Raw genomic sequence first — 55,243 nt, forward strand, 5'->3', positions numbered from 1 at the left:
CGGCCATGACGGCCACACCACCATGCTGCTCGGCACCGCGCGCTATCTCGCCGAGACCCGGAACTTCGACGGCACCGTGCACCTGATCTTCCAGCCGGCCGAGGAAGGCCTCGGCGGCGCCCGCGCCATGATCAAGGACGGGTTGTTCGAGAAATTTCCCTGCGACGAGCTCTACGGCCTGCACAACGCGCCCGACCTCAACCATGGCGAGATCGCGATCCTGCCGGGCCCGGCCATGGCCAGTGCCGACTTCTTCGACCTGCGCATCACCGGCTACGGCGCGCATGGCGCGATGCCCGAGCGCTCCAAGGACGCGGTTGTCATTGCGACCACACTGGCGCAGGCGATCCAGACCATCGTCAGCCGCAACGTCGACCCGCTGCAGGCCGCGGTGATCTCGATCACCCAGATCCATGCCGGCTCCGCCTACAACGTCATTCCGGGCGATGCGCATCTGTGCGGCACCATCCGCACCTTCTCCAACGAGGTCCGCGCCCTGATCGCCGAGCGCATCCGCACCATCTGCGCCGGCATCGCCGCCGCCTATCAGTGCACGATCGAAGCCGACATCCGCGACACGTTCGGCGTTCTGGTCAACCAGGTCGAGCAGTCCAAGGTGGTCGAGGAGGTTGCGCGCACCATCGTCGATCCCGCCAACGTGATCACCCGCATCCAGCCGAAGATGGGCAGCGAGGATTTCGCCGACATGCTGGAGACGATCCCCGGAGCTTACTTCTGGGTCGGCCATGACGGCTCGGTGCCCGTGCACAATCCCGGCTTCGTGCTCGACGACAATATCCTGCCGATCGGTGCCAGCATGTTCGCCCGAATCGTCGAGACGCGCATGCCGGTGGGTGGCAATGCATAAAAAGAGCGTCGAGGAAGCGGTCACATCGCTGCACGATCTGTCCGCGGTTGACCTGATCGCGGGTTATCGTGCCAAGCAGTTCTCGCCGAGCGAGGTGCTGGAGGACGTGCTCGCGCATGTCGCGGCGTGGGAACCGCATCTGAAGGCGCTCTATGCGTTCGACCCCGATGGCGCGCGCGAGGCCGCAAAGGCCTCGACCGCGCGCTGGACCGGCGGCGAGCCCTCCGGGCCGCTCGACGGCGTGCCCGTGACGGTGAAGGACAACATCGCGACCAAGGGCGTGCCGGTGCCGCTGGGGGCAGCCAGCGTCAAGCTCGTGCCGGCCGAGAAGGACGCGCCGCCCGCTGCGCGGCTGCGTGAGGCCGGCAGCGTCATCTTCGCCAAGACCACCATGCCCGATTACGGCATGCTGTCCTCCGGGCTCTCCTCGTTCCATGCGCTCGCGCGCAACCCGTGGGATCTCAGCAAGAACCCGGGCGGCTCCAGCGCCGGCGCAGGCGCCGCCGCCGCGGCCGGCTACGGGCCCTTGCATCTCGGCACCGATATCGGCGGCTCGGTTCGCCTGCCCGCCGGCTGGTGCGGCCTCGTCGGCCTGAAGCCGAGTTTTGGCCGCGTGCCGATCGACCCGACCTATGTCGGCCGTGTCGCCGGCCCGATGACCCGCACGGTCGACGATTGCGCGCTGATGATGAGCGCGATCGCAAAGCCCGACCGCCGCGACGGCATGAGCCTGCCGGCCGAGCTGCTGAACTGGAAGGGGCTGGAGAAATCTCCGCGAAAACTACGCATCGGGTTGATGCTCGATCCCGGCTGCGGCCTGGCGCTGGAGAAGCCGGTGCGCGAGGTCGCAGTGAAGGCCGCGAAGGCATTCGAGTCCGCAGGCAGCGTCGTCACCGAGGTCGACGGCATCCTCACGCGCGAGATGCTCGACGGTCTCGACAATTTCTGGCGCGCGCGGATGTGGGACGATCTGTCCAAGCTGACGCCGGCCGAGCAGGCCAAGGTGCTGCCCTATATCTTCAAGTGGGGCGAGTCCGGGGCCAAGCTCTCGGGCGTCGACGTCATCCGCGGCTTCAACCAGACCATGGCGATCCGCGCGGCTGCGGCGAAGCTCTTTTGCGAGCTGGACTATGTGATCTCGCCGACCGCGCCGAACGTGAACTTTCCGGCGGAATGGGCGTCGCCGACCAACGATCCCATGAAGCCGTTCGAGCACATCGCCTATACCGTGCCGTGGAATATGTCGGAGAACCCGGCGATCTCCCTCAACGGCGGCTTCGACGCCAAGGGTTTTCCCATCGGCGTGCAGATCGTCGGCCGCCGCTTCGACGACATCGGCGTGCTCGGCATGGCCAAGGCGTTTGAAGGCCTGCGCGGCCCGCAGCGGCCCTGGCCGAAGCCGCCGGCGTAACAAACGCTCGCTCGTCATTCCGGGTTGCGCCCTCTTGGCGCAAGCCCGGAATCCACTCATCCGCATTACTGATGTGGACAAATGGATTCCGGGCCCGCGCTTCGCGCGCCCCGGAATGACGTGCTAGAGAGAGCGACAAAGAAACAGGGAAGGAAACCACCATGGCGTATGAGACGATCAAGTACGAGGTCGCCGATCAGATCCTCACCATCACGCTGAACCGGCCCGACAAGCTCAACGCCTTCAACGCGCAGATGCAAGCCGAACTGATCGACGCGTTCGACACCGCCGACAAGGATGATAACGTCCGCGCCATCATCGTCACCGGCGCCGGCCGCGGCTTTTGCGCGGGCGCCGATCTCTCCTCCGGTGCCGACACGTTCGATCGCGACGCGCGGCGCGGGCCGGTCAAGCGTTTTGCCGACGGCAAGGTCGACTATAGCGACCCGCAGGTGCGTGACGGCGGCGGCCAAGTGACGTTGCGCATCTTCAAATGCCTCAAGCCCGTGATCGCGGCGGTGAACGGCCCGGCCGTCGGCATCGGCGTCACCATGCAGCTTGCAATGGATATCCGCATCGCCTCGGAGGCTGCGCGGTTCGGCTTCGTGTTCTCCCAGCGCGGCATCGTGCCCGAGGCGGCCTCGAGCTGGTTCCTGCCGCGCATCGTCGGCATCTCGCAGGCGCTGGAATGGTGCTATTCGGGCCGTGTCTTCCCGGCGCAGGAAGCGCTTGCGGGCCGCCTCGTCAGCAAGGTCGTGGCCCCCGATGATCTGCTGCCGACCGCCCGAGCGCTCGCCAAGGAGTTTGCGGCAAAGACCGCGCCGGTGTCGGTCGCGCTGATCCGCCAGATGATGTGGCGCATGATGGGCGCCGACGATCCCATGGAAGCCCACAAGGTCGACAGCCGCGGCATCTACGCCCGCGGCCGCTCGGACGACGTCAAGGAAGGCGTGGTGTCGTTCCTGGAGAAGCGTCCCGCGCACTTCAAGAACAAGGTGTCCACCGACATGCCGGATTACTTCCCGTGGTGGACGGAGCGCGAGTACAAGTGACGAGCGCGTAGCGCGCCGTAACGCGCAACTCGGCTGTTTGATCCATGCCAAGTGCGCATGGACAGTCGGTCGACAGGCCTGCTGCATCGCAAAACCACCTTGCGCTATCGTTCGCATCGCACAGGGAAGCGATGCCGATGCAACTTTGCCTGCGAATGGCGGCTCTCGCGCCACTCGTCCTTGCCGGCTGTGCCGAGCAGGACGCCGAGTGGGCGCAGCGCGGACGAGCCAGCTTGATCGATCTCGACCAGTCGGCGATCCGCATGTGCGCCGGCCTGCCGGCCGGAACCGCCAAGGACGGTTCGGGCGAGATCTGGATGTACGAGCACGCGGCGAGCCCTCCCGGCGGCATCGCGCCGCCCACGCTCACGCTTCCGCCCGGCCTGAATATCGGAGGCCAGGCGCCTTCGGGCTATTGTCGCGTGCAGTTGCGCTTTGCTCGCGGCAAGGTCACCGAGGTGCAATATGCCGGGAATACCGACATCGGAAATGCGCGTGACGCCGTCTGCGGCCAGATCGTGCGGACCTGCCTCGGCTATGCGCCGGGCGGCCGCGACACCGTCGCGCGGACGTCACATCAGTAGCGCGACGCGTCCGATCGCCTTGCGGTCGATCAGCAGCCGCATCGCCTTCGCGTAGTCTTCCAGCGGCAGGCGGTGCGAGACGTTGGGGCGCAGCTTGCCCTCCTCCGCCCATTGCAAAAGCGCCTTCAGGCGGACCTCGCCGAGCGCAGGATTCTTCCGCACCGCTTCGCCGGCGCGTACGCCGAGCACGCTGGCGCCCTTGATCAGCAACAGATTGGTCTTGGCCGAGCCGATGCCGCCGGTGAAGCCGATCACCAGGAGCCGCGCGCCCCAGGCGATGCAGCGCATCGAGTCTTCAAAGACCTCGCCACCGACGGGGTCGAACACGACGTCGGCGCCGCGGCCGTCGGTGATGCGCTTGACGGCATCGCGGAACGGCTCGCGGTCGTAGCGGATGAGATGATCGGCGCCGCGCGATTTCGCGATTCCGAGCTTCTCGTCGCTGGAGGCGGTCGCGATCACGGTCGCACCCAGCATCTTGCCGATCTCGACGGCGGCAAGGCCGACGCCGCCGCCGGCACCGTGGACCAGCAGCACCTCGCCCGGCGCGACCCGGCCGCGATCGATCAGCGCGTGATAGGCCGTGCCGTGGCCGGCGAGATAAGTGGCAGCCTCCGCATAGTCGAAGGTGGACGGCATGGGAGTGAGCTGCGACGACGTGACCACCGCTTCATTGGTGAAGGCACCAAAGCGCATCTTCACGATGACCTTGTCGCCGACGGCAACGCCGCTTGCCTCCGATGCCACCTCGATGACGTCGCCGGCCGCTTCCATGCCCGGCGTGAACGGCAGCTCCGGCTTGAGCTGGTATTCGCCGGCGGCCATCAGCACGTCGGGGAAGTTCAGCCCGGCGGCGCGGATGGCGACGCGTACCTCGCCCGGCCTCAGCGCGCGGGGCGGAAACTCCTCCAACAGCAAACGCTCGGGCGCGCCGAGCTCGCGGCAGACGACGGCGCGCACCATCAGGCCGCGCTCGCCTTGCTGCGCTGAAGCGCTTCGCGGATCAGCGGCAGGCGGTCATTGCCGAAATACATGTCGGTCTTGTTCACGAAGATCGTCGGCGAGCCGAAGCCGCCGCGTGCGATGACCTCCTCGGTATTGGCCTTGAGCTGGTCCTTGATGCCCTGCTCGGCAATGCCGGCGAAGAACTTTTGCTCGTCGATGCCGACCTTCCTGCAGATCTCCGCGAGCACCGCGTCCTGCGAGATGTCCTTGTCCTCGCCCCAATAGGCCTCGAACACTGATGTCGCGAACGGCACCATGTCCTGACCGAGCCAGAGGCAGCCGCGCATCACCTTGACGCTGTTCACCGGGAACACCGTCGGTGGCATCTTGATGGCAAGACCCGCGGAACGTGCCCAGTCGGCGAGGTCCTTCTTCATGTAGCGCGCCTTAAGCGGCACCGGCTTCTCGCGCTGCGCGTAGACGCTCGGATTGACCGAATTGAAGATGCCGCCGACCAGGATCGGCCGCCAGGTGATGTCGGCTCCGAACTCCTTGGCGAGCGGTTGGATGTTGTGGAAGGCGAGATAGGTCCAGGGGCTGGAACAGTCGAAGAAGAATTCGATCATGGGGGTTTCCTTATTGTTGTCATTCCGGGGCGCGCCCCTTTGGGCGCGAACCCGGAATCCATTTCGCCTCTCGTTACGCTGCCCGATGGATTCCGGGCTCGCGACTTCGTCGCGCCCCGGAATGACGGATGTGGCACTACTTCCTTCCCAACACTTCCTTAGCTCTCTGGCCGAACATGATCTTGCGTGATTCCTCGTCGAACGGCTCTTTCACGAATTTTCCGATCGCAAGCCCCGCCTGCACCTGCGGCCTTGCCCGGACCTCGGCATACCAGCGTTTCACATTGGGATAGTCGTCGAGCGTAAAGCCTTGCGCCTTGTGCGTCATGGTCCAGGGGAAGCAGGCGATGTCGGCGATGGAATAGTCGCCGGCGACATAGGCGCCGGTCCTGGCCAATTGGCGATCGAGCACGCCGTAGAGCCGCGCCGCCTCGTCGCGATAGCGCTCGATTGCGTAAGGGATCTTCTCGGCCGCATAGAGCGCGAAATGGCCGTGCTGGCCGAGCATCGGCCCGAGGCCCGCCATCTGCCACATCACCCACTGGATCGTGGTGGAGCGGCCGCGCCAATCGGCGGGCAGGAAGCGGCCGGTCTTCTCCGCGAGATAGATCAGGATCGCGCCGGTCTCGAACGCCGAGAACGGCGCGCCGCCATCAGCGGGCTCGTGGTCGACGATCGCGGGAATGCGGTTGTTCGGAGAGATCGCCAGGAACTCAGGATTGAACTGCTCGCCGGCGCGGATATTCACGGGGATCACCCGATAGGGAAGCCCGAGCTCCTCCAGCATGATCGAGATTTTCCAGCCGTTCGGCGTCGGCGCGTAATAGAGGTCGATCATGGGCCTTCCCTTGCGCCGTCCCTATCGCTGCCGCCAGCCAATGACGACTTTTGTTGTTCTGTACCTCGACGTTAGGACATGGCAGGAAGGGGCGCAACAATCTGCCGGGAGGGCCGCCATGCTGTTTCCAACCACGATCGCCGGCTCCTTGCCGAAGCCGGAATGGCTCGCCGAGCCGAACATGCTCTGGGCGCCCTGGAAGTCCGAAGGCGACGAGTTGCTCCGCGCCAAGCGCGATGCGACGCTGATCTGGCTGAAGCTCCAGGAGGACGCCGGCATCGACATCGTCACCGAAGGCGAGCAGGCCCGGCAGCACTTCGTGCACGGTTTCCTGGAGAAGATCGAGGGCATCGATTTCGCCCACAAGGTCGAGATGGGCATCCGGAAAGACCGCTACAAGGCGATGGTGCCGCAGGTGGTCGCGCCGCTGCGGCTGAAGGACCGCGTCCATGCCTTCGAGGCGCGCGTCGCGCGCACGCACACCAGGAAGCAGCTGAAATTCACCCTGCCCGGCCCGATGACCATCATCGACACCATTGCCGACCGCTACTATGGCGACCGGGTCAAGATGGCCTTTGCCTTCGCCGAGCTCTTGAACGAGGAAGCCAGGGCCTTGCAGGCCGACGGCGTCGATCTCGTGCAATTCGACGAGCCCGCCTTCAACGTCTACATGGACGAGGTCAACGATTGGGGCATCAAGGCGCTGGAGCGCGCCGCACAGGGCCTCGCCTGCGCCACCGCCGTGCACATCTGCTACGGCTACGGCATCAAGGCCAATACGGACTGGAAGGAGACGCTCGGCAGCCAATGGCGGCAATACGAGCAGATCTTTCCGGCCATCGACGCAAGCCCGATCCAGCAGGTCGCAATCGAGTGCCGCAATTCCAAGGTGCCGCTCGACCTGCTCGCGCTGCTCAAGAACAAGATTGTGCAGGCCGGTGTCATCGACGTCGCCAGCGATACGGTGGAGACGGCCGAGGACGTCGTGAAGGTGATCGAGGCGGTGTCGCAATTCGTGCCGAAGAGCAACATCATCGCCACCACCAATTGCGGCATGGCGCCGATGCGGCGCGAGATCGCCGAAGCCAAGCTGATGGCGCTCGGCGCCGGCGCGGCGCTGGCGCGCGAGAGGCTGGGATGATGGCGGTGATCCGCAGGTCGCTCGGCTAGTCCGGAGCGGTCGGATGCAACGCCGGTCGATATCCGGCGCTGAACGCCCGTAATGTGGATGGAGGCGTCAGCAGCATCGCACTCGATAGTTCGTGCTCGGTACGGGCATAGCCGGCTGGCGACCAAAGCAGCGGCCGGCCTTTCGTCACAAGATAGCTCTGCTCGCCCTGCTGCACCATCACGCCATCGGGTAAGTCTGCGAGCGGCCCTCGCAGTGGGTGCAGGCGCTTACGGCCGCGATCCAGACGCTCCAGGTGCAGCTTTGCGTCCATCGACTTTGCGCTCACCTTGCTTGCGCCGTTTCCCCTCTCCCATGCCGCGCGAAACCGGTGGGCATCGTCACGCCGGCAGAAGAAGCATGGGCGATGTCCGGCAGCAAAGGCGGTGGCTTCGTCGAGAAAGAACAGCTCGGTCCAGCTCCGCCGCGCCATCACCGGCCGCCGCCAGCCGCGGAATTCGCACAGGCATGTGATCCAGGCCGGCGTCGACCAGCGCTTCTTCAACAGCGTCTTCGTCGCGGGATCGTGGATGATGCCGCGATTGCCGGTGAACAGGCCGCGGTGTGGGGTGGCGATGATGTCGCCGGTGGGCGTGACTCGGTTCTGGAGGGGGCGAGTGGCGAATGGCGAATGGCGAATGGGGTCGGTGTTACTCGCCATTCGCTACTCGCCATTCGCTCTGGTCACGCCGCGCCGTCGCGCAGCGGCGGGTGGTAGGACAGTGCTGTGTCCCAGGGGAAGAAGATCCAGGTGTCCTGCGAGACTTCGGTGATGAAAGTGTCGACCAGCGGGCGTCCCATCGGCTTGGCGTAGACGGTGGCGAAATGCGCATCGGGCAGCATCTCGCGCACCATCCTGCCGGTCTTGCCGGTATCGACGAGGTCATCGACGATCAACAGGCCCTTGCCGGTGCCGCCGCCGAGCGTCATTGTCGCCTCGGAAATGCCCTTGAGCACCTGGAGCTCGCCCTGCTTGTTGTGGTCGTAGCTGGCGACGCAGACCGTATCGATGACGCGCACCCCTAACTCGCGCGCCACGATCGCGGCGGGCACCAGGCCGCCGCGGGTGATCGCAATCACCGCATGGAACGGACCGACCTCGTTGAGCCGCCAGGTCAGCGCCCGGCAATCCCGGTGGAACTGGTCCCACGAGACGGGGAAGGCCTTGCCTGCCCGCTCCTGCGCACTCAGTTCCGGTGCTTCACCAGCCATCGCCTGTCTCCTGCAATCTCGTCCGGCAATTCCCTGCTAGCGGTTGACGTTCAATCCCGCCAGCATTTCCTTCACCGCGGCCATTGCCGCCGCGAGCTTCTCGGGATCGCGCGAGCGCACCACCAGATTGGTGTTGGGCTTCTGCTCCTCGTCCATGAAGGGATAGCTGCCGATGATGGTGTCGGGATGGGCGGCGGCGATCGCCCGCAGCGGGCCGCCGATGTCGCCCTCGCGCGCATTGGCGCGGACCGAGTCCGACAGCATGCGCACGCCGGACTTCAGCTTGGGCGAGACGATGTCCATCATCGCCTGCATGATCGAGGGCACGCCGGCCATGACGATGACGTTGCCGATCTTGAAGCCGGGGGCGAGAATGGTCGCACTCTGGATCAGCTCGGCGCCGTCGGGGATGCGGGCCATGCGCAGCCGGGCCTCGTTGAGGTCCTGCTCGCTCCAGCGCTCGCGAAAGCGGGCGACGACCTCCGGGTGATGGTCGATACCGACGCCGAACGCCTTGGCCACGGCATCAGCGGTGATGTCGTCATGAGTCGGCCCGATGCCGCCCGTGGTGAAGACGTAGGTGTAGCGATGCCGCAATGCATCCAGTGCAGCGATGATATCCGGCTCGTCGTCGGAGACGATGCGGACCTCCTTCAGGTCGATGCCGATATTGGTCAGGTATTCGGCGATGAAGCCGATATTCTTGTCCTTGGTCCGGCCGGACAGGATTTCGTCTCCGATGACCAGAATGCCCGCCGTGACGATCTCGCTCATGCCTTAAGTCCCTCACCTGTGACGCCGACTTTGCCGAGGTAACGCGTTGAAGTCACGCGGTTTTGCTTCTGAAATAAGCAGTCTTCAGCCATTTTTTCAGGCACGCCGCCGGCCGTCGCCGGCAAATGCCCCCTCTCCATGCTTATCGCGCTGGCCCGGCCCTTGCTACCACATGAAAGTCATGCACTGTTGACGCATGGCCACAGGACGTTGCGGTCTCATCAAGGCCGACGCGAACTGGCGCATGGCGCAACGCCTGGGGAGACAAGTCGGGATCTATGGCAGTCGCGTTTGACGAAATGAACATTCCCGGCGGGGACCTCCGCCCCGCCTATCAGGAGCTGGCGCGCTGGCTCAAGGAGACGCCTCCCGAGGCGCTCGAATATCGCCGCCAGGAAGCTGAGCTGCTGTTTCGCCGGATCGGCATCACCTTCGCGGTCTACGGCGATTCCGAGTCCACCGAGCGCCTGATCCCCTTCGACGTGATTCCGCGGATCATGTCCGGCAAGGAATGGGCGCGGCTGGAGAAGGGCCTGAAGCAACGCGTGCGCGCGCTCAACATGTTCCTGCGCGACATCTATCACGGCCGCGACATCCTCCGCGCCGACATCGTGCCCGACGATCTGATCTTCCAGAACCCGGTGTTCCGGCCCGAGATGAACGGCCAGCAGGTGCCGCACGACGTCTACGTGCACATCGCCGGCATCGACATCGTCCGGGTCGACGCCGAGGACTTCATCGTGCTGGAGGACAACGCCCGCACGCCGTCGGGCGTGTCCTACATGCTGGAAAACCGCGAGATCATGATGCGGCTGTTTCCGGATCTGTTCGCCCGCCACCGGGTGGCGCCGGTCGAGCGCTATCCGGACGAGCTGCTCGCAGCGCTCCGCTCGGTCGCGCCGCAAAGCGCCTCCGGCGAGCCGACGGTGGCGCTGCTCACCCCGGGCGTCTACAATTCGGCCTATTACGAGCACTCCTTCCTCGCCGACAAGCTCGGCATCGAGCTGGTCGAAGGCCGCGACCTCGTCGTCAAGAACAACGAAGTGTTCATGCGGACGACGGAAGGGCTGAAGCGGGTCGACGTGATCTATCGGCGCGTCGACGACGACTTCCTCGATCCCCTCACCTTCCGTCCCGATTCGGTGCTCGGCGTGCCCGGACTGATGTCGGCCTACGCGGCCGGTAACATCACGCTCGCCAACGCCGTCGGCACCGGCATCGCCGACGACAAGGCGATCTACTCCTACATGCCCGACATCGTGAAATTCTATCTCGGCGAGGAGCCGATCCTAAAGAACGTGCCGACCTGGCGCTGCCGCGAGCCGAAGGACCTCGCTTATGTGCTGGACAATCTAAGTGAGCTCGTCGTCAAGGAAGTGCACGGCTCCGGCGGCTACGGCATGCTGATCGGCCCCGCCGCGACCAAGGCGACGATCGAAGCGTTCCGCGACAAGCTCAAGCGCGAGCCGGAAGGTTTCATCGCCCAGCCGACCCTGGCGCTCTCGACCTGCCCGACCTGCACGGCGTCGGGCCTCGCTCCACGTCACGTCGATCTTCGCCCCTTCGTGCTCACGGGCAGCAAGAGCACGACCATCGTGCCGGGCGGGCTCACCCGCGTCGCGCTCAAGGAAGGCTCCCTGGTGGTGAACTCGAGCCAGGGCGGCGGCACCAAGGACACCTGGATTCTGGACGAGTAGAGAGATGCTGTCGCGTACCGCCGAAAACCTCTACTGGCTCGCCCGCTACGTCGAACGGGCCGAATATCTCGCGCGCACCATCGATGCGACGCTGCGCGTCACCGCGCTTCCCGCCGCCTATATCGGCAAGACCAATGAATGGGATTCGGCGCTGCTCACGGCCGGGGTCGCCGCGAGCTTCTATCAGGCCTATGAGGAAGCCAACGAGCACAACGTCGTCGAGTATCTCTCGTTCTCCCAGAACAACCCGTCCTCGATCCGAAACTGTATCGAAGCGGCGCGGCTGAACTCGCGCTCGGTGCGCACGGCCCTCACCAGCGAGATGTGGGACACCATCAACTCGGCCTGGATCGAGCTTCAGGCGGTGTGGAGCAAGGGCACCTCGACGCGCGAGGACCTCGCAAAATTCCTGCGCTTCGTGCAGGAGACCTCGCTGCGTTTCGACGGCTCGGCCTATCGGACCATGCTGCGCAACGACGCCTATTGGTTCTCGCGCATGGGCGTGCACCTTGAGCGCGCCGACAACACCGCGCGCATCCTCGACGTGAAGTATCACGTGCTGCTGCCCGAGGAGGAGCATGTCGGCGGGCCGCTCGACTTCTACCAGTGGAGCTCGATCCTGCGCTCGGTCTCGGCGCTGACGGCCTATCATTGGGTCTATCGCGAGACGCTGAAGCCCTGGCTGATCGCGGACCTCCTGATCCTCAACGACACGCTGCCGCGCTCGCTCGCCAGCTGCTACGGCAACCTCGTGCGCAACCTCGACCAGATCGGCGTCGCCTATGGCCGCCAGGGCCCGGCCCAGCGCCACGCCCGCGGCATCCGCAACCGGCTGGAACACAGCAATATGAACGACATTTTCCAGCATGGCGTGCATGAATTCATTCAGGAATTCATCGCGGACAATTCCAGGCTGGGCGAAATCATCACGAAGCAGTATTTGATCTAATGTCGCTCGACTGACGACAGGGGATATTGTCATGGCCGGGCAAGAGCGCGAAGCGCGTCTTCGCGCTAGATGTCCCGGCCATCCACGTTCTTGCTTTTGCGCGACGAGGAAGAACGTGGATGCCCCGGGACAAGCCCGGGCATGACGAGCTTCTTTGCGACGGCAGTCACGCCTTACAACAAACGACACGGTCCACCATGCGCCTGCGAATCCAGCACACCACGACCTATCGCTACGAGCCGCCGGCCACCAGCGTGATCCAGATCCTGCGCATGACGCCGGGCAGTCATGACGGGCAATACGTCGCGGAATGGCAGATCGACGTCTCCACCGACACCAAGCTCGACATGCATGAGGACGCGTTCGGCAACGTCACCCACGTGCTGTCCTGCGGGCCCGTCGGCGACATCCAGATCATTGCCGAAGGGCTGATCGAGACCCACGACACCGGCGGCGTGCTGCGTGGCAGCGATGAGCGCTTTCCCCCCGGCATGTTCCTGCGCGTCACCGACCTCACCTCGGTCAATCCGGCGATGACGGCGGTCGCGCGCCAGTTGCGCAGCGAGGCCGAGAGCGACACGCTGGGCTTCCTGCACACGCTGATGACGCAGGTGGCCGATCACATGACGTTCGACGAGGACCCGACCAACAGCGGCACGTCCGCAGCGGAGGCGTTCACGCTCAAGCGCGGGGTCTGCCAGGACTACGCGCACATCTTCATCGCCTGCGCCCGCGCCGGCGGCGTGCCGGCGCGCTTCGTCTCCGGACATTTCCTGCGTGCGGACGACACGGTGCACCAGGACGCCGGCCATGCCTGGGCAGAGGCCTACGTGCCCGATCTCGGCTGGGTCGGCTTCGATCCCGCCAACAGCATCTGCGCCACCGACGCGCATGTCCGCCTCGCGATCGGGCTTGACTATCTCGGCGCGGCCCCGGTGCGCGGCACGCGCTACGGCGGCGGCACGGAAACGCTGACGGTGGCGGTGAAGGTCGAACAGGCCGGCCGCGGCGGGCAGTCGCAATCGCAATCCCAGCGGCAGAGCTAGGAGCCGCCAGCCGAACACATTCGGCGTGCTACAATCGCGGGATCGGATCAACCCGCGAGGTAGCCATGGCGACTGTGAAACTGCTTTCGGATGATGAACTCTCGACTGAAGCGCGAGCCGTTTTCGACGACATCCGTAAAGTGCGGAAATCGGACTTCGTCAACAATTTCTGGCGCGCGCTGGCGCACGATCCGAAGACGCTGCGGCGGACCTGGGAGAGCATCAAGGAGGTGATGGCTCCCGGCGCGCTCGATCCCAAGGTCAAGGAAATGCTCTACGTCGCGGTGTCGATCGCGCATGGCTGCAGCTATTGCATCCACTCCCACACGGCCGCGGCACGGGCCAAGGGCATGAGTGAGGCCGAATATGGGGAGCTGCTCGCCATCGTCGGCATGGCCGCGGAGACCAACCGGCTGGTGACGGCGCTCGGCGTGCCGGTTGATGAGGCGTTTCTGGTCGACGCAGCTGACTAGCTTGCCGTCTCGCACCGTCATTCCGGGGCGCGCGTAGCGCGAACCCGGAATCCATCTGGTCGCAGAGTTGGTGGAGGAATGGATTCCGGGCTCGCGACTTCGTCGCGCCCCGGAATGACGGGCTTAATCGGGGGTTGGAGTGGCCCTTGAAATTGGCTAGTAATTCCGCGCAAACGCGTTCGGGGACTGGAAATGACCTATTGCTGCGGAATCCTGGTTCGGGACGGTCTGGTGATGATCGCCGATACCCGCACCAATGCCGGCCTCGACAATGTCTCAACCTTCCGCAAGCTGCACATCTTCTCCAAGCCCGGCGAGCGCATCATGGCGATCGCCAGTGCCGGCAACCTCGCCATCAGCCAGTCGGTGCTGTCGACGCTGACCGAGGGCCTCGAAGATCCCAATACGGGCGAGATCGAGACGCTGATGAACGCGCCGACCATGTTCCAGGCCGCCCAGCGCATCGGCCGGGCGATCCGGGCGGTGCATGCCACCGAAGGGCCGGCGCTGAAATCCGAGGACGTGTCCTTCGACGTCTCCTTTCTGTTCGGCGGCCAGATCAAGGGCGCGCGGATGCGCCTGTTCATGGTCTACACCGCCGGCAATTTCATCGAGTGCACCACCGACACGCCGTACCTGCAGATCGGCGAGCACAAATACGGCAAGCCGGTGCTCGACCGTGCCATGCATTACGACGTCGAGCTCTACGAGGCGCTGAAGACGGGCCTGATCTCGATGGATTCGACGATGCGCTCGAATCTCGGCGTCGGCCTGCCGATCGACGTGCTGGTGGTGCGCAACGATGCCTGCGAGGCCGATCTCAACCACCGCATCGAGGCAGGCGAGCCCTATTTCCACGACCTGCGCTCGCGCTGGTCGGCGGCCTTGCGCGCGGCGCATCAGAACATTCCGCGCCCGCCCTACAAGAACGACAAAGAACCCAAAACCTGACAGCAGAAGAGAAAAGGCAGGAAACGATGAGTGAAGCGAAAAAGATCGCATTGGTGACGGGCGCCGGCACCGGCGTCGGCCGCGCGGCGTCGCTGGCGCTGATGAACACCGGCTTCACCGTGGTGCTCACAGGCCGCCGGCTCGACATGCTCGAGGAGACGGCAAAGCTCGGTCCCGCGGGAAAAAGCCTCTGCGTCACCGCCGACATGACCAAGCCGGACTCCATCGCCGCGCTGTTCGACAAGGTGAAGGCGACCTACGGCCGGCTCGACGTGCTCTTCAACAATGCCGGCATGGGCGCGCCGGCCGTCAACTTCGAGGATCTCAGCCTCGAGCAATGGCAGGCCGTGGTGAACACCAACCTCACCGGCCCGTTCCTGTGCACCCAGCACGCCTTCCGCATCATGAAGGATCAGACCCCGCGCGGCGGCCGCATCATCAACAACGGCTCGATCTCGGCGCACGCGCCGCGGCCATTCTCGGCGGCCTACACCTCGACCAAGCACGCCATCACCGGCCTCACCAAGGCCAGCAATCTCGACGGCCGCATGTACGACATCGCCGTCGGCCAGGTCGATATCGGCAATGCCGCAACCCCGATGACCGACCGCATGGTCAACGGCCCCGGCGTGCTGCAGCCCGACGGCACCACCAAGCACGAGCCGCGCATGGACGCGAAAGCAGTCGGCGATGCCGTGGCCTACATGGCCAGCCTGCCGCTCGATGCCAACGTGCTGACCATGACGGTGATGGCGACCAAGATGCCGTTCGTCGGGCGGGGCTGAACAAAAAAGCGCGAAAACAACCCCATGCACAGTAGGCGTCAAGAGGCGCCTGCTGCTGCCGGGCCGCGGGCGTGACGCGAGTTAAGTCCCCACGCCATCTCAACAATCGTCATTGCGAGCGCAGCGAAGCAATCCAGGCTGCCGCCGCGGTGAGATTCTGGATTGCTTCGTCGCATCAGCGCAAAATTGCTACGCAATTTTGTCGCGAGCTCCTCGCAATGACGTTGAGAGAGCGGAGGGCCTACTCCAGGCTCTCCACCTTGCGCAGGGCTGGAAACAGCTTCATCCAGAGCAGCGCCACTGCGACGGTGGCGACGCCGCCGAGCACAGCGGCGGGCATGGCGCCGAGCAGCGCGGCTGCCACTCCACTCTCGAACTGGCCGAGCTGGTTCGAGGCGTTGATGAACAGGAAGTTCACCGCGCCGACGCGGCCGCGCATCTCGTCGGGTGTCGACAGCTGCACCAGCGAGAAGCGGATCACGACGCTGATCGTGTCGGCCGCACCGAGGATTGCAAGCGACAGCACCGACAGCCACATCCAGGACGACAGCGCGAACACGATGGTAGCGAGGCCGAACACGATTACGGCCTGGAACATGCGGAGGCCCACATGCCGGGAGATCGCGTGGCGCGCCAGCACCATGGTCATCAGCAAGGCACCGACCGCAGGCGCGGCGCGCAGCACGCCTAACCCGACCGGGCCGGTCTGGAGGATGTCGCGGGCATAGATCGGCAGCAGCGCCGTGACGCCGCCGAACAGCACGGCGAACAAATCGAGCGAGATGGTCCCGAGGATCGCCGGGTTGCTGCGAATGAAGCGGACGCCGGCGAAGATGTTGTCCGAGTCCATCCCCTCCCTCGCGATCGCCTGCGGGCGCGGCCGGATGAAGCCGGTCAAGATCATCCCCAAGACCCAGAACAGGACCATCACGGCATAGGCAAGGTGCGGGGCGACCGCATAGGCGATGCCGCCGAGCGCAGGTCCCGTGATGGTCGCGACCTGCGCCGCCCCACTGGAGACGGCAGTGGCGCGCTGGAGCGAGCCCTGCGGCGCGATCAGCGGCAGCAGCGCCGCCGTGGTCGGGCTCTCGAACGCGCCGGCGATTCCGAGCAGGAAAGTCGCGATGAAGATCTGCACTTCGCTGACCGCGCCGAGATAGGTGATGGCCCCGACATAGAGCGCGGTCGCGGCCTCCACCAGCTGGCAGAGCTGGACGACGCGCTTGCGCTCGTAGCGATCGGCGGCGTGGCCGGCGACGAACACCAGAAGCGCGGTGGGCAGGAACTGGACGAGACCAACCATCCCGAGGTCGAACGCCGAGCCGGTGAGATCGTAGATCTGCCAGCCGATCGCGACGGCCGCGATCTGGCTGGAGAAGCGCGACAGGCTGCGCGAGAGCAGGAAGAACAGGAAAGCGGGATGGCGGAGGAGCTCACCGGCGGTGACCGGTCGATGTCCGGATATTGGCTGCTCTGGCATCGCCTCTTCGGTCACGCTCGGACCGCTCTTTCCCTCGATATCGAAGGCCCCCGGGGTGGCCGAGGTGGCCCCGCTTGTCAACACTGGTCGTTCCCGGCTGCTCCCGGCATTGCCTTTGCAACGCATGGGGGGCCATAATCATCGAGGGGCTTGAGACATCATGCTGCGCCTGCAATCTGCACTCGGCATTTTCGCATTGCTGCTGATCGCCTTCGCGCTGGCGGAAAATCGTCGCGCGGTGTCGCTGCGCCAGGCGGCGATCGGCCTTGCCGCGACCTTCGTCACCGCCCTCGTGCTGCTGAAGCTGCCGGTCGTCGCCCATGCCTTCGGCGCCATCAACGAGGCGGTCGGCGCGATCTCGGCGGCCTCGCGGGCCGGCTCCGCCTTCGTGTTCGGCTATATCGGCGGCGGACCCCTGCCCTTCGACCTGAAGGCGCCAGGCGCGGACTTCATCCTGGCGTTCCAGGCACTGCCGATCGTGCTGGTCATGAGCGTGCTCACGACGCTGCTGTTCTATTGGCGCGTGCTGCCACCGATCGTCCGCGGCATGGCCTGGCTCTTGGAGCGCACGCTCGGCGTCGGTGGCGCCGTCGGGCTCTCGACCGCTGCCAACATCTTCCTCGGCATGGTCGAGGCGCCGCTGTTCGTGCGGCCGTATCTGGCACAGATGACGCGCAGCGAGTTGTTCCTGGTCATGACCGGCGGCATGGCCGGCATCGCCGGCACCGTGCTGGTCCTATATGCGACGCTGCTGGCGCCGCTCATTCCCGACGCCGCCGCGCATTTCGTCATCGCCTCCGTGCTCGGCGCGCCGGCGGCGATCCTGGTCAGCCTGATCATGGTCCCTGAAACCTCCGACAAGCGCACCGGCGGCGCGCTGGAGGATCCGCAAATGGAGGTCGCCAGCACGATGGACGCGATCGTGAAAGGCACCAGCGCGGGCATCGAGCTGCTGATCAACATTGTCGCGATGCTGCTGGTGCTGGTGGCGCTGGTCTATCTCGTCAACGCAATCCTCGGCCTGCTCCCGCACGTCGGCGGGGCCGCGATCTCGCTGCAGCGGCTGCTCGGCCTCGTCATGGCGCCAGTGTGCTGGCTGATGGGGCTGCCGTGGGATCAGGCGATCACTGCCGGCAGCCTGATGGGCACCAAGACCGTGCTGAACGAATTGATCGCCTATGTCGACTTCTCGAAGCTGCCGCCCGATACGCTCGATCCGCGCTCGCGCCTGATCATGCTCTATGCGATGTGCGGCTTCGCCAATTTCGCCAGCCTCGGCATCATGATCGGCGGCTTAGGGGTGATGGCACCGGAGCGGCGCGAGGAGATCAACGCGCTGGGGCTGAAGTCGATCGTGTCGGGGACGCTGACGACGTGTCTGATGGGAGCGGTGGTGGGGGTGTTGGCGTAGGCTCTCTTTCCACGCGTCATTGCGAGCGAAGCGAAGCAATCCAGACATGCGTCCGCGGAGACAGTCTGGATTGCTTCGTCGCAAGAGCTCCTCGCAATGACGGCGGCGAGAATCTTTGCCTCAACCGCACAATTTCGACTTCTGCAGGATGCGACGCACCTCAGGCACCCTGGAACGGCACGGCTCGGCCGCCATGGCCTTTGCCTCGCTGGTTCGCCCCTGCACCCACAGCAACACCGCTATCAAGCCCTGCGCCCCGGAGCGCACCGGCCCACCCGCCACGTCCGAAGCTGCGAGCGACATAGCGGTTTGCGCTTCCCTCTCGGCGGCATTGATATCCGCTTGTTCCAGGAAGAAGACAGCACGGTAGACGTGAGCCCGCGCGTCTTTCGGGTAGCGGCTAACGAGATCGAGCGACCGGCTGGCCATCTCGTCGCCCTTCATCGGCACTTCCGAGGCGCGGATATAGTGCGCGGCATCGGCCATGTAGGCCGAATAATGCGCGGCGGCGAAGCCGGCGCAGATGAGAGATCCGATGGATCCTGCCAGCAAGGTCATGCTCGCGCTCCGCGGCAGGCTGTCATAGGACCAGAAGGCGAGCCACGGCGTGACGGCGAGCGCGGCGCCGGCCACCGCACCGCCTGCGTGGGCGTAATAGTTGACGTTGCCGGAAGCGCCAAAGGCCATTGGCAGCAGTGCGGGAACACCGAAGAACAGCGACGTCTTCAGCCTCGATATGGTCTGATCGGCGTCCGCTTCGGGATCGAAGCTCGCCACGAACAGCGCGGCGATCAGCCCGGTGATGGCGCCGGACGCACCGACGCCGACCGTGCCGGGACCGTTGCCCAGCAGCGAGCCGGCCTCTCCGGCCAATGCACTGGCAACGAAGATCAAAGCAAACCAGCCGCGGCCGATCAGCGACTCCAGCCTGACGCCGACGATGAACAGCGCCACGCAGTTGCTCACGAGGTGCCACCCGCTGCCATGCAGAAGCGGCGCAAGGCCGATTCGCCACCACTCTCCCCTCCCGACGACGAGATCGTAGCCGGACGCCCCCTGAGCGATCAGCGAGCGGACATCGAGATCGCCGTCCCGCGCGATGTCGATGGCGAGACTACGCTGCAGAACGAAGATCAGGAGCAGACCGAAGATCAGGCCGATGGTGAGGAAGGGGATGTCGGCCAGAAGCTTGTTGTCGGCAAAAAGCGTCTCCTCGCTGGAAGAGGGCTTCTCTATGGCGATCGGCGCGGCGGCGGCTTGAAACGATGCTCTTGGAGCTGGCGCTACTGTGCCGCGTCGGCCAAAAGTGTTGGTCGCCATGAAAGCATTTCCCGCGTTGACACAGCCTTGAGTTGACGCGAGAGGTATTTTCGACTGGTTAGCACCAGGCTTGCGGGGCGGCCGAAATCATCCCGATTGCTGACCGCCCGGTTTCTCGGATCGACCGCATTTTAGCGATCGAGAGTTGCGCTTACGCCTTCAGCTCCACCGTCTTGAACTCAGCGGGGAGGATCACCTCCAGCAGCTCCACGTCGTCCGAATAGTCCAGGATCATGTGTCTGATCTTCGGCGGCTGGGTCCAGGCGCTGCCTTGCTGCATCAAGGTCTCGCCCTGCCCGTCCATATAGGTCTTCACCCAGCCCTTGAGCACGTAGACCATCTGGAATTCGACGTCGTGATAGTGGAGCTTGGACACCTCGGCCGGGTTGCAGGGACCTTGCAGGCGGATCACATGCGCCTGCGCGAGGCCATGGGTCGCCTCGCCGATGCCGAGATCGCGATACTTCGCGTAGGCGCGCAGGCCGTCGGCCTTGAAGTCTTCCTCGCGGTGATGGCTGACGGCGATGCGCTGCTTCGGACGTGCGGGCTTTTTCGCAGCGGCAGTGCGCGCCTTCGCCTTCACGGCCTTGCGTGCCGAGGATCGCGCCGCCGCCTTGGCGCCACTCCGCTTCTTCACCGCGGTCTTCAATGCGGGCCTCGATGCCTTTTGCTTGGCCATTGTCTGCCTCCCTGTTTCTGAGCCGCCGTCGCGCGGTATGGCTTGAAGGTCAGCTTATCCAGTCGTGGGCGAGGCAGCAATCGCAGAGCTGGTCGTGTTGAGTAGTGCCGCATCCGCGCTGTCACCCTCCCCCTCCAGGACCCTCCCCTGGAGGGTAAGAGGCTGAGGCCAATCACGCGATCACCGTATCGGATCGTAGCTTGCCCCAAGCTGGCGCGTCGGGCTGGGGTCGTCTCGTCTTCGTTCTCGCGCTGAACTAGTCTCGCCCGGGACATCCGGGGGAATTGATTCATGGGCAGCAATGTCGGTCAGCGTGCATTTCAAAATGCCCGGCTTCAGAAGCGGCAAAAGGCCGACGTGCTGCCCTTGCTCGGGCAAGCGCTCGAATTGCACAAGAAGGGACGCTTGCCCGGGGCCAAGGCTGCCTATCGCCAGCTCCTGCAGATCGCGCCCAATCAATTCATCGCGCTGCATATGCTCGGCGCGTTGGAGTCCGATGCTGGGAATTATCAGCAGGCCGAGAGCCTGCTGAGCCGGGCGGTTGTCGTCGATCCGCGATCGGCGGAAGCCCATATGAGCCTGGGCGTCGCGCTGAACGGGCTGAAACGTCACAATGATGCCCGCGAGAGCTATCGCAAGGCGCTCGCCTTGCGGCCCAACTACGCCCTCGCTCTCTCCAATCTCGGGAACGCGAGCGCGGCCCTGGATCGCTACCAGGAAGCGCTCGACAGCTACGATCGGGCGCTCGCCGTCGACGCAAACCTCGCCGAAGCCCACAACGGCCGCGGCTCCACGCTCTGCCGTCTGCGCAACTACGACGAGGCTCTTGCAAGCCTGAACCGCGCGCTCGCGATCAAGCCCGACTATGCGGCGGCGCTGGCGAACCGCGCCGTGGCACTCCGGGAGCTGCAGCGATTCGACGAGGCCATGGCGGATTGCAACCGGGCAATCGCCCTCGCCCCTGACGACGTGAACGGATGGCTCTGGCGCGCCAATGTCTTGCTCCAGACCCGGCAGATGGCCCAGGCACTATCCGATTGCGAGAGGGCGCTCGCGATCGCGCCCGATTCCGATCAGGCTCATCTGGTGCTGGGCCTTTGTCTTGCCGGACTAGGCCGGGTCGACGAAGCCCTCGCCAGTTTCGACAGAGCCCTCGATATCAGGCCCGATCTCGAGAGCGCGATCTCGAGCAAGATCTTCACGCTCGATTTTGTGCCGGACGCCAGCGTCGAGCGGCATCAGCAGGCGCGACGCGTATGGTGGGAGCGGATCGGCGCGAGAATCGCTTCAGAAGCGGCGGCACCGCATGACAACGGCCGCGATCCGGATCGCCGCCTGGTGCTTGGCTACGTCTCCTCGGACTTCAACGCGCATTCGGCTGCGTTCATCTTCAAGCCCGTCCTGCAACACCATGACCGCGCCCAGTTCGAGATCGTGTGCTACTCGTGCTCGGCGAAGGAGGACGCGACGACACGCGAATTTCAAGGCATCGCCGATCGCTGGCGTGACGCCTCGCAATGGAGCGACGATCGCCTCGCCGCCCAGATTCGCGACGATCGCATCGATATCCTGATCGATCTGTCCGGCCATACAAAAGGAAACCGCCTCGGCGTATTTGCGCGCAAGCCGGCACCGATCCAGGCGCACGGCTGGGGCCATGGCACCGGCACCGGGTTGCCGACAATCGACTATCTGTTCTCGGATCCGGTCGGGATTCCGCACGAGGTTCGGCATCTGTTTGCAGAGACGGTGGTCGACCTGCCGTGCTTCGTGACGCTGGCGCCGCTGCCGGCCGGGATTACGCGGGCCGGAACGCCGGCGCTCTCGAACGGCTTCGTCACGTTCGGTGTCTTCAACCGGATCAGCAAGATCTCGGACGAGGCGGCGGCAGTCTGGTCCAGGATCCTCGAGCGGGTGCCGGGCTCGCGACTGTTGATCAAGGACGTGGCTCTCGACGATCAACTGGTCCGCGACAAGCTGCTGGCGCGATTTGCGGCTTGCCGATTGCCGGCCGAACGCGTCGATCTGCTCGGGGCCACGTTGCGGGACGAGCATCTGGCATCGTTCAATCGCATCGATATTGCCCTCGATCCGTTTCCGCAGAACGGCGGCGTCAGCACATGGGAAGCCCTGCAGATGGGTGTGCCCGTGGTGGCGAAGCTCGGCAACAGCCTGCCGGGCCGCGCCGCCGGCGCCATCCTCACCGCGCTTGGCCTGCCGGACTGGGTCGCCGACAGCGAGGAGGCCTATGTCGAGATCGCGGCCAGCCGCGCGGCCGAGATCGGCGAGCTCGACAAGTTGCGCCGCGAGTTGCCCGCAACGATCAACGCCGCGGCCGCGGGCAACCCCGTCTCATATGCACGCGCGGTGGACGCGGCCTATCGCGCGATGTGGACGCGTTATTGCAGCGGCGGCGTTTGATTGCGTGATCTCGTAGGGTGTATTAGCCGAAGGCGTAATCCACCGTTTCTGTTTCGGCACGCGGAGAGAAACGAGGTGGATTACGCCAGCGACAGCGCTTCGCGCCGCTGCGGGCTAATCCACTCTACGCGACCTCAATGCAGGCGGAACACGCCGTCGACGGCGCGGAGCTCGGCCGGCTTGATCAGCTTGGAATGGGCCACCGTCACCGAATGGAGCGGACCGTCGAGCTTCTCCTGCCAGAACGCCAGGAAATCGGTGAGCGCGGGGAATTTCGGAAACATGTCGTAGTTCTGCCAGACATAGGTCTGGAGCAGCGAGGGATGATCCGGCATTCGATAGAGAATTTGTGCCGTCGTCAGCCCGTAGCCCAGCATCTGTTTCCGGAATTCCTCGGAAACGCCCCCAACGCGCAGTCCCATGCCAAACCTCCTTTGCAGGAGCGCATTCGGCGAGTGGCTTGGTCCGTGCCCCGGGGAGCCACCCGGAAACGATGCGCTCACAGACGAGAAATGTGACGCAAACTGACAACTCATCTCAAGCCCAAAAGTTTAACAAGCTGTTGAAATTCAATGCTTTAGCAGCAGAGACGACTCCGTGCTAATACGGTCACGGCTGCCCGGTTAACGATGGCGAGGGGTTTCTGGCAGTCCGCGCTTTCGGCTGCTAATTTTTCTGCTACAAACCCTTGCTCCCGCAAAATTCCTGTCCTATTTCAGGCTCGCCCGTGCTAGCACTCACGGGCAACGACTGCTAACAATCTCCAAATCCTCAACACGTGCAATTGCTTAGGAGGACTGCATGAAATTCCGTCCGCTTCACGACCGCGTCGTGGTCAAGCGCATCGACGCAGAAGAGAAGACCGCTGGCGGCATCATCATTCCCGACACTGCCAAGGAAAAGCCCTCCCAGGGCGAAGTCGTCGCCGTTGGTCCCGGTGGCCGCGACGAAGCTGGCAAGCTGATCCCGATCGACCTGAAGGTCGGCGACCGCGTGCTGTTCGGCAAGTGGTCCGGCACCGAGGTCAAGATCGACGGCCAGGACCTGCTGATCATGAAGGAGAGCGACGTGATGGGCGTTCTCGAAGTCAGCGAGTCCAAGAAGAAGGCGGCTTAAGAGCCCCTCTCCTCCCCTCCAGTCAAACTCACCTAAGGAAAACTCCAGATGGCAGCCAAAGAAGTCAAATTCTCGGTTGAAGCGCGCGACAAGATGCTGCGCGGCGTCGACGTTCTCGCCAATGCGGTGAAGGTCACGCTCGGTCCGAAGGGCCGCAACGTTGTGCTCGACAAGTCGTTCGGCGCTCCCCGCATCACCAAGGACGGCGTCACCGTCGCCAAGGAGATCGAGCTCGACGACAAGTTCGAGAACATGGGCGCGCAGATGGTGCGCGAAGTCGCCTCCAAGTCCGCTGACGCGGCCGGCGACGGCACCACCACCGCCACCGTGCTCGCCCAGGCGATCGTGAAGGAAGGCGCCAAGTCGGTCGCCGCCGGCATGAACCCGATGGACCTCAAGCGCGGCATCGACCTCGCGGTCGAAGCCGTCGTGGCCGACCTCGAGAAGAACTCGAAGAAGGTCACCTCGAACGACGAGATCGCCCAGGTCGGCACCATCTCGGCCAACGGCGATGCCGAAATCGGCAAGTTCCTCGCCGACGCCATGAAGAAGGTCGGCAACGAGGGCGTCATCACCGTCGAGGAAGCCAAGTCGCTCGAGACCGAGCTCGACGTGGTCGAGGGCATGCAGTTCGACCGCGGCTACATCTCGCCCTACTTCGTCACCAACGCCGACAAGATGCGCGTTGAGATGGACGACGCCTACATCCTCATCAACGAGAAGAAGCTCTCCTCGCTGAACGAGCTGCTGCCGCTGCTCGAGGCCGTGGTGCAGACCGGCAAGCCGCTGGTCATCGTCGCCGAGGACGTCGAAGGCGAAGCGCTTGCGACCCTCGTCGTGAACCGCCTGCGCGGCGGCCTCAAGGTCGCGGCCGTCAAGGCTCCGGGCTTCGGCGATCGCCGCAAGGCCATGCTGCAGGACATCGCGATCCTGACCGGCGGCCAGGCTATCTCGGAAGACCTCGGCATCAAGCTCGAGAACGTCACGCTCAACATGCTCGGTCGCGCCAAGAAGGTGATGATCGACAAGGAGAACACCACGATCGTCAACGGCGCCGGCAAGAAGGCCGACATCGAGGCGCGCGTGGCGCAGATCAAGGCGCAAATCGAGGAGACCACCTCGGACTACGACCGTGAGAAGCTCCAGGAGCGTCTCGCCAAGCTCGCGGGCGGCGTCGCGGTGATCCGCGTCGGCGGCGCGACCGAGGTCGAGGTGAAGGAGCGCAAGGATCGCGTTGATGACGCGATGCATGCGACCCGCGCGGCCGTGGAAGAAGGCATCGTTCCGGGCGGCGGCGTTGCCCTGCTCCGTGCCTCCGAGCAGCTCAAGGGTCTGCGCACCAAGAACGACGACCAGAAGACCGGCGTCGAGATCGTGCGCAAGGCGCTGTCGGCCCCCGCTCGCCAGATCGCGATCAACGCCGGTGAAGACGGCTCGGTGATCGTCGGCAAGATCCTGGAGAACAAGGCCTACAATTACGGCTTCGACTCCCAGACCGGCGAATATGCCGACCTCGTCAAGAAGGGCATCATCGACCCGACCAAGGTGGTCCGTACCGCGATCCAGAACGCTGCCTCGGTGGCCGCGCTCCTGATCACCACGGAAGCCATGGTCGCCGAGCTGCCCAAGAAGGGCGGCGCCGGCCCCGCGATGCCTCCGGGCGGCGGCATGGGCGGCATGGACTTCTGATCCAGCCTCTCAGGCACGATACGAATGCGAAACCCCGGCAGCGATGCCGGGGTTTTTGTTTTTTGGGGAGCACGTCATTCCGGGGCGCGCCCCTCTTGGGCGCGAGCCCGGAATCCATAACCACGAAACTCACGGGCGACGGGCATAGCGGGCCCACTCCATCTGGCTGTGATTATGGATTCCGGGCTCGGCGCTGCGCGCCGCCCCGGAATGACGGAGCAAGCCTTACTCCACCTTCCCGAGCCGCTCGAAGCGCGGCTCGCCGTCTTCATCCAGCGACCAGAAGATCCGCGTCACCTTGCCGATGAGATTGTCCATCGGCACGAAGCCGAACGTCGACTGCACGCGGCTGTCGGTGGAATTGTCGCGGTTGTCGCCGAGCACGAAGATGTGGCCCGGCGGCACCGTGAAGACGTCTGTGTTGTCGAGATAGCCGTTGTCGAGGCAGTCGTATGTCACATAGGACGCACCGCTCGGCAGCGTCTCGCGCCAGCGCTTGACGGCGGCGCGGTCGTCGACACCGCAGGCGTCGCCGGCAAATGTCGCCTCCAGGGCGACGCGGGTCACCGGGCGGCCGTTGAGGATGAGCCGGCCCTGCCGCATCTGGATGCGGTCTCCGGGCAGGCCGACGACGCGTTTGACGTAGTCGGCAGAACTGTCCTTCGCCGTCCGGAATACCACGATATCCCCGTATTCGGGATCGGCGGCGAGGATGCGGCCCGAGATCCAGGACGACGCGAATGGGAGGGAATAGCGGCCATACCCGTAAGCGTATTTCGCGGCGAAGACGTAGTCGCCGACCATCAGCGCCGGTGTCATCGAACCGGACGGAATGTTGAACGGCTGATACAGGACGAAGCGAAACAGGATCACCGGCGACCACAGCACCGGGATCATGAGGATCAGGACGACGATCGCCTTCCAGTCGCTGGATCGTGCCGCGGGGCGGATCGATTCCTGAAGAACGGTCATGGGCCTTCCCTGATCAAGACGTTGCGGCCCCAAGATGACGCAACCTGCGAGCGCGCTCAATCCCCGACGAGCTCAAATTTGGTCGCGCCTCGCGCCGATCGCGTTCATCGCAGACGGCAGCAACGCCGATGTGAAGGGCCGCCCGTGGGCGGCCCTTCGGTTCATGCGCTCTCGGGCGCCTTCAGACGCACGAGCCGGGTCAGGAGGGCATCGAGGCCCTGGCCTTCACCGGCATGGAGGTCGATGCGGCCGACCTTCTCGACCAGCCGCTCCAGCGACTCCAGCTCCTTGAGCCGAAGCAGCAGGGGGTTCTCCTCCATCAGGCGGGCAGTGTTCAGGAGCGAACGCGTCGCCGCGGTCTCCTCCTGCCGGCGGATCAGGTTCGCCTTCGCGACCCGCTCCGCCTCCACCACCTTGTTCACCAGCTCCCGGATCTCGCCGGGCAGGATCACGTCCTTGACGCCGAGCTCGGTCACCTCCACGCCTGATACCGCGACGCGTGCACGCACATAGTCGCGCAGCTCCGCATCCAGCGCCGCCTTCGCAGACAGCACCTCGTCCAGCGTCCGGCCCGCCACCGCCTCGCGGATCGCGAACTGCACCAGGCGGTACAGCCACGCATCCACGTCGGGCACGGTCGCCACCGTGCGCTCGGGATCGACGATGCGGCGGAACGCCGTCAGCGTCACCCGCAGCGCGATGCGATCCTTGGTCAGCATCTCCTGCGCGGTGATCTCGACCGCCTGGGGCCGCAGGTCGAGGCGCTTCACCTCGATCTTGCGGCCGACGGTCCAGAAGGCGTGCCGGCCGGGCGCGAGCCGCTCCACGAGCCGGCCCTCGACATAGAGCAGGCCCGCTTCGTGGTTCTCGACCACCGTCTCGCTCATGACAGTCGAGCGGCTGCGCTCGATCATGGTGAGGTGCCGCGCGTCGACCCTGACGTCGCTGGACACATCGATGCGCTCGACATCGATGCGCGTTGCGACCTTCCAGTAGACGCGCACCTGCCAAGGCGTCATCAGATGCACGGGCCGGCCGTCGAGGCTGACGATGGCGATCTCGTCCGCCTTGGTCTCGACCGCCTCGAACAGCTCGGCGGCAAGATCAGGCCGCGCGGCCTTCAGCACTGCGTAGCGCTCCGCAGGAAATTCGCTGCGGACCACGTCGAGCACCTCGGCCTTCAGCTCGTGCAGGGGATCGAACAGGCGATGCTTGCCGGGCGCGAGCACGCGCACGAGCTGCCCGTTGCGCGTCAGCAACGCACGCTCGCCATCCTTCACCGTCACGTTCAGCATCAGCAAATGCCAGGTCTTGTTCAAAGTCATGGCACGCCTCCTTCAGTTGCCTCCGGCCGAGCGCGGCCGGATAGCGGGTTACACCTGCAAAGGACGTGAGGACGCGGACGACGCTTCCCGCGAAATCGGCGGGCCGGGGCTTGAGCTTGCATGACGACGGGCGCACGCGCGCGATCGCGCGAGACGTGTCGCGCGGCCGTGCGGAGCCACCCGGCATCAGCGCAAGCGGTATCTACCCGCGGCGCAAAGCCGGTCTCACAGTGTCTAGGTTCGGACGGAAAGCCTTGCGGCAAAACGGCCGGACCGCGACTGAAGCGCGCGTCCGGTCCTCGTCAGAGGTATCAGCGTTTCAGGCTGAAACGGAGCGCTGGAGCGGGATTCGAACCCGCGACAGGATGAGTAAAAGTCATCTGCTCTACCAAACTGAGCTATCCTTTGTGCAAGAGACCGGAATCGAACCGATGCCTTCGGGTGTTCAACCCGACGCTCTCCATGAGCTACGTCCTGCGTTTCTCCTTCATTCGGCGGAACACGAAACCGGCAAGACCCGGCCCGCGCCAGTCGGGATCTCAGCGAGCCCGAACCCATGGCCTAGCGAAGGACGGCGCTAATAGACCAGGCACGTTCGGGTTGCAAGGGGGGATGAGAAGATTTTTGGTTCGTCATTCCGGGGCGGCGCGGAGCGCCGAGCCCGGAATCCATAACCACAGGCCTTAGTTGGAGATTCCGTTGTAGAGATCATCCCAATTTGGATTCTGTTCGTCGATCAATCGTGTCTTCCAATCGCGCCGCCATTTCTTCAGTTCTTTTTCTCGAGCAATCGCGCTTGCAGGCTCATCGAAAACTTCGAACAGGACCAGCTTATCGACTCCGTATCGCTTGGTGAATCCCGGGACCATTTTGATCTTGTGCTCGTAGACGCGCCGAACGAGGTCGCTCGTTATGCCAATGTAGAGCGTGCCGTATTTTCTACTCGCCAGGATGTAGACGTAGTACGCCATTCCATCGGCCTGTGACTATGGATTCCGGGCTCGGCGCTTCGCGCCGCCCCGGAATGACGGGCGGATGTTAGGATCAAGCGGAGAACAGATCAACCAAAAGCTGTAGTCGCAGTATTGCGATCGTTGCTCTGCGAAGAGCATCACTCGCGCGCACTGTCCTGGAAGCACGCCCTCACCCACGCGATCGTCACGCGTGTCGCGGGATCGCGCTTGAGGTGGTTCTGCACGAGCAGCCAGACGTCGCGGCGCTTCGGCAGCAGGGTGGCGCGCAGGCTGCGGTCGGCGAGCAGGGGTGCGCAGCTGTGCTCGGGCAGCACGCCGATGGCCAGATGCGACTGGATCATGGTGCGGATGATGCGGATATTGTCGGTGACGCAGCGCATGTTGGTCAGCCGCTTCGCACGTAAGAACTGCGCTTCCGGGATCGCGTCGAGCTCGTCCGGATAGACGCACGCAACGGGCTCGCGGCCGCCGCGGTCCGCGGGCTCGAAGAAGTACAGCCTCACGTCGCCGAGCTTGGAGATGGTGAAGTCGCCCTTCTCCGGCTTGCGCAGGCGGATGGCGAGATCGGCCTGCCAGCGCGAGAACTTGACGTTGCCGCTCGCGGTGAGGAATTGCAGCGTCAGCCCCGGATGATCGCGCAGGAAGCTGCTCGCATGCGGCGCCAGCAGCTCCTCGGCGACCGCATTTGTCGAGGCGATGCGCAGCCGCCCGACCGGGCCGGCCTGGCCCTCCTTGATGCGGTCGATCGCCGCCGCATGCGCGGCCATCGCACCGACATGTGCGAGCACCGCCTCGCACTGGCGCGTCGGCCGCCGCACGCCGTCCACCGCATCGAACAGCTTCACGCCGAGATCGTGCTGGATGCGCGCAAGCCTGCGGCCAACGGTGGTCTCGTCGATGCGCAGCCGCGCGCTGGCGCCGGCATAGGTGCCCTCGTCCCTGACCGCGGCAATGATGCGCAGATCGTCCCAATTCATCGGGGCGAGCCTAGCAGGCGCCGCCGCTGCCTGCAAATTCGCAGCCATCAGCTGCAATAGTCCTGCACAATGGCAGGCTGCTGCTGCGCTAGTGTCGAAGCATCCGAATTCACGAAAGCCTGACGGCATGACCACTCCAAAGACGCTGCTCGAACTCGCCGGCGCCGATCTCGATCCGCCCAAGCTCAACGAGACATGCCTCCTTCTGATCGACATCCAGAACGAATATTGCGCCGGCCCACTCGCCTTGCCCGATGCGCAAGCAGCGATCGCCGCGGCTGCGCGCCTGCTCGCGCGCGCACGGGAGAGCGGAGCTGCGATCTTCCACGTCGCGCACAAGGGTCGCGCCGGCGGCCTGTTCGACCGCGAGGCGGCGCGCGGCGCGATCGTCGAACGCCTGACGCCGCTCGCGACCGAGCCCGTGATCGAGAAGGCGCTGCCGAATGCCTTCGCCGGCACCGACCTGCAGGCCCGCCTGGCCGCGACCGGACGCAAGAACATCGTGCTCGCGGGGTTCATGACGCATATGTGCGTGTCTTCGACCGCGCGCGCCGCGCTCGATCTCGGCCTGCGCACGACGATCGCGGCGGATGCCTGCGCCACGCGCGATCTTCCCGATGGGCGCGGCGGCGCACTGCCGGCGAGAATGATTCACGAGGTCGCTCTGGCCGAATTGTCGGACCGCTTCGCGATCATCGCGCAGAGCGACGTGCTGACCTGAGGAGACCTTCCCGATGCTGCAGCTCTATTTCTTTCCGATGGCCTGCTCGCTCTCGAGCCGCATCGCGCTGCTGGAGGCCGGAATCGAGGCGCAGTATCACCTCGCCCATATCTGGACCAAGCGGCTCGTGGACGACGGCCGCGACTTCCGTGAGGTGTCACCGAAGGGCGCGGTGCCGGTCCTGGTGCTGGAGAACGGCGAGCGGCTGACGGAAAGCGCAGCGGTGCTGCAATACATCGCCGATGTGAAGCCGGAGGCACGCCTTGCGCCGCGGCCCGGCGACATCGATCGTTATCGCCTGCAGGAATGGCTGAGCTTCGTCGGCGCCGAGATCCACAAGGCGTTCCTGTTTCCAACCTTCTGGTACAAGGACGACGGCTCGCTGGCCAAGCCGCGCGCGAGGATCATGCAGACACTGTCGGTGCCGGCAGCGCATCTGGCGGGCCGCGAATTCCTCGTCGGCGACGCCTTCACCGTGGCCGATGCCCATCTCACCTGGACCTTGCTTCTGCTCCGTCCGGCAGGGATCGACATCGCGCAATGGCCACCGCTCGCGGCCTATCTCGAACGCATGCAGGCCCGCCCCGCGGTCCGGCGCGCGATCGCGACCGAGATGGCGCTGCGCAAGACCGTTGCGGCCTGAGCTCGCCTCACTCCACCCGCGCCAGCACCGCGAGCTTGCGGATGCCCTTGTTGCGGTAGGCGTCGAGGAACGCGTAATAGTCCTTGAACGACACGCAGCCGTTGGAATCGCCGCCCGGCCCGAGCATGAAGGTGTGGGCGAGCAGGCCGTCGCGGCCGTAGATCGCGCTCTCGCCGCCGATCGGGGTGAGGCGCAGCGCCGGCACGCCGTGGAACAGCGCCTCGCGCGGCTTCAGCGTGTAGATGTGCGGCGGCGTCACGCCGCGCATGCGCAGGCGGCGGGAGTCCGGATCGTCGCGATTGGCGCCAAGGCCGGAATGCGCCTCGAGCCTGGTGCCGTCGGGCAGATACACCATCTTGGCCGTGATGTCGTAGACCGCGGTGTCCCGCTCATAAGGCGGAGCGCCGCCGAACATCGGGTTCTGCTCCTTCGGGGCGATGGACGCAGTGATGCTGGCATCGGCCGAGGCGTAGGCGAGCAGCCCGCCGGACGCTTCGCGCTTGCCCCACAGCTTTTCCACCATCGCCTGGCGCGGAGCGGTGATCGACATCACCGCGGCCTTGGCACGGTCGGCGAAGGATTTTTGCTTGGCTTCGGGCGCCGGCACGATCTCGGCCGGGTCGGCCGAGGCGAGTTGCAGCTGGGCAGCCGGCGCGCGCTTGGTCTTGTCCGCGGCGTTGTCGGCGCCCTTGGCCGCCGGCTTCAGCGCCTCCGCGACCTTCGCGATCACGCCCTGCTTCGGGGCGTCTTTGGCCACCGCAACGACCTGCGCCGGGGGTGCGGCGCTTGTGGCATTCGACGGCACGCCCTGCGTTGCGGCCGCGGCAAAGCGCTCGTTGAACATCTCGCGCGAGATCGGAGCTGCGACCTGGAGGCGGTCGGGCAGCAGCGCGAAGGTTTCCTTGATGGCCTCGCCGGCCTCGCGCAGCACCACCCTGGGCGCGCGCTTGATCACCGGCTCGTCGTAGCCGACGCTGCCGACGGAGGGATAGACGCTCGCGCCGAAGATGTTGCTGTGAATGGTCCAGGCAGCGCCCATCACGGCGCAGCCGATCGCCGCGGCGCCAAGCCAATTGGTCGTGGTCATTTTCCGGGAAGATTTCCGCGAATTGGTCTTCGAGAAATTCTTGGACTTCCGTGCCGCGTTACTCTGCGCAGCGATACTCGTACTCATTCGCCTTGCGTCCAGGACGGTGTCACTCTGTCCCCCTTCGAAGTGCCGCTGGTCACGATCCGGGAACAGCATCTCGCAGAGGGTCGGAGCGTCATTAAGGCGACTTTTAGTTAAATGCGGATTAAGTTCGGGCGGATCTGCGGCGACTCGTTAACGCTGTCCCGTTTTGAGAAAAACGCCCGCAGAACTACGGACTTAGTCGGGTCTGTTAACTATAATTCTTGGCCGGTTCAGCAGGCTCTGCGGACGTCTGCGGCCACATCCATGACGCACTTGAGAACGTCATTTTCGTGGCCCTCCACTGCCCCCGAACGTAACGCGCCAGCGTTGCGCGAGGCTGGTGGGCGACGCGTCGGATTGGGCCTCGTCGGCCGCGCGACAACGGTGCATGCTCATGACGCGCCGGGCACCGCGGCACGGCGCCGTGATTGAAAGTTGATCGCCTCGGTTCTGGACATCGCGGCCGCGAGAAAATAGCTCCCACTTCGGCACTTTTCAGCAGCCTCTGCGCGTGATACGGTACCGTATCATCCTGCCCTGAGCTGTGCCGAGCACGCAAACGGAGGCTGGCATGAGAGGGATTGCGCGCGCGGGGTTTTTCGCCCTGGCGGGGTCGTTTCTGTTGATCGGATCTGCGACTGCGCAGCCTGCGGCGAATGCGGGCTGCACGGCATCGCCGTCGGCTGCCGGGACGCAGACCTGGCGCTGCGACAACGGCATCACCATCGTTGCGGAAAACGGCGCCAGATTTGAACTTAAGGACGCCAACCGCGACGGACATATAGACTCCGTGGAGTTGAGCAGCAAAGCGCTGCTGATCGAGGTGCCCAAGAAGCCGCGCGGCAATCCCTTCAAGGTGCTGACGCCGCAAGCGATCGCCGCAGTGCGCGGCACGAAATGGGCGGTCGATGCCGCCGACGCCAAGACTTCCGTGTTCGTCGCAGACGGCCGGGTCGGCGTGAGCCGCAGGGCTCGTGGACGCGGCGTCGTGCTCGGCCCCGGCGAAGGCGTCGATGTCGAGCCAACCGGTCCGTTGACCGTCAAGACCTGGGGCCAGCCGCGCGTCGACGCGCTCATGGCCAGACTCGGGCAATGAGCCGGGGCCGGCAAGGCCCGGCCCATGAGATTTGGATTATACGATTGCAAGACCGCATGCGCAGCCGACGCGTTCAGATCCTGGTGGCACTCGTCCTCACCGCGCTGTGGGGCGCGGGCATCTATGCCACGCATGCCCACGGCCATCTGCGCTTCCTGGACCGCCTCGAAGCCACGTTGACGGATTGGCGGACGCAGGCGCGCGGCGTGCGGCGTCCGCCGGATTTCGTCACCATCGTTGCGATCGACGACACGGTGGTGAAGCGCGGCGGCACCTATCCACTGCCGCGCGCCGATCTTGCCCGCGTGGTCGATACCATCGTGCAGTTCAAGCCGAAGGTCGTGGCGATCGACCTGCTGCTGGTCGACCGCAGCGCCGCGATCGGCGATGCGACGCTGGCCAACACATTGGCCACCGGCCGCATGGTGCTCGCCGCCGCCGCGATCTTCCCCTCGGCCAGCGAAACCGTGTCACCCAGCAGCGAAGGTCCGCTGGCCGTGCTGCCGGAGGCCGAGCGCTTCCTGCAGCCATTGCCCGCATTCGCCGATCACGCCGAGGTCGGCATCGTCAACGTCGCGACCGGGCAATCGGGCTCGCCGCTCTCGGTGCCGATGCTGTTCCGGACCCGCGACAAGGTCGAGCTGTCGTTTCCGTTGCGCGTCGCGGCGCGCGCGCTCGACCAGCCGCTGACCGTCGCGCCGGGCCATCTCATGCTCGGCGATCGCGTGGTGCCGACCGACAGCAATCTGGCATTGCCGATCACCTATTACGGCCCGCGCCGCACCATCCGTACCGTCAGCGCACAGAGCATCTTCGACGGCACGCTCGATCGCGCGGCCATCGAGAACCGGATCGTCGTAATCGGCGCCTCCGTCGCCGGCGGCGGCGACTTCTATCCGACGCCGTTCGATTCCCTGATGCCCGGCGTCGAGGTGGTCTCGACCGCAATCACGCATCTCGTCGCCGGCGACGCCATCCTGCGTGACCACCGGGTCCGCATTGCCGACGCGCTCACGGCGATCCTGCTGCCGGTGCTGCTGGTCGGCCTGCTCGCCTGGCGGCGCATCGCGCTCGGCACCATGGCGGCGGCCGCGGTGATGATCGCCTGGGCCGGGCTCAACCTGTTCGCGTTCACGCACGGCGTCTGGCTGAACGCCGCGACCACGCTCGCCGCCGCCGTGCCGCCGGTTGCGGTCTTTGCCGGCGTGCAGCTGTGGGCCGGAGGCCGCCGCACGCAATATTTCGCCGCTAAGAGCAGGTCGCTTGCGCAATTCCAGGCTCCGGCGCTGCGGGATTGGCTCTCGCGAGATCCGAACTTCCTCTCGAAGCCGGTGCGGCAGGATGCAGCCGTGGTGTTCGTCGATCTCTCCGGCTTCACCGGTTTGAGCGAGCGGATCGATCCGGACGAGCTCACGGATATTCTGAAGGCGTTTCATGCGCTGATCGACCGGATCGCGATCGATTGCGGCGGCATGATCACGGGCTTTCTCGGCGACGGCGCCATGATCCTGTTCGGGCTGCCGCGCGCGATGCCCGACGATTCGGCGCGCGCGCTGAAATGCGCGGTCGATCTGCATCGCGGCCTCGCACGCTGGATCGCCTCGCTTCCGCCGGCGATCGCGGGTCAGCTCGGCTACAAGATCGGCGCGCATTGCGGCCCGATCGTCGCCTCGCGACTCGGCGAAAGCCATCAGCACATCACGGCGACGGGCGACACCGTCAACGTCGCAAGCCGGCTGATGGAGATTGCCGCCCAGAACGATGCGCGCCTTGCGCTGAGCGACACGCTGCTGGATGCGGCCGACTTCCAGGGCGCGCCCGACGGCGTTCTGTCCGGCCCCCTGCTCGCCCGGGTCCGCGGCCGTTCCGGCGTCGTGACCGTCTGGTTCTGGCGCGATCGCGATGGGCCGGGGCAGGATGCTGACAAGGCCGAGATGATTGATTAAGGCGCTACCGCGCTTCCGGCGGCGGCGAGCGGTCCAGCACCTCGCCCTTGGCGCCTTCCAGCAGGTCGATGCCGTAGGTCTCGACCACGAGCGGCCCGCGCTTGCGCTGCAATTGCGCCACCTGCGTCACCTTTGCAAAGAGAGCATTGAGGGCAGGATGACCGTCGGCGCGCAGCTCGTCGACATAGAGCAGCTTGCCTGCGAGCAGCTTGGGATCGGGTTCGGCCATGTTGACCCAGCGGATGCGCTGGCTTTGCTGCGCGACGCAGGTGCCGCGCGGCAGATAGAATGCGAGCCAGCTCGTGGTGCCGTAATCCTGCGCCAGCACGCAGGTGGCGCCACTGCGCGCGCGCACCGCTTCGATTCCGGCCGCGAGCTCGCGCCAGCCGACACCGACACTGCGCACGGTGGCATCGCGGCGATATCCGGACAACCAGCCGGTATTGGCCTGCACGATCAAGGCGGCAAACATGACGATGCCCACAGGCGCGGCCCAGCGCAGGCAAACGTCGACGAGGCGCCGCTGACGCGGCTTCCATTGCGCAAGATTGGCCGCGGCGGCCGCGGCTATGACGAACGGCGGATACACCGGCGCGAACCAGTTGGCCTCGACGCGCGCATGCAGCGAATGCCAGACGAAATAGACGACGATGGTCCAGAACATCGTCTCGATCAGCACGCGCGAGGCCAGCGCGCCGGCGCGCTGCCAGGTCAGCGCATGCAGGCCCATGGCGCCGAGGATGAAGACCAGCGGGGTTGCGAACGCGATCTGGGTCGGGATCAGTTCGGCGATGAAGACCGGGCGGAAGTCCTCGATCTTGGCACGGCCGAGCTGCTTTGCGAACGAGACCCATTGATGGTCGGCGTTCCAGAGGATCACCGGCGAGAACAGTGCCAGCGCCACGAGGCCGCCGAGATAGGGCCAGGGCGAGAGGAACCAGCGCCGCAGCTTCGGCACGCAAGCGAGCCAGATCAGGATCGCGGCGCCAAAGAACATCGCGGTGTATTTCGACAATAGCGCCGCGCCGACAGCGGCGCCGACCGCGAGCCACCAGGCGCCGCGTCCGGTCTCCAGCACCTTGGCGAGAAAGAACAGCACGAAGCTGGAGGCGACCAGCAGCGGCGCATCTGGCGTGACGATCAGGGTGCCGACGGAGGCCAGCAGCGTCACGTTGAGCAGGATGGCGCTGGTCGCGGCCAGGCGTGTGCCGCCGAACAGAATTGCGGCGGAGCGATAGACCGCATAGCTCATCGGCAGCGCGAGCAGGATCGAGACGAGGCGGACGCCGAGCTCGGTATCGCCCGCGATCATGGTGCCGGCGCGGATCACATAGGCGACCATGGGCGGGTGGTCGTAATAGCCCCCGGCGAGGCTCTTCGACCACATCCAGTAATAGGCTTCGTCGAACGTGATCGGCGTGAAGGCGGCTGCGACGAGCCGCAATCCCACCAACGCGACAATCAGCAGCGCGGTGTTGCGGACGATCCGCGCGTCGGCCCCGCCCATCACGCGCTATTTCTTGCGCCAGACGAACAGTCCGGACATCGCGTAGTTCCACACCACGCCCATCAACGCGCCGGCCAGGCCGGCCAGCCACCAGATCGGCTCCTGGTCGTAGACCGAGAAGGCGACGCCGACATTGGCGAGCAGGCCGACGCTGCACACGATGTAGAAGGCGATCAGGCCGCGCAGCAGCGCAAAGCCCTTCAGCCGCTGGTCGCGATAGGTGAGAAAGTTGTTGAGGACGAAATTGCTGGTCATGGCGACGATGGCGCCCGCGGCCTGCGCCTCCGGGAACGGCGCGTTGAACAGGCGAAGCGCGATGAACAGCGTGGTCAGGTGCACGACGAGGCCGATGCCGCCGACCATCGCGAACAGGATGAAGCGCAGCGAGACGATGTCGTTGGTCAGCTTGGCGAAGACGAGGCCGAGGAAGTCGAGCGCGACCATGGAATCGAGCTTGCTCTCGCCGTGCTGGCGGGCGCCGAAGGTGTAGGGAATCTCGACCGCCCGCAAGCTGCCATGCGCGGTCGCGACGATGTCGAGCAGGATCTTGAAGCCGTGCACGGAGAGTTTTGGCGCGAGCTGCTCGAAGCGGTCGCGGCGGATCATGAAGAAGCCGCTCATGGGGTCGGCAATCTCGACCCGCAGCATCTTCTTGGCGACCTCGGTCGCGAGCGCGCTGGCGCCAGCGCGCTGCCTGTTGAAGCCTTCGCTCTTGTAGCCCTCGATGTAGCGGCTGCCGACGACGAGGTCGGCCTGATCGCTCGCGAGCAAGAGCAGCATCTTGGGCAACTGCGTCTCGTCGTGCTGGAGGTCGGCATCGATCACGGCCACATAGGGCGCGCTGGAGGCAAGGATGCCCTCGATGCAGGCGCCCGACAGGCCGCGGCGGCCGATGCGGCGGACGCAGCGCACCCGGCTGTCGCGCTGCGCCAACTCGCGCACGACATCCCAGGTGCCGTCGGGCGAATTGTCATCGACGAACACGACTTCCCAGACGACGTTGGCGAGCGTCGCCTCGAGGCGCCGGTACAGCACGGTGACGTTGTCGCGCTCGTTGAAAGTTGGGACGATAACCGACAGTTCCGGCCCCTCGTGGGCTTGGTTGTCGATGCCCGGTCTGATCGCTTCGTTCATGACGGCAGCGTATATCCGCCGCATCCTGCGCTGCCAAGCCGGGGGTCTGGGGAAGGGCCGAAAAGGGGCCTAAAATGCCAACGACCCCGGAACGGCGGGCCGCGCGTACATCCGGCGCAAGCCTTAAGCTATTCCAAGGTCGTTCCAGCGACGGAGGTCTTTACGCTCAACGTCGCCGTTAGAAGCTAGATGGGAATGGCAAAAGCGTTCCGCAAGGGGGCGGAAATCCGATTTTCAAACCCTATTGGTTGGGCACTTCCCGGATGACCGGCCCGCGCGGCGCGGGCGCGACCGGGGCTGCGGGTGCCGCCGCCGCCGGCTCGGCCTTCGCCGGCTTGGGCGGCTTGCCGTACTGGCCGATCGGCCCGAACACGACGGCAACCGCAAGGACGACCGCCGCGACGATCGCCCCCAGAATGCCACCCACCGACTCAGACGACATGCAAGTTCCTGCTCCAGACGGGCTCACTGATACCATGGATGAGCGCGCGACTGGAAGGCCCAGGGCGAATCGCGAATGGCGAGTGGCGAAATGAGCATGGCCTGCCTTGTCGCCCTATTCGCGATTCGCCACTCCCCTACTTCTGGGGCGGCCGGTGCTTGACGAAGGCCATCACGATGTCCTTCTGCGCCGCCTCCACCGCTCTGTTCGCGGTGGCGAGATGAGCGCCGGCATCGATATCAGGATATTGCGTGGTGAGATAATCGAGCAGCGTGACCCGGTAATATTGCCGCTCCGACGGACAGGCTCCGGCAACCGAGCGGCCGAAATCCTGCTCCGACAGGCCCTGATTGGACTCGCGCGAATATTCCCGCGCGAGGCAATGCCAATAGTCGTCGCGGCCCTGCTGAGCGAGCTTCTGCGCGCCCTTCGTGTCGTCGTCATCCGCCACGGCAGAACTTGTCATGGCAGCAGATGTCATCATGACGAGCGCGCCCCCCACCAGCAGCATCCGCATCTTGTTCTCCTTCTTCGCGGGCCCGTCGCGAGCTTAGACCGGACCGGCCAACTGGCCAATCACATCTGGTTTGATTAGGATGAGATCCCTCCCCGTCGATGCGAGATCCTTCCGTGGCCAAAGCAAAAACTGCGTCCAAAAAATCCGGCAACATCTTCATCGGTATCGGCGGCTGGACCTTCGAGCCCTGGCGCGGCGTGTTCTATCCGGAGAAGCTCGCGCAGGCGAAGGAGCTGTCCTATGCCGCCTCGAAGCTGACCTCGATCGAAATCAACGGCACCTATTACGGCTCGCAGAAGCCGGAGAGCTTTCGCAAATGGGCGAGCGAGGTGCCCGACGGTTTCGTGTTCTCGGTGAAGGGACCGCGCTTCGCGACCAACCGCCGCGTGCTCGCGGAGGCCGGCGATTCCATCAAGCGGTTCTACGATTCCGGCGTGCTGGAACTCGGCGATCATCTCGGGCCGGTGCTGTGGCAGTTTGCGCCGACGAAGAAGTTCGACGGCGCCGATTTCGGCAAGTTCCTGGAGCTGTTGCCGCGCAAGCTCGAGGGGCGCGCGCTGCGCCATGTCGTGGAAGTGCGCCATGACAGCTTCTGCACGCCGGACTTCGTGGCGCTGATCCGCGAGTTCGAGACGCCCGTGGTTTTCGCCGAGCACGGCAAATATCCCGCCATCGCAGATGTCGCCGGCGATTTCGTCTATGCGCGGCTGCAGAAGGGCAATGACGAGATCAAGACCTGCTATCCGCCGAAGCAGCTCGATGCCTGGGCCCAGCGCTTTCAAGCCTGGGCTTCCGGCGGCGAACCCGACGACCTGCCGAAGGTTGACAAGGCCAAGCCAAAGAAGGAGCCGCGCGACGTGTTCGCTTACGTCATCCACGAGGGCAAGGTGCGCGCACCGCACGGCGCCATGGAACTGATCGCACGGGTGAGTTGAGGGTCCCATGGCAAAGGCGAAGAAGCTCTTCACCATCGGCTACGAGCAGACGCCGCCGAAGGCCGTGCTGGACGAGCTGGAACAGGCCGGCGTCAAGCTCGTGGTCGACGTACGCGCGGTGACGTCGTCGCGCCGGCCAGGTTTTTCCAAGAAGCAGCTTTCGGCGGGCCTCAACGAGCGCGGCATCGGCTATGTCCATCTCGCCGCGCTCGGCACGCCGAAGGAAGGCCGCCTCGCCGCCCGCAGCGGTCAATACGACGTGCTGGAGAAGATCTTCTCCAAGCACCTGAAGACGCCGCAGGCGAAAGAAGAGATGGACGAGCTTTCTGCGCTGGTGAAAAAGGCCGGCCCGGTGTGCCTGCTCTGCTACGAGCGCGACCACACCCACTGCCACCGCCAGATGATCGCGGAGATCATCGAGGAGCGCGATGGGGTTGCGGTGAAGAATTTGGCGGGGCGGCAGGTGTAGCCACAGCCGTCATTCCCGGGCGCGCGCAGCGCGCGCTAGGGTGCGCAATTGCGCACCTGAGAATCCATTCCTCCACCAACACTGCGGCTAGATGGATTCCGGGTTCGCGCTACGCGCGCCCCGGAATGACAAGTTACCCCTCCCCCGCCAGCCGGAACGTCCCCTCCATCATCTGCACGCAAGCGCCGCCGACGTGAGCGGATACAATTTTGCCGTCCTGCTTGCGTACGCGGGTCGAGAGGATGCTTGGACGACCCATGTCAAAACCCTGGCCGAGTGTGAGCTTGAGCTCACCATCGCGCGCGGGATCGAGATCGGCGAACAGCGCGGCGGCGGCAACCGTGGCGCTGCCGGTGGCGGGATCCTCGACGAGGCCGCTGGCACCGCGCATGAACATGCGCGCCTGTCGCTCGCAAGGCGCCTCCGCCGCCGGCACATCGCGCGTATAGAACCACACCGAGCGGGCACCGTCGCGCGGCAAGACCTTGCCAAAGGCCGCAGCATCGGGCCGGGCCCGCTTCAGCGCCTCACGCGAATGCAGCTCCATCACCAGAAACGCGTTTCCGACGGTGACAATCTGCGGCTCGTGATTGTCGGTCTTGATGTCGTCGGCAACGAGCGAGATGCAGCTCGCGGCTTCCGCTGTTGACAGCGTTGAGAGCCGCTGCAGCGGCTGCGGCGCGGTGAGCTCGGTTCTGACCACCCTGCCCTGCTCTCGCACGATCTCGACCGGGACCAACCCGGCCTTTTCCTCGAACAGCAGGCGTGGCTTCGGCTCCTTCGCCATCGAGGCCAGCACGAAGGCAGTGCCGACATTGGGATGGCCCGCAAAGGCGATCTCCTGCACCGGCGTGAAGATGCGCACCTCGGCGTCGTTGGCCCTGTCGCGCGGCGGCAGCACGAAAGTGGTCTCGGAATAATTGAACTCGGTCGCGATCGCCTGCATCTGCTGCGTCGTCAGCCCGCCGGCATCGAGCACCACAGCGAGCTGGTTGCCGCCGAAGGCGCGGTCGGTGAACACGTCGACGGTGATGTAGCGGCGCTGCATCGTCACTTCCGCATGCAAGTCGCGGCCGCGACCGGCCGCATCGCGCAGCACTCTACAAGCCGAAAACATCGCTCGTCATGCCCCAAAATCGAGTGCAATCGGAGCAATCGCTTGGATGAAAGTGAACTGCGCGCGCCGATGTGTGATGCACATTACCCCAGCTGAAACACCGGTACTTTCTGCTCGTAGCCGCGCACCTCGACCTCGCCGAGCGCGACGGCATCGCTGCCGTCGGCTCCCAGCGCCTCGCGCACGGACGCCGAGATCAGGAGCTGCGAGCCGAAATCCTTGTTCAGCGCCTCGAGTCGCGAGGCGAAGTTCACGGTATCGCCGATGACCGTGTATTCCTTGCGCCGGGGCGAGCCGATATTGCCGGCGACGACCTCGCCGAAATGGATGCCGATGCCGATCCGCAGCGGCCAGCTGCTCTCTGCGTTGATGCGGTCCATTGCCCGGAGCATCTCGCGGCCGGCGGCGACCGCGCGGTGCGCGGCGTCGGATGCTTCCAGCGGCGCGCCGAACAGCGCGAGGAAACCGTCACCGAGAAACTTGTTCACGATGCCGCCCTGGCGGTCGAGAATGTCGACCAGGACGGCGAAGGCGCCGTCGAGCCGGTCGACCACCTCCTGCGGACTGCGCGACTGCGCACCGGCCGTGAAGCCGCGGAAATCGACGAACATCACCGCGACGCGGCGGACGTCGCCGCTAGCGCCCGTTCCCGCCGTCATCAGCCGCTCCACCACCTGCGGCGAGACATGCTGGCCGAACAGATTGGTGACCCGGTCACGCGCGGTGGCGGCCGCGATGCTCGCGGCGAACTGCCGGCGCAATTGCGCGCCGACGGCGCCGGCGAGCACGCCGCAGATCAGGATGATGGCGCTGCGCACCGCGTGAAAATAGAGCTGGGGCTCGCCGACGCTGCTCGAGGGATCGTAGACCCGTGCGACCACGAACAGCTCGGCAGCAGCGACGAAGCCGGTGAAGGTCGAGAGCCAGAAATCGAGCCGCAGCGTCGAGAGGATGACGAAAATGAAATACATCAGCGGCACGGCGAAGCCGAGGGCCTGGGTCGCGCCCATGGTCCGGATCTGCAGGATGAGGATCACGGTTGGCAGCGACGTCTCGATCAGCGTGCCGATATAGCGCCTGGCCACCGGCACGTCGCGGTCGAGGCGGAGGTTCTTCCTGATCTGGGTGTGGACCCAGACCTCGAACAAAATGAACCCGACGAGCAGGCCGTAGACTTCGGCGAGCCCTTCGGTGCCGCGCCAGACCCGGTTCACCACGGCGGGGTCGATCAGATAGATTGCGGTGAGGAACAGGGTCATGACGCAGCCGGTCGCGATCAGCGCCCGGACCCGCAACAGCTCGGTGCGCAGCACCTCCCGCGTCAGCTCGCGCTCGAAGTCCTCCGACAAGACGGCATGCTGCCGCGCTTTCCTGCTCGCAAACTTGGCCATCCCGCCCCTCGATTCCGGGGTATTGTGCCTCAATCCAGCGTGCGGCGGAAGCGCGTCACCGCGACGGTCATGGCGAGCAGCATCAGGGCCGCCAGCGCCAGCGTATCGAAGCGCAAATTCTCCATGGTCGCGCCCTTCAGCATGATGGCGCGGACGATCCGCAAATAATGGGTCAGCGGCAGGCATTCGCCGAGATATTGCGCCCAGGCCGGCATGCCTGCGAACGGGAACATGAAGCCGGAGAGCAGAATGCTCGGCAGGAAGAACATCATCGACATCTGCATGGCCTGGAGCTGGTTCTGAACCAGCGTCGAGATGGTGTAGCCGACCGCCAGATTGGTGGTGATGAACAGCGTCGACAGCAGCGCCAGCAGGACGAGATTGCCGAGCACGGGCACGCCGAACAGGCCGACACCGATGCTGATGATCAGGAAGGCCTGGACGAAGCCGACCAGCACGTAGGGCACGATCTTGCCGAACATCACCTCGACCGGCTTGATCGGCATCGACAACAGGCTCTCCATGGTGCCGCGTTCGACCTCGCGCGTGACCGAGAGCGCGGTGAAGATCAGCATGGTCATGGTGAGGATGGTGCCGACGAGGCCTGGCACGATATTGAGGCTGGAATTCGCGGCCGGATTGTAGCGGGCGTGGGCGCGGATCTCGAACGGCATCTCCGGGGGCTCGCCGATATAGAGATCGTGCGCGAGCGCGGTCTGCACGATCATGCCGAGCGAGCCGAGCGCAGCGCTTGCGGCGACCGGATCGGTGGCGTCGGCCGCGACCAGCAGCGCCGGCCTGTCGCCGCGCCGCACCGCCCGCTCGAAGCCGCGCGGGATCTCGACCCCGAACAGCACCTTGCCGGACTTCAGGAGGTTGTCGAAATCGTCGACGTCGTGAACCTCGTAGAGGAAGCGGAAATATTTGGTGTTCTCCAGCGCCTTCAGCACCGAGCGGGCGAGATCGGAATCCTCCTGGAGCAGCACCGCGCTCGGCAGATGACGCGGCGTGGTGTTGATGGCATAGCCGAACAGCATCAGCTGCATCACCGGCAGCATCACGATCATCGCGAACGAGACGCGGTCGCGCCTCAGCTGGATGAACTCCTTGACCAGCATCGCGTAGGAGCGCCGCAGGAAACCGAAACGCTCGCGGATTTCGCGCCGTGGTTCGGGATGTTCTACCGCGCTCATTGGAAATTGTCCTTGGAGCGTCCCATCAGCTCGATGAACACGTCTTCGAGCGAGGGCTTGGACTTCTGCCAGTGCAGGCCGCCTCTCTCGCGCCAGGGCGCGATGCTGGCTTCGAGCGCCGGGACGTCGCGGCCGGAAACATGCAGCGAGGTGCCGAACGGCGCCACCATGTCGATGCCGGGCTTGCCCGTAAGCGCGGCACCAAGCTCGTTCAGGTCGTCGCCCGTGACGGTATAGGTCGTCAGCGCCGACTTCGCGATCACCTCCTCCACCGTGCCGTGCGCCAGCAGATAGCCGTAGGCGATGTAGGCGATCTCGTGGCAGCGCTCGGCCTCGTCCATGTAATGGGTCGAGACCAGCACCGTGAGGCCCTCGGCGGCCAGCGCATGGATCTCGTTCCAGAAATCGCGCCGCGCCTTGGGATCGACGCCGGCGGTCGGCTCGTCCAGCAGCAACAATTGTGGATTGGGCAGCGTGCAGGCCCCGAGCGCCAGCCGCTGCTTCCAGCCGCCCGAGAGCTCGCCGGCGAGCTGCTCCTCCCGCCCCGAGAGCCCGAGCCGCTTGATCATGGCGCGCGCGGCGCCGCGCGCGTCAGCAAGGCCATAGAGCCGCGCCACGAATTCGAGGTTCTCACGCACCGAGAGGTCCTGGTATAGGCTGAAGCGCTGGGTCATGTAGCCGACCTGGCGCTTGATCTTCTCGGCATCGCGGCGGATGTCATAGCCGAGACAGGTGCCCTCGCCGCTGTCGGGCGTCAGCAGGCCGCAGAGGATGCGGATGGTGGTGGTCTTGCCCGAGCCGTTGGGACCGAGGAAGCCGTAGATCGAGCCGCGCTTCACCTGCATCGACAGATCGTGCACGACCTCGCGGCCGCCGAATGACTTGGTCAGGCCCTTGACGTCGATTGCGATGCCGTTGCCGTTGCTCATCGCTTGTCCGCCACCGGTGTCTTGGTCTCGGGAGTTTTGGGATTGAGGTGGATGTCGATCGGCTGTCCGACGCGCAAGGCATCGGGCCGCGAGGGTCGCGCCTGGATCAGATAGACCAGCTTGTTGCGCTCTTCGAGGCTGTAGATGACGGGCGGCGTGTATTCGGCCGAGGTCGCGATGAAGTAGATCTTCGCGGTGAGGTCGGCGGCGCAATTGTCACAGGAGACACGCACCGTGTCGCCGATCGCGAGCTTCGGCAGCTCGGTCTCCGGCACGAAGAAGCGCAGCTTCATGTTGCCGGGCGGCATGATCGAGAGCACCGGCCGCTGCGCCGCCACCATCTCGCCTTCGCGGAAATAGATCTGCTGGATGGTGCCGGCGACCGGCGCAAAGCCCTTGCGCCGCGCCATCCGCGTCTCCGAGGTCGCCACCCGCGCCTCCGCGACGCGCAAGGCGGACACGGCGGAATCGAGATTGGCCTGCGTGCCCGAACCGGTCTTGTTCAGCGAAGCCGCACGGTCATAGGTCTGCTGCGCGTTCGCAAGCGTCGCCTTCTGCTGGTTGAGGTCGGCAAGCTGGAGATCGTCGTCGACGGAATAGAGGTGATCGCCGACCTTGACCTCGTCACCTTCGCGGACGTTGAGCTTGGTGACGCGCCCGGCTTCGTCCGGACTGACGAAGATCATGTCGGCCTCGACCCAGCCCTGGAAGCCGGGATCGCGCTTTTCCTTGCACCCGGCAAGCCCGGTTGCGAGCACAAGGACCAATGCCAAGACAGAAATTACTTGCGACGACCTCATGTCGTCCTCCGTTCGCCAAAAATCAAATCGAGATGAACGCGCAGCATCTCCTGCGCGTCGAGCGGCGCATGCCGCGCAAACAGGCTCTGCCAGATCACGGCGATCATCGCGGGCGCGACCAGGATCTGTGGATAGCGCGCGAGGTCCTTCTGCCGGATCTCGCCGCGGGCGATGCCGAGCTCGATCAGCGCGCGCATGGCAGTGATCCCGCGCGAGACCACCTCGCGGTAGTAGAAGTCGGCGACGGACGGAAAGCGCGGCCCCTCCGCCACGATCAGACGCACCAGATCGCCCCGCCTCGTGCCGATCACCTCCTTCAGGAAGTTGCCGGCGAACGTCTCGATGAGGTCGCGCACCGACCCTGCCGGCGGCGGCAGCGTGGTCAGCCGTGCGACCACGGGAACGATGACGATGCGCACCAGCTCCTCGAACATCGATTCCTTGTCTTTGAAGTGCAGGTAGATCGTGCCCTTGGCGACGCCGGCGCGCTTGGCGATGTCGTCGAGCCTGGTGGCGGCGAAGCCGCGCGCGATGAACTCCTCCATCGCCGCCTCCACGATCGCCGCACGCCGCTCCGCCGCACGCGAGGCGCGGTTCGAGGCAGGCGCTGCATCGGGGCCAGCAGTCCCAGGGTCGTTCGCTCCGGTGGGAGCGGCGGAGGGCAAGGCGGCTTTGGTCGGCTTCTTCGTCATTCGATATATATGACTGACTGGTCAGTCATAGTCAAGAGCGCGCGGGGGCGGCGACTGTCCAGACGAATTAGTGTTGACTAATGCATTAGTATCCGCTAATTTGATGGCATGATCGAAGCCACCCCAAACCCCGTCACCACCGTGATGCGCGCCCTTGCCGATCCGACCCGCCGCGCCGTGTTCGAGCGTGTGTTCGAGAGCAAAGAGATCAGCGTCGCCGAGCTGACGCGCGGCAGCGGCGTCACGCAAGGAGCCGTCTCGCAACACCTGAAATCGTTGAAGCAAGCGGGCCTCGTCGCCGAGCGCGCCGAGGGCCGCAACGTCTATTACCGCGCCGCGCCGCAGGGACTCGAGCCGCTGGTCACCTGGATGGACCATTACGGCGTCTTCTGGCGCGAGCGTTTCCGGAACCTGCGTGACCTCTTGAAGGAGATCGACCCGTGAGTGCTGCCGCGTTGAAAGCCGACACAAGAGACATCGTCATCGACGAGGTCTTCCCTCACACAGCCCAGACGATCTGGAAGGCGCTGACCAGCGGACAGCTGATCGGGCGCTGGCTGATGCAGCCGACCGGCTTCGAAGCCGTCGAAGGCAAGGCCTTCACCTTCCAGACCACCCCGGGGGGCAACTGGGACGGCGTGATCCATTGCCGGGTTCTCGAGGTCGTGGCGCATCGCCGCCTCGTCTACGCCTGGAAAGGCGGCGACGAGCGCAACACCGGCTATGGCGCCCCGCTCGACACCGTCGTGACCTGGTCCCTCACCCCGGTCGAAGCCGGCACGCGGATCCGCCTCGTGCATGCGGGCTTCGTCCTGCCCAGGAACGAGTCGGCCTACACGGTGATGAGCGGCGGCTGGAAGAAGGTCGTTCGCAAGCTCGACGAGATCAGCGGCGAAGGTTGAGTGGGAGATATTGCGATGGAGAAGCCCTATACCGGCGGCTGCGCCTGCGGCGCGATCCGCTATTCGATCGAAGGGGAGCCCCTCTTCAGCAATCACTGCCAATGCCGCGACTGCCAGCGGGAAAGCGGCAGCGGCCATGGCTCGTACGCGACCTTCGCGCGCGCCGGCGTCACGCTGACGGGCGATGCCAGGCACTGGGACATGGTCGCCGACAACGGCAAGGTGAAGACCCGCGGTTTCTGCACACAATGCGGCGTAGCTGTCTACATGACCTTCGCGGCGCAGCCTGACGTGTTCACGATCCGGGCGGCAAGCCTCGACGAGCCCGCCCGCTACAGGCCGCAGGCGGTGACCTTCGCCGCGCGCGGCCATGAGTGGGATCCTCTCGACCCTGGCCTGGTGAAGTTCGACGGCATGCCGCCAGGGTAAAGCGCCAGATTCTTGTTTTGACGCGTTTTCTTAACGCGAACCGGTGTCCACTTCGCTCGAAAACGCTTTAGCCAAAATCCAGCACCATGCGACCGTCGATCTTGCCGGCCCTCATCCGGTCGAAGACGTCGTTGATCGCTGCGAGCGGCACCTTGGTCACCTCGGCCTTGACCTTGCCGTCGGCGGCGAACGCGATGGCTTCGTCGAGGTCACGCCTCGTGCCGACGATGGAGCCGCGCACGGTGATGCGCTTGAGCACGACGTCGAAGATCGGTGTCGGGAATTCGCCCGGCGGCAGGCCGACGAGGCTGACAGTGCCCTTGCGACGCACCATCTTGAGCGCCTGAGCGAATGCAGCAGTCGACACCGCCGTCACCAGCACGCCATGCGCGCCTCCCCCACTCGCCGTCAGCACCTTCTCCACTGCACCATCCGCCAGCGCGTTGACCGCGAGATCGGCACCGGTTTCACGCGCCAGCTCCAACTTGTCCTCGGCGATATCAACCGCGGCGACCTTCAGCCCCATCGCCTTGGCGTATTGGATCGCGACATGGCCGAGCCCGCCGATTCCGGAGATCACGACCCACTCGCCGGGCTTGGCCTCGGTTTCCTTCAATCCCTTGTAGGTGGTGACCCCAGCGCAGAGGATCGGCGCGATGGCCGCGAAATCGATCGTCGCCGGCAGCTTGGCGGCGAACGCGGCCGAAGCGATGACATATTCGGCAAAGCCGCCGTTGACGCTGTAGCCGGTGTTGTGCTGGTGCTCGCACAGCGTCTCCCAGCCGGTCTCGCAATATTCGCACGACATGCAGGCGTCGTGCAGCCAGGCGACGCCGACGGCATCGCCGACTTTCAGATTCTTCACGCCGGGCCCGAGCGCGGCGACGATGCCGGCGGCTTCATGGCCGGGGATGAAGGGCGGCACCGGTTTCACCGGCCAGTCGCCGGAGGCGGCATGCAGATCGGTGTGACAGACGCCGCAGGCCTTGACCTTGACCAGAACCTCGCCCGGACCGGGCTGCGGCACCGGCACGTCCTCGATCACCAGCGGCTTGCCGAATTGCTTGACGATTGCGGCTTTCATGGTCGGCATCGGTCTGCTCCTTGTGCTTTGTGAAGCAGAATAGCGACGCCGCCCGGCGCACCCTTGAGGAGAGTCAAAAAGCACAATGTTTGCGCAAGGGCGGGTCCATCATGACACCCCGATGACGCCGCGCGGTGCTCTCGATCTGTCAGCTATGGAACTTGAGACCGTCGACGATCTTGTCGATCACCTTCCGCTCGGCGCGCATCGCAATGCCGACGAGATTGAGGTCGCTACGCGCAACCGCCCTCACCGCCTCGCGGTTGGCGGCATCATGTGTCGTCTTGAACATGTCTTCGGTATAGACCGCCGCCTTGACGTTGCGGGCGAGCGCGCGGTCCAGCGCGCGCGACAGCGCCGGACCGTCGGCGCCATAGATCAGGATCGGTTGGCCGATCAGTGCATGATACTTCGTGCCCGAGGCGTCCTCATAGGCTTCGCCGATGCATTCCGGAAAGGCCGCGGCGATGCCGCTGGTGAGGAAGGAGGCTACGTTCAGCTTCTGCCAGGCTTGAAGATCGGTACGGATCACGACCGCGATCTTGGTGTCGAACTGCATGTATGCCTTCCACTGTCATTCCCGAGGCGATGCTACGCAACGCCCGATCACGACAGCAAGAGAAAATCACCCTTTGGCGTCACAGGCCCAAGCGCGGATCACGCATTCCTTGCCGCCGTATTTGTAGCATTCGCGCGTGGCGGCGTTGAGCGAGGCGGAAATATTCGGCTTGACGGCATAGCCGTAGGCGCCGCAGGGATTGGTCATATCGACCGACATCGCAGCGCAGGCGCGCTTCATTGTCATGGTGGTGCAATCGCCCTTGCACTGCTTCTGCGCGGCGGCGCGGGCCTCGTGCTCGTGGCCATAATCATAGGCCTGGCCATAAGCGCCGCACTTGCCGACCGCGATGGCGCCGGCGGCCTCGGCTTCTGTCGTATGGCGCGCGCCGGATGCAAAGACGGACAGCGCAAGGAAAAACATCGCGCAACGGCGCGCGACGATGTTCGAAGCCATGGAAAACCCCTCCCCCCAAGGCAGGTGGAGGCGAGTCTAAGCGGCGGTCGTTTCCAGATGGTGAACGGGTGGTTGAAATCGGCAGGCTTGGAGGATGCCGTAGTCCCGTAGGGCGGATTAGCGAAGCGTAATCCGCCTCTTTTGTTTCCGCGGAGAAACACAGCGGCGGATTACGCCTTCGGCTAATCCGCCCTACGCACCTTCAGCCCCGCCGTGCCGCCTCCAGCGCCTGCGGCGTGTCGATGTCGAGGAAGGCGCTCTCGCCGTCGACGGGCACTTCGGCGACCGCCTCGGTGTGCTTGGCGATCAGATGCCGCGCGCCGATGTCGCCGTCGAGCGTCATCAACTCCTTGAAGAAGCGGCGCGACCACAGCACCGGGTTGCCGCGGCGGCCCTCGCTGACGGGAACGACTATGAGATTGCCGCGGTCGGGCGCGAAACTGTCGATCAGCCTGTCGATCAGGCCGGCGTCGATCAGCGGCATGTCGCCGAGACACACGACGGCGCCATCGCAGGTCTCGGGAACGGCGGCGATGCCGGCCTTCACCGAACTGGCGATGCCGCCGGCGAAGTCCGGATTGCGGACGAATGTCACCTTCAGGCCTTGCAGCGCCTGCTCGACGAGCTCGGCCTGATGGCCGGTGACGACGATCACCTCGGATGCCCTAGAGGCCAGCGCCTGCTCGGTCGCGAGGCGCACCAGCTTCTTGCCGTCGAGCTCGGCGAGCAGCTTGTTCGGCCCGCCCATCCGGGTCGAGCGGCCCGCCGCGAGCACGATGGCCGCGACCTGGCTGTTGCCCTCGGTCTCCGGCTTGGCGCGCGGCTGCGGCCGCGTCACGATCTCCATTAAGAGGCCGCCGACGCCCATGCCCATCAGCTCGGAGCGGGTCACCTTGATGCCGGCGAGAAGCCGCATTAAGACCCAGTCAAAACCGTTCTCGACCGGCGAGCGCGCGCAGCCCGGCGCGCCCAGCACCGGCACCTCGCCGGCGCGGGCGATCAGCAGGAGATTTCCGGGGTCGACCGGCATGCCGAAATGCTCGATCTCGCCGCCGATTCCGGTGACGGCCGCCGGAATCACGTCGCGGCGGTCAGCGATCGCGGATGCACCGAACACGATCACGAGCTCGGCGCCCAGGCCGAGCAATTCCTTGATCGCGGCCGACAGCGCCTGCTCCTCGTGCGGGACCCGGCGCTCGGCGATGATGCTGGCACCGGCTGGCGCCAGCCGTTCGGCAGTGACGCGCAGCGTCTTGTCGATCACCTTGGTGGACAGGCCCGGCAGCAGCGTCGAGACCACGCCGACGCGCTTGATCACGTAAGGCGCGACCTTCAGCACGTCCTTGCCCGCCGCCTTCACCGCGGCATCGCGTAAACTCGCCTCGACGCCGAACGGGATGATCTTGACGGTACCGACCATCTCGCCCTCGACCACCGGCTTGTAGGCGGCGAGCGTGGCAAAGGTGATGGCTTCGTCCATGTTGTTGATGCGGTCGACCGCGGCGCGATCGATCACCAGCACGCCCGCTCGCGCGGCGAACAGATTGGCACGGCCGGTGAAAGCGCGCTCGACATGGATGCCCTCGCCGCCGATGGCGAGCGCGATGCTGGCGGCGGCAACGTCCTCGGAGACGTCGCCCGCCTCCATGCGCACCACGACGATGTCCTTGATGCCGGCGCGCTCCAGCGCCTCGACCTCGGCAGGTCCGATCGTCGTGCCCTTCTTCAGCACCAGCGATCCCTGGCGCAGGGTGTGGACGGTCACCCCGCCAATCGCATCCCTGGGGCTCGCCGGGCCGAACTTCATGCCGCTTCTTCTTTTTCCTTGGGAGGCAGCCGAAGCACGGCCGTGATCTCGGCCATGATCGCCACCGCGATCTCGGACGGCGAGACCGCGCCGATCGCTAGCCCAATGGGCGCGTGGATGCGCGCGATGTCGCTTTCCTTGGCGCCTTGCGCCCGCAATCGGTCGCCACGCTTGGCATGCGTCTTTCGCGAGCCGAGCGCGCCGATATAGAAGCAGTTGCGCTCGAAGGCGTGCAGCAGCGCGGGGTCGTCGATCTTGGGATCGTGCGTCACCGCCACGAACGCGGTGTAGGCATCGACATTGAGCGGCGGCAGCGCAGTATCGGGCCATTCGGCGATCAGCGGAATGTCGGGGAAGCGCTCGGGGCTTGCAAAGGCCGTGCGCGGATCGACCACGGTGACGTCATAGCCGAGCGAGCGCGCCAGCGGCGCGAGCGCCTGGCTGATATGCACCGCGCCGATGATGACGAGCTTTGCCGTCGGGGCGTAGACGTTGAGAAACAGCTTCTTGCCGCCGGCCTCGACACTGGCGCTCTTGCCTATGCGAAGCTGCTTCTCGAGCTCGGCGCGCAGCGGATCCTTGGCGAAATCCTTCGCCTTCACCAGGCGCTGCTCGCCGCTCTCGGTGTCGGTTACCAGAATCACGGGCCGGCGCGCGGCGCGTTCGGCATTGAGTTCGTGCAGGATGTCGAGCTTCACGGCTAACCGACCTTCTCGACGAAGACGCGGATGGTGCCGCCGCAGGACAGCCCAACGTTCCAGGCGGTCTCGTCGGCGACGCCGAACTCCAGCATCTTCGGCTTGCCGCTCTGGATCACATCCATGGCCTCCGTAACCACTGCGCCCTCGACGCAGCCGCCGGAGACGGACCCCAGGAACGTGCCTTCGTCGTTGATGACGAGGCTGGAGCCCGCCGGGCGCGGCGCCGAGCCCCAGGTTTCCACCACCGTCGCCAGCGCAACGCCACGGCCGGCCTTCTGCCAGTCCTCCGCCGCCTTCAGGATGTCCTCGTCGCGATCGAGCATGGCTGGCCTCTCAAGCTGCGGAGCGGATCAGGCTGCGGTGATGCGGCGGCAGCGGCTGGGAGAGCGTCGTGATCAGCTCCTGGATCGAACTCAAATTATGTACCGGGCGGAATTCGTCAACGTGGGGGAGCATCATTTTGATGCCCTGCGCCTTGGCCTCGAAGCCGCCAAACCGCAGCAGCGGGTTCAGCCAGATCAGCCGCCGGCAGGACCGGTGCAGCCGGTCCATCTCGAAGGCGAGCTTGGAATCGGCCTCCCGCTCCAGCCCGTCGGAGATCAGGAGCACGATGGCGCCCTGGCTCAGCACCCGCCGCGCCCACAATTTGTTGAAGTTATGCAGCGAGGCCGAGATGCGGGTGCCGCCGGCCCAATCCTCGACCGAGGCCGAGCAGCTCGCCAGCGCCTCGTCGGGATCGCGCTGGCGCAGCGCACGGGTGACATTCGTCAAGCGGGTGCCGAACAGGAACACCGAAACGCGCTTTCGAGCATCCGTGATCGCATGCAGGAAGTGCAGGAACAGACGGGTGTATTCGCTCATCGAGCCCGAGATGTCGAGCAGCGCCACGATCGGCGCCGGCTTCTCGATGCGCCCGAGGCGATGGATGTCGATGATGTCGCCGCCGGTGCGCAAGGAGGCGCGCAGCGTGCGGCGGAGGTCGAGGCGCAGGCCGCGCGCATCGGGCCGGCGCCGGCGCGTCAAGAGCTCGGCCTGCGGCAACCTCATCCGCTCGATGGCACGGAGCGCCTCGGCGATCTCCGCCGCGCTCATCTGCGCAAAATCCTTCTTCTGCAGGATCTCCTTGTCGGAGACCGACAGGCGCAGATCCTGCTCCTGGTGCTGCGGCGTCTCGGTCATGCGAGGCTGCGCCATCGCCTCCTGGACGCGGCGGGCGCCGGCCTGGGGCTTCTTCTTGGCCTCGTCCGGCAGCGGCACCGAATCCAGCATGTGCTTCCATTCTTCCGAGGCGCGGAAGAACAGGTTGAAAGCCTGCTTGAAGATCAGCGCATGCTCATGGCGCTTGACGAAGATCGCCTCCAGCGTGGTGAAGACGTCGGATCGGCTACCGATGTCGATCACTTGCAGCGCGCTCATGGCATCGATGACAGCGCCCGGCCCGACCGGCAGGCCGGCCGCACGCAGCGCGCGGGCGAAGCCGACGATGTTGTCGGCGAACTGCTCGGTCTTTTCGGGGGCAAGGTGGTTGATGGCCATTGGTTCAGCACCCTCGGTCGTCATTCCGAGGCGATGCGCAGCATCGAGCCCGAAATCCATTCATCCACCAACTCTGCGGCCCGATGGATTCCGGGTTCGCGCTAACGCGCGCCCCGGAATGACGTGAAGATCAATTCTCGCTCGTCGCGTCCTTCAGCACCTTCTGCAGCGTGTCGCCCTGCATCCGGGTGATGTCGTCCTGGTACTTGAGCAGCGCGCCCAGCGTGTCGCCGACCACTTGCGGGGTCAGCGAGCGGGCATCGAGCTCCGACAGCGCCGTGGCCCAGTCGATGGTCTCGGCAACGCCCGGCGACTTGTAGAAGTCCTGGTTGCGCAGCGCCTGCACGAAGCGGACGACCTGCTGCGACAGCTTGGCGGAGATGCCGGGCACGCGCGTCTTGACGATCGCAAGCTCGCGCTCGGCGGCCGGATAATCGACCCAGTGATAGAGGCAGCGCCGTTTCAGCGCGTCGTGTATCTCGCGGGTGCGGTTGGAGGTGATGATGACGATCGGCGGGTGCGGCGCCTTCACGGTGCCGAATTCGGGGATGGTCACCTGGAAGTCACTGAGGATCTCGAGCAGGTAGGCTTCGAACGCCTCGTCGGCACGGTCGAGCTCGTCGATCAGCAGCACCGGCGGACCGGCGACATCAGGCTCCAGCGCCTGGAGCAGCGGCCGCTTGATCATGTAGCGGTCGGCGAAGATATCGCTCGAAAGCTGATCGCGATCAGTGTCGCCCGCGGCTTCCGCCATCCGGATCGCGATCATCTGCGACGCGCTGTTCCACTCATACACCGCGGAGGAAACGTCGAGGCCTTCATAGCACTGCAGGCGGATCAGCTTCCGCCCCAGCGCCGCCGAGAGCACCTTAGCGATCTCGGTCTTGCCGACGCCGGCCTCACCTTCCAGGAACAGCGGTCGGCCCATACGCAGCGACAGATACGTCACCGTCGCCAGCGAGCGCTCAGCGAGATAGCCGCGCGACGTCAGGAGTTCGAGCATCGCATCGACCGATGCCGGCAAAGCACCGGAAGAAGTGGCCGCTGAAGTCATGGAAAAGCCAGTCTCGCTACGCCCTCACCGGGGACAGGTCTGGACCGAGGAATGAGGTCAGCTCATTCCTTGGCATTGGCGGCATCGACGGCGCGCCGCGTCAGCACGCCGATGAGATGCGCGCGGTATTCGGCGCTGCCGTGGATGTCGCTGTTGAGGCCTTCTGCCGGTACCGCGATGCCCTCCAGCGCCTTCGAGGCGAAGCGCTTCTTCAAGGCTTCCTCGAATGCGGTGACGCGGAACACGCCTTCGGAGCCCGCACCGGT

The 55,243-nt window shown here is 65.3% G+C and carries 58 protein-coding genes and 2 tRNA genes (2 of these 60 only partly in view); 24 read left to right on the forward strand and 36 right to left on the reverse strand.

Annotation, left to right across the window (positions count from 1 at the left end):
* The 4 genes from I6F37_RS04985 to I6F37_RS05000 all read left to right on the forward strand — a co-directional run.
* On the forward strand, positions 1–868 hold the 3' portion of the coding sequence (locus I6F37_RS04985) for a M20 aminoacylase family protein (RefSeq protein WP_225150492.1). Its footprint begins 305 nt before the window's first position; only the last 868 of its 1,173 coding nucleotides appear in the window; its start codon lies beyond the left edge, outside the window; its stop codon occupies positions 866–868.
* Entirely contained in the window at positions 861–2,279 is a 1,419-nt protein-coding gene (locus I6F37_RS04990) for an amidase (protein WP_225150493.1), read from the forward strand. The genes I6F37_RS04985 and I6F37_RS04990 overlap by 8 nt, the downstream gene beginning before the upstream one ends.
* A 161-nt stretch (positions 2,280–2,440) precedes the next feature.
* Entirely contained in the window at positions 2,441–3,331 is an 891-nt protein-coding gene (locus I6F37_RS04995; protein ID WP_036045899.1) for a crotonase/enoyl-CoA hydratase family protein, read from the forward strand.
* Between the two features lie 131 nt (positions 3,332–3,462).
* The gene (locus I6F37_RS05000) at positions 3,463–3,915 is read left to right on the forward strand and encodes a hypothetical protein (protein WP_225150494.1); all 453 of its coding nucleotides are present in this window, start codon (positions 3,463–3,465) and stop codon (positions 3,913–3,915) included.
* On the opposite strand, the gene I6F37_RS05005 is transcribed toward I6F37_RS05000, so the two are convergent.
* From I6F37_RS05005 to I6F37_RS05015, 3 genes are all read right to left on the reverse strand, one after another.
* Positions 3,904–4,878: an NADPH:quinone oxidoreductase family protein gene (locus I6F37_RS05005; RefSeq protein WP_225150495.1), complete on the reverse strand. Its 975-nt coding sequence runs from the start codon at positions 4,876–4,878 to the stop codon at positions 3,904–3,906. The two genes, I6F37_RS05000 and I6F37_RS05005, sit on opposite strands and share 12 nt — an antisense overlap.
* The gene (locus I6F37_RS05010) at positions 4,878–5,486 is read right to left on the reverse strand and encodes a 2-hydroxychromene-2-carboxylate isomerase (protein ID WP_036046191.1); all 609 of its coding nucleotides are present in this window, start codon (positions 5,484–5,486) and stop codon (positions 4,878–4,880) included. Before I6F37_RS05010 ends, I6F37_RS05005 begins: the two co-directional genes overlap by 1 nt.
* A gap of 136 nt (positions 5,487–5,622) precedes the next feature.
* Positions 5,623–6,324 carry a glutathione S-transferase N-terminal domain-containing protein gene (locus I6F37_RS05015; protein ID WP_225150496.1) on the reverse strand — a complete coding sequence of 234 codons (702 nt, stop codon included), beginning with the start codon at positions 6,322–6,324 and terminating at the stop codon, positions 5,623–5,625.
* 118 nt (positions 6,325–6,442) lie between these two features.
* Between I6F37_RS05015 and I6F37_RS05020 the strand changes: the two genes are divergently transcribed.
* On the forward strand, positions 6,443–7,465 hold the full coding sequence (locus tag I6F37_RS05020; protein WP_109143281.1) for a methionine synthase: 1,023 nt from the start codon (positions 6,443–6,445) through the stop codon (positions 7,463–7,465).
* Between the two features lie 25 nt (positions 7,466–7,490).
* Here the strand turns inward: I6F37_RS05020 and I6F37_RS05025 are convergent, their stop codons facing one another.
* Genes I6F37_RS05025 through I6F37_RS05035 form a run of 3 tightly spaced genes read right to left on the reverse strand, consistent with a single transcriptional unit; the run spans position 7,491 to position 9,478 of the window.
* On the reverse strand, positions 7,491–8,153 hold the full coding sequence (locus tag I6F37_RS05025) for a hypothetical protein (protein ID WP_225150497.1): 663 nt from the start codon (positions 8,151–8,153) through the stop codon (positions 7,491–7,493).
* Positions 8,154–8,176: 23 nt separating this feature from the next.
* Positions 8,177–8,704: a xanthine phosphoribosyltransferase gene (gpt, locus tag I6F37_RS05030; RefSeq protein WP_036015348.1), complete on the reverse strand. Its 528-nt coding sequence runs from the start codon at positions 8,702–8,704 to the stop codon at positions 8,177–8,179.
* Positions 8,705–8,740: 36 nt separating this feature from the next.
* Positions 8,741–9,478, reverse strand: coding sequence for a molybdopterin-binding protein (locus I6F37_RS05035; protein WP_036046217.1), 738 nt, complete (start codon positions 9,476–9,478; stop codon positions 8,741–8,743).
* A gap of 278 nt (positions 9,479–9,756) precedes the next feature.
* Between I6F37_RS05035 and I6F37_RS05040 the strand changes: the two genes are divergently transcribed.
* The 6 genes from I6F37_RS05040 (at position 9,757) to I6F37_RS05065 (ending at position 15,379) form a co-directional block, all read left to right on the forward strand.
* Entirely contained in the window at positions 9,757–11,175 is a 1,419-nt protein-coding gene (locus I6F37_RS05040; protein ID WP_036015353.1) for a circularly permuted type 2 ATP-grasp protein, read from the forward strand.
* A gap of 4 nt (positions 11,176–11,179) precedes the next feature.
* Entirely contained in the window at positions 11,180–12,124 is a 945-nt protein-coding gene (locus tag I6F37_RS05045; protein WP_036015356.1) for an alpha-E domain-containing protein, read from the forward strand.
* 197 nt (positions 12,125–12,321) lie between these two features.
* On the forward strand, positions 12,322–13,170 hold the full coding sequence (locus I6F37_RS05050) for a transglutaminase family protein (protein ID WP_036029799.1): 849 nt from the start codon (positions 12,322–12,324) through the stop codon (positions 13,168–13,170).
* Positions 13,171–13,235: 65 nt separating this feature from the next.
* Positions 13,236–13,643, forward strand: a complete 408-nt coding sequence (locus I6F37_RS05055; RefSeq protein WP_225150499.1) for a carboxymuconolactone decarboxylase family protein — start codon at positions 13,236–13,238, stop codon at positions 13,641–13,643.
* Between the two features lie 192 nt (positions 13,644–13,835).
* Positions 13,836–14,594: a proteasome-type protease gene (locus I6F37_RS05060; RefSeq protein WP_036015360.1), complete on the forward strand. Its 759-nt coding sequence runs from the start codon at positions 13,836–13,838 to the stop codon at positions 14,592–14,594.
* Between the two features lie 26 nt (positions 14,595–14,620).
* On the forward strand, positions 14,621–15,379 hold the full coding sequence (locus I6F37_RS05065; protein WP_036029803.1) for an SDR family oxidoreductase: 759 nt from the start codon (positions 14,621–14,623) through the stop codon (positions 15,377–15,379).
* A 241-nt stretch (positions 15,380–15,620) separates the two neighbouring features.
* On the opposite strand, the gene I6F37_RS05070 is transcribed toward I6F37_RS05065, so the two are convergent.
* Entirely contained in the window at positions 15,621–16,859 is a 1,239-nt protein-coding gene (locus tag I6F37_RS05070; protein WP_225150593.1) for an MFS transporter, read from the reverse strand.
* A gap of 160 nt (positions 16,860–17,019) precedes the next feature.
* On the opposite strand from I6F37_RS05070, the gene I6F37_RS05075 reads away from it, so the two are divergent.
* Positions 17,020–18,270 (forward strand): NupC/NupG family nucleoside CNT transporter, encoded by a 1,251-nt coding sequence (locus tag I6F37_RS05075; RefSeq protein WP_225132683.1) that lies wholly within the window; start codon positions 17,020–17,022, stop codon positions 18,268–18,270.
* A 120-nt stretch (positions 18,271–18,390) separates the two neighbouring features.
* Here I6F37_RS05075 and I6F37_RS05080 read toward each other — a convergent pair whose 3' ends face one another.
* Together I6F37_RS05080 and I6F37_RS05085 are read right to left on the reverse strand one after the other, a co-directional pair.
* Positions 18,391–19,590 carry a rhomboid family intramembrane serine protease gene (locus tag I6F37_RS05080; RefSeq protein ID WP_225150501.1) on the reverse strand — a complete coding sequence of 400 codons (1,200 nt, stop codon included), beginning with the start codon at positions 19,588–19,590 and terminating at the stop codon, positions 18,391–18,393.
* A 151-nt stretch (positions 19,591–19,741) separates the two neighbouring features.
* Positions 19,742–20,269 carry a cupin domain-containing protein gene (locus I6F37_RS05085; protein WP_036029806.1) on the reverse strand — a complete coding sequence of 176 codons (528 nt, stop codon included), beginning with the start codon at positions 20,267–20,269 and terminating at the stop codon, positions 19,742–19,744.
* A gap of 291 nt (positions 20,270–20,560) precedes the next feature.
* On the opposite strand from I6F37_RS05085, the gene I6F37_RS05090 reads away from it, so the two are divergent.
* A complete protein-coding gene (locus tag I6F37_RS05090) occupies positions 20,561–22,690 on the forward strand; it encodes a tetratricopeptide repeat protein (RefSeq protein WP_225150503.1) in 2,130 nt (709 codons plus the stop codon).
* A 134-nt stretch (positions 22,691–22,824) separates the two neighbouring features.
* Here the strand turns inward: I6F37_RS05090 and I6F37_RS05095 are convergent, their stop codons facing one another.
* Complete coding sequence (locus I6F37_RS05095) at positions 22,825–23,112, reverse strand: usg protein (RefSeq protein WP_036015394.1); 288 nt, start codon at positions 23,110–23,112, stop codon at positions 22,825–22,827.
* Positions 23,113–23,491: 379 nt separating this feature from the next.
* On the opposite strand from I6F37_RS05095, the gene I6F37_RS05100 reads away from it, so the two are divergent.
* Together I6F37_RS05100 and groL are read left to right on the forward strand one after the other, a co-directional pair.
* Complete coding sequence (locus I6F37_RS05100) at positions 23,492–23,806, forward strand: co-chaperone GroES (RefSeq protein ID WP_025037205.1); 315 nt, start codon at positions 23,492–23,494, stop codon at positions 23,804–23,806.
* A gap of 48 nt (positions 23,807–23,854) precedes the next feature.
* Entirely contained in the window at positions 23,855–25,495 is a 1,641-nt protein-coding gene (groL, locus tag I6F37_RS05105) for a chaperonin GroEL (RefSeq protein ID WP_057029537.1), read from the forward strand.
* Between the two features lie 225 nt (positions 25,496–25,720).
* Here groL and lepB read toward each other — a convergent pair whose 3' ends face one another.
* The 6 genes from lepB to I6F37_RS05135 form a co-directional block, all read right to left on the reverse strand.
* Positions 25,721–26,467 carry a signal peptidase I gene (gene lepB, locus I6F37_RS05110; RefSeq protein ID WP_225147529.1) on the reverse strand — a complete coding sequence of 249 codons (747 nt, stop codon included), beginning with the start codon at positions 26,465–26,467 and terminating at the stop codon, positions 25,721–25,723.
* Positions 26,468–26,628: 161 nt separating this feature from the next.
* Positions 26,629–27,792, reverse strand: a complete 1,164-nt coding sequence (locus tag I6F37_RS05115; RefSeq protein ID WP_225114397.1) for a slipin family protein — start codon at positions 27,790–27,792, stop codon at positions 26,629–26,631.
* Between the two features lie 338 nt (positions 27,793–28,130).
* Positions 28,131–28,196, reverse strand: a tRNA-Lys gene (locus tag I6F37_RS05120).
* Positions 28,197–28,200: 4 nt separating this feature from the next.
* A tRNA-Phe gene (locus I6F37_RS05125) sits at positions 28,201–28,270 on the reverse strand.
* 205 nt (positions 28,271–28,475) lie between these two features.
* On the reverse strand, positions 28,476–28,763 hold the full coding sequence (locus tag I6F37_RS05130; protein WP_036012798.1) for a GIY-YIG nuclease family protein: 288 nt from the start codon (positions 28,761–28,763) through the stop codon (positions 28,476–28,478).
* 140 nt (positions 28,764–28,903) lie between these two features.
* A complete protein-coding gene (locus I6F37_RS05135) occupies positions 28,904–29,743 on the reverse strand; it encodes a LysR family transcriptional regulator (RefSeq protein WP_036012800.1) in 840 nt (279 codons plus the stop codon).
* A 127-nt stretch (positions 29,744–29,870) separates the two neighbouring features.
* Between I6F37_RS05135 and I6F37_RS05140 the strand changes: the two genes are divergently transcribed.
* Together I6F37_RS05140 and I6F37_RS05145 are read left to right on the forward strand one after the other, a co-directional pair.
* Positions 29,871–30,464: a cysteine hydrolase family protein gene (locus I6F37_RS05140; RefSeq protein ID WP_225150505.1), complete on the forward strand. Its 594-nt coding sequence runs from the start codon at positions 29,871–29,873 to the stop codon at positions 30,462–30,464.
* A 13-nt stretch (positions 30,465–30,477) separates the two neighbouring features.
* Positions 30,478–31,107, forward strand: a complete 630-nt coding sequence (locus I6F37_RS05145; RefSeq protein WP_225150507.1) for a glutathione binding-like protein — start codon at positions 30,478–30,480, stop codon at positions 31,105–31,107.
* Positions 31,108–31,114: 7 nt separating this feature from the next.
* On the opposite strand, the gene I6F37_RS05150 is transcribed toward I6F37_RS05145, so the two are convergent.
* Complete coding sequence (locus I6F37_RS05150) at positions 31,115–32,194, reverse strand: tlde1 domain-containing protein (RefSeq protein ID WP_036027759.1); 1,080 nt, start codon at positions 32,192–32,194, stop codon at positions 31,115–31,117.
* Between the two features lie 658 nt (positions 32,195–32,852).
* Between I6F37_RS05150 and I6F37_RS05155 the strand changes: the two genes are divergently transcribed.
* Positions 32,853–33,377, forward strand: coding sequence for a FecR domain-containing protein (locus I6F37_RS05155; protein ID WP_036012807.1), 525 nt, complete (start codon positions 32,853–32,855; stop codon positions 33,375–33,377).
* 56 nt (positions 33,378–33,433) lie between these two features.
* Positions 33,434–35,323 (forward strand): CHASE2 domain-containing protein, encoded by a 1,890-nt coding sequence (locus I6F37_RS05160; protein ID WP_036012809.1) that lies wholly within the window; start codon positions 33,434–33,436, stop codon positions 35,321–35,323.
* 4 nt (positions 35,324–35,327) lie between these two features.
* On the opposite strand, the gene I6F37_RS05165 is transcribed toward I6F37_RS05160, so the two are convergent.
* The 4 genes from I6F37_RS05165 to I6F37_RS05180 form a co-directional block, all read right to left on the reverse strand.
* The gene (locus I6F37_RS05165) at positions 35,328–36,830 is read right to left on the reverse strand and encodes a glycosyltransferase family 39 protein (RefSeq protein ID WP_036012810.1); all 1,503 of its coding nucleotides are present in this window, start codon (positions 36,828–36,830) and stop codon (positions 35,328–35,330) included.
* Positions 36,831–36,836: 6 nt separating this feature from the next.
* Positions 36,837–37,964: a glycosyltransferase family 2 protein gene (locus tag I6F37_RS05170; protein ID WP_036012811.1), complete on the reverse strand. Its 1,128-nt coding sequence runs from the start codon at positions 37,962–37,964 to the stop codon at positions 36,837–36,839.
* 241 nt (positions 37,965–38,205) lie between these two features.
* Complete coding sequence (locus I6F37_RS05175; RefSeq protein WP_036027765.1) at positions 38,206–38,406, reverse strand: hypothetical protein; 201 nt, start codon at positions 38,404–38,406, stop codon at positions 38,206–38,208.
* 136 nt (positions 38,407–38,542) lie between these two features.
* Positions 38,543–38,923: a hypothetical protein gene (locus tag I6F37_RS05180; RefSeq protein WP_036012816.1), complete on the reverse strand. Its 381-nt coding sequence runs from the start codon at positions 38,921–38,923 to the stop codon at positions 38,543–38,545.
* Positions 38,924–39,021: 98 nt separating this feature from the next.
* On the opposite strand from I6F37_RS05180, the gene I6F37_RS05185 reads away from it, so the two are divergent.
* A complete protein-coding gene (locus tag I6F37_RS05185; RefSeq protein WP_085969157.1) occupies positions 39,022–39,858 on the forward strand; it encodes a DUF72 domain-containing protein in 837 nt (278 codons plus the stop codon).
* Positions 39,859–39,865: 7 nt separating this feature from the next.
* Positions 39,866–40,327: a DUF488 family protein gene (locus tag I6F37_RS05190; RefSeq protein WP_036012818.1), complete on the forward strand. Its 462-nt coding sequence runs from the start codon at positions 39,866–39,868 to the stop codon at positions 40,325–40,327.
* A gap of 133 nt (positions 40,328–40,460) precedes the next feature.
* Here the strand turns inward: I6F37_RS05190 and I6F37_RS05195 are convergent, their stop codons facing one another.
* From I6F37_RS05195 to I6F37_RS05220, 6 genes are all read right to left on the reverse strand, one after another.
* Entirely contained in the window at positions 40,461–41,375 is a 915-nt protein-coding gene (locus I6F37_RS05195) for a PhzF family phenazine biosynthesis protein (protein ID WP_036012834.1), read from the reverse strand.
* 152 nt (positions 41,376–41,527) lie between these two features.
* Positions 41,528–42,835, reverse strand: coding sequence for an adenylate/guanylate cyclase domain-containing protein (locus tag I6F37_RS05200; protein ID WP_036012819.1), 1,308 nt, complete (start codon positions 42,833–42,835; stop codon positions 41,528–41,530).
* 29 nt (positions 42,836–42,864) lie between these two features.
* The gene (locus I6F37_RS05205; RefSeq protein WP_036012821.1) at positions 42,865–44,028 is read right to left on the reverse strand and encodes an ABC transporter permease; all 1,164 of its coding nucleotides are present in this window, start codon (positions 44,026–44,028) and stop codon (positions 42,865–42,867) included.
* A complete protein-coding gene (locus I6F37_RS05210) occupies positions 44,025–44,957 on the reverse strand; it encodes an ABC transporter ATP-binding protein (RefSeq protein ID WP_036012823.1) in 933 nt (310 codons plus the stop codon). The genes I6F37_RS05205 and I6F37_RS05210 overlap by 4 nt, the downstream gene beginning before the upstream one ends.
* The gene (locus I6F37_RS05215) at positions 44,954–45,757 is read right to left on the reverse strand and encodes an HlyD family secretion protein (RefSeq protein ID WP_036012824.1); all 804 of its coding nucleotides are present in this window, start codon (positions 45,755–45,757) and stop codon (positions 44,954–44,956) included. Before I6F37_RS05215 ends, I6F37_RS05210 begins: the two co-directional genes overlap by 4 nt.
* Complete coding sequence (locus tag I6F37_RS05220) at positions 45,754–46,449, reverse strand: TetR/AcrR family transcriptional regulator (RefSeq protein ID WP_085969158.1); 696 nt, start codon at positions 46,447–46,449, stop codon at positions 45,754–45,756. The genes I6F37_RS05215 and I6F37_RS05220 overlap by 4 nt, the downstream gene beginning before the upstream one ends.
* Before the next feature lie 108 nt (positions 46,450–46,557).
* On the opposite strand from I6F37_RS05220, the gene I6F37_RS05225 reads away from it, so the two are divergent.
* Genes I6F37_RS05225 through I6F37_RS05235 form a run of 3 tightly spaced genes read left to right on the forward strand, consistent with a single transcriptional unit; the run spans position 46,558 to position 47,780 of the window.
* Positions 46,558–46,893: a helix-turn-helix transcriptional regulator gene (locus tag I6F37_RS05225; RefSeq protein ID WP_036012825.1), complete on the forward strand. Its 336-nt coding sequence runs from the start codon at positions 46,558–46,560 to the stop codon at positions 46,891–46,893.
* Complete coding sequence (locus tag I6F37_RS05230) at positions 46,890–47,351, forward strand: SRPBCC domain-containing protein (RefSeq protein ID WP_036012826.1); 462 nt, start codon at positions 46,890–46,892, stop codon at positions 47,349–47,351. The genes I6F37_RS05225 and I6F37_RS05230 overlap by 4 nt, the downstream gene beginning before the upstream one ends.
* A gap of 15 nt (positions 47,352–47,366) precedes the next feature.
* A complete protein-coding gene (locus I6F37_RS05235) occupies positions 47,367–47,780 on the forward strand; it encodes a GFA family protein (protein WP_036012827.1) in 414 nt (137 codons plus the stop codon).
* A gap of 67 nt (positions 47,781–47,847) precedes the next feature.
* On the opposite strand, the gene adhP is transcribed toward I6F37_RS05235, so the two are convergent.
* From adhP to I6F37_RS05280, 9 genes are all read right to left on the reverse strand, one after another.
* Complete coding sequence (adhP, locus tag I6F37_RS05240) at positions 47,848–48,873, reverse strand: alcohol dehydrogenase AdhP (protein ID WP_036027781.1); 1,026 nt, start codon at positions 48,871–48,873, stop codon at positions 47,848–47,850.
* A gap of 139 nt (positions 48,874–49,012) precedes the next feature.
* The gene (locus I6F37_RS05245; RefSeq protein WP_057029516.1) at positions 49,013–49,423 is read right to left on the reverse strand and encodes a DUF2000 family protein; all 411 of its coding nucleotides are present in this window, start codon (positions 49,421–49,423) and stop codon (positions 49,013–49,015) included.
* A gap of 66 nt (positions 49,424–49,489) precedes the next feature.
* On the reverse strand, positions 49,490–49,879 hold the full coding sequence (locus tag I6F37_RS05250; protein WP_225150510.1) for a DUF4189 domain-containing protein: 390 nt from the start codon (positions 49,877–49,879) through the stop codon (positions 49,490–49,492).
* A 202-nt stretch (positions 49,880–50,081) separates the two neighbouring features.
* Positions 50,082–51,686 (reverse strand): NTP transferase domain-containing protein, encoded by a 1,605-nt coding sequence (locus I6F37_RS05255; protein ID WP_225150512.1) that lies wholly within the window; start codon positions 51,684–51,686, stop codon positions 50,082–50,084.
* Positions 51,683–52,384: an XdhC family protein gene (locus I6F37_RS05260; protein ID WP_225150514.1), complete on the reverse strand. Its 702-nt coding sequence runs from the start codon at positions 52,382–52,384 to the stop codon at positions 51,683–51,685. The genes I6F37_RS05255 and I6F37_RS05260 overlap by 4 nt, the downstream gene beginning before the upstream one ends.
* 2 nt (positions 52,385–52,386) lie before the next feature.
* Complete coding sequence (locus tag I6F37_RS05265) at positions 52,387–52,710, reverse strand: XdhC family protein (protein ID WP_025037240.1); 324 nt, start codon at positions 52,708–52,710, stop codon at positions 52,387–52,389.
* Positions 52,711–52,720: 10 nt separating this feature from the next.
* A complete protein-coding gene (locus I6F37_RS05270) occupies positions 52,721–53,923 on the reverse strand; it encodes a VWA domain-containing protein (protein WP_057029512.1) in 1,203 nt (400 codons plus the stop codon).
* A gap of 130 nt (positions 53,924–54,053) precedes the next feature.
* Positions 54,054–54,977, reverse strand: a complete 924-nt coding sequence (locus tag I6F37_RS05275) for a MoxR family ATPase (protein WP_036027789.1) — start codon at positions 54,975–54,977, stop codon at positions 54,054–54,056.
* A 62-nt stretch (positions 54,978–55,039) separates the two neighbouring features.
* Positions 55,040–55,243, reverse strand: partial view of a xanthine dehydrogenase family protein subunit M gene (locus tag I6F37_RS05280; protein ID WP_036012847.1) — the end only. It continues 603 nt past the right edge of the window; 204 of the gene's 807 nt are visible here — the last part of the coding sequence; the start codon falls outside the window, past its right edge — the gene reads right to left on this strand; its stop codon occupies positions 55,040–55,042.

The organism is Bradyrhizobium sp. NBAIM08 (assembly GCF_020193935.1).
Lineage (GTDB): Bacteria > Pseudomonadota > Alphaproteobacteria > Rhizobiales > Xanthobacteraceae > Bradyrhizobium > Bradyrhizobium yuanmingense.

Coding starts and splice junctions, on each gene's coding strand:
- I6F37_RS05045 (WP_036015356.1), top strand. CDS start 11,180: ATGCTGTCGCGTACCGCCGAAAACCTCTACTGGCTCGCCCGCTACGTC.
- I6F37_RS05075 (WP_225132683.1), top strand. CDS start 17,020: ATGCTGCGCCTGCAATCTGCACTCGGCATTTTCGCATTGCTGCTGATC.
- I6F37_RS05010 (WP_036046191.1), bottom strand. CDS start 5,486: ATGATCGAATTCTTCTTCGACTGTTCCAGCCCCTGGACCTATCTCGCC.
- I6F37_RS05185 (WP_085969157.1), top strand. CDS start 39,022: ATGCGAGATCCTTCCGTGGCCAAAGCAAAAACTGCGTCCAAAAAATCC.
- I6F37_RS05040 (WP_036015353.1), top strand. CDS start 9,757: ATGGCAGTCGCGTTTGACGAAATGAACATTCCCGGCGGGGACCTCCGC.
- I6F37_RS05270 (WP_057029512.1), bottom strand. CDS start 53,923: ATGGCCATCAACCACCTTGCCCCCGAAAAGACCGAGCAGTTCGCCGAC.
- I6F37_RS05150 (WP_036027759.1), bottom strand. CDS start 32,194: ATGACCACGACCAATTGGCTTGGCGCCGCGGCGATCGGCTGCGCCGTG.
- I6F37_RS05070 (WP_225150593.1), bottom strand. CDS start 16,859: ATGCCAGAGCAGCCAATATCCGGACATCGACCGGTCACCGCCGGTGAG.
- I6F37_RS05100 (WP_025037205.1), top strand. CDS start 23,492: ATGAAATTCCGTCCGCTTCACGACCGCGTCGTGGTCAAGCGCATCGAC.
- I6F37_RS05195 (WP_036012834.1), bottom strand. CDS start 41,375: ATGCAGCGCCGCTACATCACCGTCGACGTGTTCACCGACCGCGCCTTC.
- I6F37_RS05130 (WP_036012798.1), bottom strand. CDS start 28,763: ATGGCGTACTACGTCTACATCCTGGCGAGTAGAAAATACGGCACGCTC.
- I6F37_RS05065 (WP_036029803.1), top strand. CDS start 14,621: ATGAGTGAAGCGAAAAAGATCGCATTGGTGACGGGCGCCGGCACCGGC.
- I6F37_RS05115 (WP_225114397.1), bottom strand. CDS start 27,792: ATGACTTTGAACAAGACCTGGCATTTGCTGATGCTGAACGTGACGGTG.
- I6F37_RS05220 (WP_085969158.1), bottom strand. CDS start 46,449: ATGACGAAGAAGCCGACCAAAGCCGCCTTGCCCTCCGCCGCTCCCACC.
- I6F37_RS05050 (WP_036029799.1), top strand. CDS start 12,322: ATGCGCCTGCGAATCCAGCACACCACGACCTATCGCTACGAGCCGCCG.
- I6F37_RS05170 (WP_036012811.1), bottom strand. CDS start 37,964: ATGAACGAAGCGATCAGACCGGGCATCGACAACCAAGCCCACGAGGGG.
- I6F37_RS05225 (WP_036012825.1), top strand. CDS start 46,558: ATGATCGAAGCCACCCCAAACCCCGTCACCACCGTGATGCGCGCCCTT.
- I6F37_RS05090 (WP_225150503.1), top strand. CDS start 20,561: ATGGGCAGCAATGTCGGTCAGCGTGCATTTCAAAATGCCCGGCTTCAG.
- I6F37_RS05145 (WP_225150507.1), top strand. CDS start 30,478: ATGCTGCAGCTCTATTTCTTTCCGATGGCCTGCTCGCTCTCGAGCCGC.
- I6F37_RS05255 (WP_225150512.1), bottom strand. CDS start 51,686: ATGAAGTTCGGCCCGGCGAGCCCCAGGGATGCGATTGGCGGGGTGACC.
- I6F37_RS05205 (WP_036012821.1), bottom strand. CDS start 44,028: ATGAGCGCGGTAGAACATCCCGAACCACGGCGCGAAATCCGCGAGCGT.
- I6F37_RS05055 (WP_225150499.1), top strand. CDS start 13,236: ATGGCGACTGTGAAACTGCTTTCGGATGATGAACTCTCGACTGAAGCG.
- I6F37_RS05095 (WP_036015394.1), bottom strand. CDS start 23,112: ATGGGACTGCGCGTTGGGGGCGTTTCCGAGGAATTCCGGAAACAGATG.
- I6F37_RS05005 (WP_225150495.1), bottom strand. CDS start 4,878: ATGGTGCGCGCCGTCGTCTGCCGCGAGCTCGGCGCGCCCGAGCGTTTG.
- I6F37_RS05025 (WP_225150497.1), bottom strand. CDS start 8,153: ATGGCGAGTAACACCGACCCCATTCGCCATTCGCCATTCGCCACTCGC.
- I6F37_RS05215 (WP_036012824.1), bottom strand. CDS start 45,757: ATGAGGTCGTCGCAAGTAATTTCTGTCTTGGCATTGGTCCTTGTGCTC.
- I6F37_RS05165 (WP_036012810.1), bottom strand. CDS start 36,830: ATGGGCGGGGCCGACGCGCGGATCGTCCGCAACACCGCGCTGCTGATT.
- I6F37_RS05155 (WP_036012807.1), top strand. CDS start 32,853: ATGAGAGGGATTGCGCGCGCGGGGTTTTTCGCCCTGGCGGGGTCGTTT.
- I6F37_RS05250 (WP_225150510.1), bottom strand. CDS start 49,879: ATGGCTTCGAACATCGTCGCGCGCCGTTGCGCGATGTTTTTCCTTGCG.
- lepB (WP_225147529.1), bottom strand. CDS start 26,467: ATGACCGTTCTTCAGGAATCGATCCGCCCCGCGGCACGATCCAGCGAC.
- I6F37_RS05265 (WP_025037240.1), bottom strand. CDS start 52,710: ATGCTCGATCGCGACGAGGACATCCTGAAGGCGGCGGAGGACTGGCAG.
- I6F37_RS05235 (WP_036012827.1), top strand. CDS start 47,367: ATGGAGAAGCCCTATACCGGCGGCTGCGCCTGCGGCGCGATCCGCTAT.
- I6F37_RS05085 (WP_036029806.1), bottom strand. CDS start 20,269: ATGGCCAAGCAAAAGGCATCGAGGCCCGCATTGAAGACCGCGGTGAAG.
- groL (WP_057029537.1), top strand. CDS start 23,855: ATGGCAGCCAAAGAAGTCAAATTCTCGGTTGAAGCGCGCGACAAGATG.
- I6F37_RS05080 (WP_225150501.1), bottom strand. CDS start 19,590: ATGGCGACCAACACTTTTGGCCGACGCGGCACAGTAGCGCCAGCTCCA.
- I6F37_RS05180 (WP_036012816.1), bottom strand. CDS start 38,923: ATGCGGATGCTGCTGGTGGGGGGCGCGCTCGTCATGATGACATCTGCT.
- I6F37_RS05015 (WP_225150496.1), bottom strand. CDS start 6,324: ATGATCGACCTCTATTACGCGCCGACGCCGAACGGCTGGAAAATCTCG.
- I6F37_RS05160 (WP_036012809.1), top strand. CDS start 33,434: ATGCGCAGCCGACGCGTTCAGATCCTGGTGGCACTCGTCCTCACCGCG.
- I6F37_RS05060 (WP_036015360.1), top strand. CDS start 13,836: ATGACCTATTGCTGCGGAATCCTGGTTCGGGACGGTCTGGTGATGATC.
- I6F37_RS04990 (WP_225150493.1), top strand. CDS start 861: ATGCATAAAAAGAGCGTCGAGGAAGCGGTCACATCGCTGCACGATCTG.
- I6F37_RS05210 (WP_036012823.1), bottom strand. CDS start 44,957: ATGAGCAACGGCAACGGCATCGCAATCGACGTCAAGGGCCTGACCAAG.
- I6F37_RS05140 (WP_225150505.1), top strand. CDS start 29,871: ATGACCACTCCAAAGACGCTGCTCGAACTCGCCGGCGCCGATCTCGAT.
- I6F37_RS05000 (WP_225150494.1), top strand. CDS start 3,463: ATGCCGATGCAACTTTGCCTGCGAATGGCGGCTCTCGCGCCACTCGTC.
- I6F37_RS05020 (WP_109143281.1), top strand. CDS start 6,443: ATGCTGTTTCCAACCACGATCGCCGGCTCCTTGCCGAAGCCGGAATGG.
- adhP (WP_036027781.1), bottom strand. CDS start 48,873: ATGCCGACCATGAAAGCCGCAATCGTCAAGCAATTCGGCAAGCCGCTG.
- gpt (WP_036015348.1), bottom strand. CDS start 8,704: ATGGCTGGTGAAGCACCGGAACTGAGTGCGCAGGAGCGGGCAGGCAAG.
- I6F37_RS05175 (WP_036027765.1), bottom strand. CDS start 38,406: ATGTCGTCTGAGTCGGTGGGTGGCATTCTGGGGGCGATCGTCGCGGCG.
- I6F37_RS05190 (WP_036012818.1), top strand. CDS start 39,866: ATGGCAAAGGCGAAGAAGCTCTTCACCATCGGCTACGAGCAGACGCCG.
- I6F37_RS05035 (WP_036046217.1), bottom strand. CDS start 9,478: ATGAGCGAGATCGTCACGGCGGGCATTCTGGTCATCGGAGACGAAATC.
- I6F37_RS04995 (WP_036045899.1), top strand. CDS start 2,441: ATGGCGTATGAGACGATCAAGTACGAGGTCGCCGATCAGATCCTCACC.
- I6F37_RS05245 (WP_057029516.1), bottom strand. CDS start 49,423: ATGCAGTTCGACACCAAGATCGCGGTCGTGATCCGTACCGATCTTCAA.
- I6F37_RS05135 (WP_036012800.1), bottom strand. CDS start 29,743: ATGAATTGGGACGATCTGCGCATCATTGCCGCGGTCAGGGACGAGGGC.
- I6F37_RS05275 (WP_036027789.1), bottom strand. CDS start 54,977: ATGACTTCAGCGGCCACTTCTTCCGGTGCTTTGCCGGCATCGGTCGAT.
- I6F37_RS05200 (WP_036012819.1), bottom strand. CDS start 42,835: ATGGCCAAGTTTGCGAGCAGGAAAGCGCGGCAGCATGCCGTCTTGTCG.